Source organism: Pseudoclavibacter sp. RFBJ3 (genome assembly GCF_002931375.1).
GTDB lineage: Bacteria > Actinomycetota > Actinomycetes > Actinomycetales > Microbacteriaceae > Pseudoclavibacter.
On record NZ_PSXZ01000001.1, the window covers coordinates 279330 to 336879 of the forward strand.

Below are 57550 nucleotides of genomic sequence, written 5' to 3' on the forward strand. Positions count from 1 at the left end.
AGGGACCTGCTCGTGCATCCACTCATCGCCAGGGGACTCCAGCCGGGGGTCGACGTGCACGTCGCCTTCAGCCCCGAGCGCATCAACCCCGCCGACGAGGCGTTCGGCCACGAGGAGGTGCCACGCGTCGTCGGCGGGTTCACCGCGAGCTGCACGGAGCTGGCCGCCGCCACGCTCGGCCAGTACGTCGACTCGCCGCACCTCGTCGAGACGCTGGAGATCGCCGAGGCGTCGAAGCTCCTCGAGAACTCCTTCAGGGCCGTGAACATCGCCTTCATCAACGAGTTCGCGAGCGTCTGCCGAGAGCTGGGCGTCCCGGTCACCGAGGTCATCGACGCCGCCGCGACGAAGCCGTACGGCTTCATGCCGTTCCGGCCGGGACCCGGCGTCGGCGGGCACTGCATCCCGTGCGACCCGCACTACCTGCTGTGGCAGCTGCGGGCCGATCGGGTGTCGTCGCCGATCCTCGAGGAGGCGATGAACGCTCTCGCGCACCGGCCGCAGCGCGTCGCGGCTCGAGTCGGGTCGATGCTCGCCGCCGCCGGCGTCGTCGCGAGCCGTGCCCGTGTGGTTGTCCTCGGCGTCGCCTACAAGCCGAATGTCGCCGACGTCCGCGAATCGACGGCGATCGAGATCATCCAGCTCCTGAGCAAGCAGGGGATGCATGTCTCGTTCGTCGACTCGCACGTGCCGTCCATCCGCCTGGCGGACGGGCAGCTGCTCGCGGCGAGCAGCCAGGAGGAGCTCCTCGACGCCGATCTCGTGCTGCTCCACACGCGCCACGAAGACACGGATCTCGCCTGGCTCGGCGGCCACCAGTGCGTCCTCGACGCCACCTACACCCTGCCTGCCCGCACCGGGCAAGCGCTCATCTAGCAGAACGAAGGACACACCAGAACATGAGAACTCTCATCACGGGCGGGGCCGGGTTCATCGGCAGCCACCTCACCGATCTCCTCGTCGCGCGCGGCGACGAGGTCGTCGTCCTCGACGACCTCTCGACCGGCAGCGTCGACAATCTGGCGACCTCGATCGACTCGCTGCAGTTCGTCGAGGGCAGCGTGCTCGACGAGGACCTCGTCGACTCCCTGGTCGCTCGTGCAGACCGGGTGTTCCATCTCGCCGCCGCGGTGGGCGTCCACACGATCCTCGGGGAACCGCTCAGGAGCCTGCGCACGAACCTGCACGGCACGGAGAACGTGCTGGAGGCGTCGCTCACGCACGACGCCGAGGTCCTGATCGCGTCGACGAGCGAGATCTACGGCAAGAACACGGCGGATGCGCTCAGCGAGGACGCCGACCGGATCCTCGGGTCTCCGCTCACCGCGCGGTGGACGTACGCCGCCGCGAAGGGGCTCGACGAGTCGTTCGCCCACGCCTACGCTCGCGAGCACGGACTCCGGGTCGCCATCGCGCGCCCGTTCAACACGGTGGGCCCCAGACAGACGGGCCGGTACGGCATGGTCGTCCCGAACCTGGTTAGGCAGGCGATCGCCGGCGCCCCGCTCACCGTCCACGGTGACGGCACGCAGACCCGGTGCTTCGGCTACGTGGGTGAAGTGGCCCCCGCCCTCGTCGCCCTGCTCGAGGAACCGCATGCCCACGGGCGCGCCGTCAACCTCGGCGGCGCTCGCGAGGTGTCCATCCTCGAGCTCGCCGGCATCATCCGCGACCGTACGGAGAGCGAGAGCGAGGTGACGCTCGTGCCCTACTCGGAGGCGTACGGCGAAGGGTACGAGGACATGCAGCGGCGAGTCCCGAACAACCAGCTCGCGGCTGAGCTCATCGGCTACGAACCGCGTCTTCCGCTGGAGCGGATCGTCGACGCGGTCGTCGACGGGGTGCGTGGCCGCCTGGAGCGGGCGGGGAGTCGCGCATGACGCGCGCGCGGAACGTCGCCCGCCGGCGCTCGATGCCGCTCCGTCTCGCGGAGCATCTCGCGGTGCCCGTCGCGATCGTGGTCTCGCTCGTGCTCGCGACGGGGGCCGGGGCGGCACCCATCAGCCCGTCAGCACCGGCTGCGGATGCGCTTCCCGTGGTCTCGCTCACCTTCGACGACGGCAACATCGACCAGCTGCTCGGCGTGGACATCCTCGACCGCTACGACCTGGACGGCACGTTCTTCGTGCAGAGCGGCGCGCTCGACACCGATGGCTACTTCTCCACCGGCGACCTCACGCGCCTCAGCGCCGCGGGACACGAGATCGGCTCGCACACGACGGGGCACGTGGACCTATCGACCATCAGCAGGGACGAGGCCGTCCGGCAGGTGTGCACAGACCGCGCGAACCTCGCCGACCTGGGCTTCGTCACGACGAGCTTCGCCTACCCGTTCGCGGGCTTCAGCGAGTCGGCGAAGGCCGCCGTGCAGGAGTGCGGCTTCTCCAGCGCGAGACTCCTCGGCGGCGTGGAGTCGCACGAAGGGTGCAACGGCTGCCCGCCGGTCGAGAGCATCCCGCCTCTCGACGCCTTCGCGCTGCTCGCGCCGGCCCAGGTCACGGAGGCGTGGTCTTTCGACAACCTGAAGTCGCTGGTCGTCCAGGCGCAGGCCGCGGGTGGCTGGATGCCGATCACCTTCCACCGGGTGTGCGAGACAGTCGGCTGCTCGAGCATCGGGGTGACGACCCAGACCCTCGAGCAGTTCGCGAGCTACCTCCGGGACGAAGCCGCCGCGGGTCGAGTCGCGGTGAAGACCGTCGACGAGGTCATCGGAGGCGAGGCGAAGCCCGTTCGGCAGGGCGATTGGCCTGTCGGCCAGACCGCGAAGGACGGGAACCGGGTGGTGAACGCCCAGCTCGACGACTGGACGACAGGTGCATCCGCACCGAGCTGCTGGACGCCGAATACCTGGGGCGCGCACACCGCCAAGTTCACGCGCACCGCGGACGGCGGCGGCCTGACCGTCGCGGTCAGCGACTACGAGAGCGGTTCGTCGTCGCTCATGCCGAACCTCGACCTCGGCGAATGCGCGCCAGCGGCCGAACCCGGAGCCGTGTACGACTTGAGCGCGACGTACGCCTCGACCACCGCCACGCAGTTCGCGGTCTATCTCCGTGACGCACGTGGCGCGTGGCGCTACTGGGACTCCAGCCCGTGGTTCGATCCGAGCGCGTCCGCGTCCACCGCCACCTGGACGACGCCGCCCATGCCGGCAGATGCGACGGCCCTGTCGTTCGGCCTCACCGTGTTCTCGAACGGCTCGCTCACCCTCGATGCCGCATCGATGGTCGGGTCCGGGGCCGTCGAGCCGACCCCGGCCGCGACGCCGACGCCGACGCCGACTGCGACGTCGACCCCGGCCGCCACGCCGACGCCGACGCCGACCGCAACCGCCACGCCGGCTGCGACTGCGACGCCGACGCCCACGGCAACTCCGTCGACATCGGCGACATCCACGCCGACCGTGACGCCGAAGCCGCCGAAGCCGCCGGTGAAGCCCAAAACGCCGGTGGACCCGAAGTGCACCAAGCCCTGGCCCGTCCACGACGCGGGCCACCACCACCACACAAGCTGGGGCTCCTACCTCAACCCAGCGGGCACGTCCTCCTACGATCCGTACCCGAAGCACTCCTTCTCTGACGGAGGGGCCACCAAGCACGGCTCGCCGTCCAAGTGCAAGCCACCGCGCTGGTGGTGACGAGGAGGCGCATCGCGAGAGCCTCCGGTATCTCGGCGGCGCTGCTGATCCTCCTCAGCAGCGCCGCTTGCGCCGGGGGCCAGGGCACCCCGTGGGGAACTGGGCAGGGTCGGGAGTATCCGCTGCACACGGACATCACCGCGACGACCTTCTGGGTCGGGGAGGTCTTCGATGCCGACGCACCTGACGGCAGCCAGGTGTACTCGACCTACGACAAGGACTGGTACGCGAGCTACGGCGGCTGCGACGGGGCCGTGGTCGGCGGCGTGTGCCAGACCGAGCCTCGCTCCGCGGCGAACGGCTACTTCCCGACACGGATGACGGCCGAGGAGAACCCGTTCTACCTGGACCTGCCGTTCGATGACGTGAACGACGCGTCGGCGGCCGGGATGCGGCAGCGAGTCGTGCCGTGGGCTGGGGACGCCGCGTACTCCCGCGGGCTCGAGGATCCGTCGTTCAGCCTCATGAAGAACCGGTGGGTGCAGCTCGAGCACGACGGGCGGACCTGCTACGGCCAGATCCAGGACGCGGGGCCCGGCGAGTACGACGACGCCGAGTACGTCTTCGGGGCGCACGACGCGAGGCCCGCGAACGAGCGGTACGGCGGCGCCGGCATGGACGTCTCACCCGCCCTCAACTCCTGCCTCGGGTTTGCCGCGACCAACGGGGTGGAGGGCGGCGTCTCCTGGCGATTCGTGGACGAGGGTGACGTCCCTGACGGCCCATGGTCGCTGCTCGTGACGACCTCGCGATAGCGACGGGCCACCCGGCCGAACCTGCCCGCGAGTGCCACCCTGGCCAGCCCGCCGATTGTCGCGTATCCTGGCAAGTTGGGCATGCGCCGAATTCTGTGTGAGCAGCGTGCCGGACTGGAGAAGGCACACATGCCCAAGCGCAAAGCAAAGGGCGGGTTCAAGCCCGCGAGCAACTACATCCCCAAGGACTCCTCGGGTCGTGGCGAGCGACCGGCGCGTGCCGGTGGCGGCGCTGGCGCCAACGGAAACCCGCGCTGGGCGAGCGAGAGCCGCCGCGACGGTGCCGGCGGAGACGACCGCCGAGGCGGCCGCGACGACCGACGCGGCTCCGGCTCAACGGGCGGCGGCGAGCGCGGCTCGTACCGCGGTGACGCTCGCCGAGGCGGCTCGTCGGGCGGCGACGACCGGCGCCCCGGCGCGCGCGCAGGCGGCGACGACCGCCGTGGCGGCTACGGCGGACGCAGCGACGACCGACAGGGTGGCTACGGACGCGCTTCGCGGCCGGCCGCCGGCGATGACCGTCGCGGCACGGGCCGAGGTGCGGGCGCTGACGAGCGGCGGGGTGGCTACCGTGCAGGCGGCGACGACCGCCGCGGCGGCTACGACGGTGCAGGACGGGCCGAGTCCTTCGATCGCTCGCGCGACAGCTCGCGCAGCTCCGACCAGAGCCGTCCCCGCGGCGAAGACCGCTACAGCACTCGCAAGGGGGCAGCATCCGCTCGCGGAGGCGCACCCACCCGCGGTGGAGCTCCCGCCCGTGGTGGCGCTCGCGGTCGCGACGGCCAGTTCTCGGACCGCAACGAACGCATCGACCGTCACCACCACGACGCGCTGCGCCAGTCGCACGGCCGCCAGCCGGCCGCGGGTTCCCGCGGTGACCGCAGCGCGAAGCACTTCGACCCGACGGCGCCAGGCGCGAACCAGCCGCAGCGCGGGGCCATCCAGGACTACCGCAGTCACAGCCAGTCCGCTGCCGGCCGTGCCCCCTCCCACGACGAGGACCGCGTGCTCGAGCGCCTCGCCCCGACCGCGGTCGGCGCGAAGAACGCCGACGGCCTGAGCTTCGGCGACCTCGGTCTCGACGCGAACATCGTCGACGCGCTGGCCGAACTCGGTGCGCCGAGCCCGTTCCCCATCCAGGCCTCCACGATCCCGGATGCGATCCACGGTCGAGATGTCCTCGGCCGTGGCCGCACGGGCAGCGGCAAGACGATCGCGTTCGGCGCCGCACTCGTGCAGCGCCTCAGCGTGGCCCGCGGACGCGACGCCGACGCGAGCAAGCGCAAGATCGGGCGCGCACCCCGCGCTCTCATCGTCGCGCCCACTCGCGAGCTCGCCCTGCAGATCGACCGGACGATCCAGCCCATCGCCCGCAGCGTCGGCCTCTTCACGACCCAGGTCTACGGCGGCGTGCCGCAGCAACGGCAGGTCACGGCCCTTGGGCGCGGCGTCGACATCGTCATCGGCACGCCCGGCCGCATCGAGGATCTCGAGCGCCAGGGCTTCCTGCGCCTCGACCAGGTCGAGATCACGGTGCTGGACGAAGCCGACCAGATGTGCGACCTCGGGTTCCTGGAGCCGGTGCAGCGTATCCTCCGCATGACGATGCCGGGTGGTCAGCGACTGCTGTTCTCGGCGACGCTCGACGCCGCCGTGCAGCGGCTCGTCACGGAGTTCCTCAAGAAGCCATCGGTGCACGAGGTGGCCGGTGAGGAGGAGCAGCACACCGACATCGACCACAGCGTGCTCGTCGTCGAACGCGACGACAAGCGTGCCGTGATCGAGCAGCTCGCCGGCTCGGGCGGACGGGTCCTCATCTTCACGAAGACCCGCGTGGCCGCAGAAGGCCTCGCGACCGAGCTCTCGATGGCCGGCGTTCCCGCGGCCGCCCTCCACGGAGACCTCACGCAGGGTCGCCGCACGCACAACCTGCGACTCCTCACGAGCGGCAAGGTCAACGTGCTCGTCGCGACCGACGTCGCCGCGCGCGGCATCCACGTCGACGACATCCGCCTGGTCATCCAGTCGGACATGCCCGAGGAGTACAAGTCGTACCTGCACCGTTCGGGCCGCACAGGCCGCGCGGGTCAGCGCGGCACCGTCGTCACGGTCATCCCGAAGCAGCGCCGTCGACGGATGTCGGAGCTGCTCGAGCGCGCCGAGATCGAGGCGCCCATGATCCCGGCACGCCCGGGTGGCGCCGAGCTCGACGCCTTCATGGCCTACGCCGACTGACCTGCCGAACGCAGATGACAGATGCCCCTCGGGATGGACGCTGCTCCAGTCCGAGGGGCATCCGTCGTCGCGGCGCACGCGGAACGTTGATGAAGCCCGCGTAGCGTTGCGCGCATGAGCGAACAGCAGGCGAACGACCCGCAGGCGCGGGCAGACCAGGCGAGTGCAGGCGAAGACGTCGCAGCGAACGGCGAAGGCTCTGCCGGCGAGCGTGCGGCGCAGGCGAGCTCGGCTCGCATGAGCACAGAGCAGCTCGAGAACGAGCGCGCACACGGCGACGGCAACCTCTTCCCCGACGCCGGCTCGCTCTTCGAGCCGGAGCAGGCCGACACCCCGGAGCAGCTCGAGGCGGAGGTCGAGGAGGCGGAGGCGCACGACACGCGCTTCGCAACCGGCCCGGACGAGTCGGGTGTGGCCGAGAGCAACTTCGGGCAGAACACCGCCGAGTAGCGCGGGCGCTGCTGCGCTTCGGCGCGCGGCGTCAGCTCAGCAGGCTCGGCGCGATGAGCGCGAGGGTCGTGGCCGCCCAGGCGATGGGCAGGAGCACCCAATCGCCCGTGTCCGTGTGCAGGACGTGACGCTCGGTGCGTGTGCTCGCGAAGCCGAAGGCACGTGCATCCATCGACAGGGCAACCCGGTCGGCGTGCCGCAGCGCGCCCGCGAGCAGCGGGATGGCGACGTCCAGCTGGGAGCGCAGCCACGCGATGGGTCCGCGTCCGCGGTCGATGCCGCGCACGCGGCGAGCTGCCCGGATCACGTCGAGCTCCGACTGGAACCTCGGCACGAACCGGAACGCCGCCATCGCCGCGTAGCCGAAGCGGTAGGGAACACGGAGGTGCTGCACCAGGGAACGCACGAAGTCGTCCCCGGCCGTGGCGATGCCGCCCACGAGCGACAGCAGCACGATCGCGACGAGGCGCAGCGCCGTGCCGAGACCCGTCGCCCAGGCGGCGACCGTGAACGGGCGCCCGGCGATCTCGAAGATCGTGGATGTCCCATCGAGTTCGAATACCGCGAGCAGGGGAGCGGCACTCGTCGTCTCCGCCGCAACGGTCGGGTCGACCCAGACCCCGAGCGTCACCGAGAGCACGGCCAGTACGACGGGAACGCCCACGATCAGCAGCAGTGTGCCGCGTGCCGACAGGCGAGTGCCGCTGAGGATGACCAGCGCGCAGAGCAGGATCAGGAGGGCCGGGCTGAACGCGTCCCGCACGACGAACATCGCGACGATGGCGGGCAGCGTCGCGGCGATCTTCACGAGCGGCGTGCGCCGGTGCAGCCACGGCAGGTGCTCACGACGCGAGCGAGCGACACTCGGGCGCGAGACGAGGGCGTTCCCGGCGCCACTCACGGGGCGCCGCCGTCGTGGATGTCCGGGTGGCGAGCGAGCGCGGCCTCCAGCTGCGAGATCGACGTGATCTCGCGCAGGTAGGAGTGCCGGTGCACCCCGGCGAGCGCTCGGGGCAGAGGCGGCAGGCCGAGCCCCGCGGCCTCGAGCGCCCCGGAGGCCACGACCCGGTTCACCTCGCCGTGCGCCGCCACCACCCCACCGTCGAGGACAAGCAGGTGCGTGGCAAGCTCCGTGACGAGCTGCAGGTCGTGGGTCGCGAGCACCAGCGTCGCCCCGTCCCGGTGCAGCTCCCGCAGGAGGGCGACGAGCTCTTCCGCACGCGCCCGGTCCTGTCCGAACGTCGGCTCATCCAACACCAGCACGTCGGCACCGTCGAGGAGCGCGGCGGCCACCGTGAGCCTCCGCTTCTGTCCCCCGGAGAGGAGGAAGGGGTGCCGGTCCGCGTGCTCGGCGAGGCCGAAGCGCTCGAGCATTTCGTCGACGCGGGTCTGGGCATCCGCCGCCCCGCGCTCGATCTCGAAGGCGAGCTCGTCGCGCACCGTGTGCGTGAGGAACTGGTGCTCCGGGTTCTGGAAGACGTAGCCGACGCGCGTGCGCAGCGCGCCCGCCCGCATGCGAGCCGTGTCCTGTCCGTCGAGGAGGACCGTGCCGCGCGGTGCCCGGCGGACTCCGGCGAGCGCCTGGAGCAGGCTTGACTTGCCTGCTCCGTTGTGGCCGACGACGGCCGTGATCGAGCCCGGCTGGATGCTCAGGGAGGCGGGGCCGAGCACGCGTGTGCGGCCCCGCGTCACCGTGAGCGCACGGGTCTCGAGCCGGGGAGCTGGCTCCCCGGGAGCCCGCTTCCCGGCCAGGCCCGTGATCGGCAGGGCGTCCGACTGCTGCGGTAGCTCGCTGGCGCCGGCACCCGCTTCAGCCTCCGCAGGAGGCGGCAGCTCGCGCCGATGCGCGCCGCCGCCGCTGGAGTCGGGCAGCGATGCGCGATCCACCCGCTCGAGACGCCGCGCGAGCTCGCTGCCGAGCAGGGGCAGGGGGCCGGGGCCGAGATCCCAGCCCGCCGCCGTGAAGCACGCCGCGGCCTCGTGCGCGACCGGGAACCACACGCCGAGCTCGCGCAGCCGTGCGGCGTTCTGCCCGAAGACCTCGCGTGGTGTGCCGTCGAAGGCGAGCCGCCCCTCGGCGTCGAGGACGATGACGCGCGTCGCGATGGTGAGGGCTTCGTCGAGGTCGTGCTCGATGAGCAGCAGGCCGTGCGTGCCCGCGCGCACGAGCTCGCCGAGGGCGAGGTAGATGGAGTGCTTCGCGGTCTGGTCGAGGTTCGCGGTCGGCTCGTCGAGGACAAGCAGGGGCGAGCCCATGGCGAGGGCGCTCGCGATGGCCAGCCGTTGCCGTCCTCCGCCGGACAGGATGTCGGGGGAGTCCTCGCGGCGGTCCCAGAGGCCGAGCTGGCGGAGCGCCCGCTCGACGCGCTCCTCGATGTCCGGAACGGGCAGTCGCAGGTTCTCCGGGCCGAAGGCGACCTCGTCGAAGACCTGCCCGGTGACGATCTGGGCGTCCGCATCCTGGAACACCATGGCGACCTGCTGGCTGGCGGCCGCGACGCCGAGCTCGGCGACATCGTGCCACCCGGCGCCAGGTTCGGAGTCGGCGAGCAGGACGCGCCCGGTCACCTCGGCTCCCAGCGACTGGGGGATGAGCCCGTTGAGGGCTCTCGCGAGGGTCGACTTCCCGCAGCCGGACGGGCCGAGCAGCAGGACCGCCTCGCCGCGCGAGATCGAGAACGAGACGTCGTGGGGGCGCGCGGCCGGAGCGTCGAAGTGGGTGACGGAGAGGTGCTCGACTCGCAGCAGCGGGGTCGTCACCTGGCTGCTCTGCGGTCTTCGGCGAGGCGCAGGTCGCGGCCGATGCCCGCTCGCTCGAGCTGCTTCGCGAGCCACACCGCGAGCATGGTGCAGAGCGGGGGCGAGATGAAGAAGCTGCCGATGAGCAGCACCGTGCCGAGCACGTCGTACTCGCCGCCACCGAGGATGCGGAACGCGGCCGCGGTCATGATGAGGCCGGCGAAGGCCGCGCCCGCGAGGAACAGCCACGCCTGCCAGCGCCGATAGCGGGTGATGAGGAACGGCAGCTCCTGCAGGACGCCGATGCCGACGCCGATGAGGAACGCCCCGAAGGCGATCGGCTGGAACGGGCTCGCGACGAGCCCGGCGAGGGCAGAGGTGATGAGGCCGACCCAAGGCCGACGGAAGAGCGCCTGGGCCAGGGCTCCGGGAATGAAGTAGAGCCCGATCGTGAGCCCGTAGACCAGCGGGAGCAGGTTCGAGACCGCGCCGCCGATGTAGGCGTTGACGGTGAACACCACGCCGCCGGCGACGCCGATCGCGGCACAGCTCATGAGCAGACGAGTGCTGACGGTTCTCATTGGGCTCCACGCCTTCCCTCAGCGGGATACGGTCCCGCTGGGGTCACGGGCTGACTCAAGTCTACAAAATGTAGAGCGAGTCGCGCGACGGGGCTCCGGGCTTGATAGCCTGGGTATTCGCGGATGCCTGGGTGACGTTCCCCACGGCACCTTCGCGACAAGAATTGGAGCAACACAATGCCAGGAACTCGCACTCGAGCGCGGGGTGAGCTCGAACTCGTCGTGCTGCGACTCCTCTGGGCGGCGGCGGAGCCCCTCACGGCGCGCGAGATCCAGGACCGCTTCCCGGGCCGGGTTCCCGCCTCCACGACCATCCTCACCGCCCTCGACCGGCTCAGGGCCAAGGGCGATGTCGCCCGTGTCGGCCACGAGCAGCGGGGCATCCGCTTCGCCGCCACGCAGAGCGAGGCAGAGCACGCCTCCCGGGCCATGCTGAACGCCCTCAAGACGATCGACGGCCGCGAGGCCGCGCTGCTGAAGTTCGCCGGCAACCTCGACGCCCGCGACGCCGACCTGCTGCGTGCCGCCCTCCAGCACGCGCCCGCCGCGGCCTCCGAGGCCGCCACGGCGAGCTAGCCGGAGCCGGACTGGCCTTCACCATGGCTCCGAGAGGGCGTTCGGGCATGCTGCCCGAGCGCGAGTGATCTCCGATGTGGATCATCCCTGCCCTCGTGTGCCTCGCGTTCGCGGTGTTCACGATGCTCGCCGCGCCCTCGCTGCTGACGCGCGGCACCTGGCAGGTGCGACACCCGCAGCTCGCCCTCGGTCTCTGGCACGGCGCAGTCGTCGGCGGGTCGCTCGCCCTGCTCGCGGCCGTCGCCCTCTCTGTCGTCGCGGTGCTCACCTGGGAGCATGACGAGGGAAGCTGGCTGAGCGGATTCGAGATCGCGCTCGCCTCCGTCTTCGCGAGCGCCGGCCTGATCGCGATGTTCGGCTGGGGCTTCATCGTGACGCGCCGGTCGGGCCGCGCCTTCGCCGACGGACGCCGCGCGAACGACGAGCTCCGAGACGCCGCGCGCGTGCTGTCCTACCGGGACGAGCGAATCGGCGGAGCGCTCGTGCGCTTCGTCGACTCGCCAGTGCCCCACGCCCTCGCTGCCGCGGGGCGCGCGCCGGTCGTCATCGTGTCGAGCGGCCTCGTGGAGCTGCTGACGCGCGAGCAGCTCGAGGCTGTCGTGGCGCACGAGCGCTGCCACCTGATGCGCTTCCACGCGCTCGCGCAGCGCCTCGCGGAAGTCAACGAGGCCTGCCTGCCGCGGTACGCCGGCGCGAAGAACCTGTCGCGTGCGACGTCGCTGCTCATCGAGCTCATCGCCGACGACGCGGCCGCGAACGAGGTCGGGGCGGATGCCCTCGCCGGGGCGCTCCAGGCGCTCGCGGGCGCAGGCGCCGAGGACGACGTGCTCGTGCAGCGCGCGCGGAGGCTCCGCACTCGGACCACAGGAGCGGCGCCGAGCCTCGACGCCTGAGCTCATCTGGGCAGGGGGCGGCACTCGCTTCACGTTGACCGCTGGCGAAGCTGGACGCGCATCCAGGTGTTCGAATCCGTTCTGTGACGGGACGGAGACGGCCGCGGGGGCTCGACGTGGGAGGCTTGGGTCATGCCTGATTCCACCCCGTTCGAAGAACCACGCCCGGGCTACGACGTCGCGCGCGACGCTGAGCCAGAGCGCGCGCTCACGCCGTCCCGGGTCTCGAGGCTGCGCAAGCTCACGATCCTGCTCGCCGTGATGATCGCAGCCGGCGCGTTCGCCAACTGGCAGCAGGAGGCCGAGTTCCGCTCGGCGAGCGTGCTGAGCTTCGCGGTCATGCTCGTCGTCGTCGTGGTCGGCTACGGTGCGATCTGGAAGCTGCTCGGCTCGCCCAAGCGGAAGCGCGCGGAGGGTGCCCGCACGGCGGGCAGCATCCTGTCGGTCCTTGCAGTCACGGGCCTGCTCCTCACCGGGGTGCTCGCCATCACCGGTGCGAGCCCGACGGGCACGGTGCAGCTGATCGTGGGGCTCGGCACGGGCGTCGTCGGCGCGATCTGGCTGCACGCCGCCTGGCGCCGCCTCCCAGCCGAGCCGACGGGGCTCCTCGACTGATGCGCTCGCGCGCCGGATGTCGGAGGCCCCGCCTACGCTTGGCCACATGATCACGTCAGCACGTGGCAGCGAGCTGTGGCAGCGGCTGCAGGGCATCGATGCCGAGCATCCCGCCGACTGGAAGCGTCCGGGGCCGTCGCCGCGCGCGCTCCGCACCGACATCGTCGTGGCGCTGGTCGCCGTCGCGCTCATGGTCTTCTCGAACTGGGCCGTGCTCGAGCTGCGCAAGGGCGCAGACCCGGCAGAGGTCGGCGCGATCCTCCATGACACCGACCCCGCCTCGGCGCTGGTCGGCATGGTCCTCGTCCCCGCCATGTACGGGGTCGCCATCGCCCTTCGGCGCCGCTTCCCGCTGTGGATGCTCGTGCTCTGCACGGTTGCGTTCGTCTCGGCATTCGCCTTCACGTACCTCGACACGATCGTCACCCAGATCGGCTACTTCCTGGTGCTCTTCACCGCGGGAGCGTGGAGCAACCAGCGTGCCCTGGTGACGCTGCTCCGCATCGGGATCACGATCGGCATGATCGTGTGGGCGCTCGTCGACTCCCTCACTCGCGCCACGCTCGTGTTCACGTTCTCGGATGGGAGCGACAGCGAGAACTGGATCACGAGCGTCTTCGGCGCCTACACCCTGCTCATCAACGTGCTCTACTTCATCGGCGCGTTCTGGTTCGGGAACTCCGACTTCAGGAGGGCTGGCCAGCGGGCGGCGCTCGAGGAGCGCACCCGCGAGCTCGAGGAGTACACGGCGGCGCTCGCCGACGAGCGTCGCCTCGTCGAGGAGCAGGCCATCCGCCTCGACCGCGTGCGCATCGCGCGGGAGCTCCACGACGTGGTCGCACATCACGTCTCGCTCATGGGCCTGCAGGCAGCCGCCGCGCGCCGGACGGCGGAGACCTCGCCGGAGAAGTCCCAGCAGGCGCTCCTCGGCGTCGAGCAGAGCGCTCGAGTCGCGATCGACGAGCTGCACTCGCTGCTGACGACGCTGCGCAGCGCAGACGCTGACGCTGACTCGGAGTCCGCCGACGGCGGCCAGCGCGAGAACGACGGTGCCTCCGGAGCGCAAACCGGCGCATCCGCCCCCTCGACGCACACGATCGAGCAGGTGCCAGCGCTCATCGAGGAGCTGCGCGGGGCCGGCATGCGGGTGGAGTTCAGCACCCTCGGCGAGCCTCGGCCGGTGTCGCCCCTGACGGGCATCGCCGTCTACCGGGTGCTGCAGGAATCCCTCACGAACACGCGGAAGCACGCGGGCCCCGATGCCCCCGCCGATGTGCGACTCCGCTACCTCGAGCGCGGCGTCGAGCTCGACGTGACCGACGACGGGCCAGCCTCCCTCGCGCATGCCGCGGCGTCGAAGCAAGCGAACGGCTCCGGCGGCCTGGGCCTCGTGGGCATGCGAGAGCGCGCCAGAGCCGCCGGCGGCGACCTCACGACGAGCAAGCGGGGCGGTGGCGGCTTCCGCGTGCTCCTCCGAGTCCCCTACGAGCGGCAGAGCTGACGGCATGCGCCCGTGTCCCAGCACCGATCGGCAAGCTCCCGGTAACCTCGCCCCGATACGGTCACGAGAACGACACCGCTCCGGCGGGTGCCAAAGGAGGCCAAGTGTCTGAGAAGATCCGCGTCGTGCTGGTCGACGATCACCAGCTCGTTCGCATGGGGTTCAAGCTCATTCTCGAGTCGGAACCCGACATCGTCGTCGTCGGCGAGGCGACCGACGGCCGCGAAGCCGTCTCCGTCGTCGCCGAGCTCCGCCCCGACCTCGTCTGCATGGACGTGCAGATGCCGGTCCTCGACGGCATCGCAGCGACCCGCGAGATCATGCAGCTCGGAGGGGCCGTGCCGCGAGTGCTCATGCTGACGACCTTCCGCGACGAGGCCGCCGTCCGCGACTCGCTTCGCGCGGGGGCCAGCGGCTTCGTGCTCAAGAACTCCCCGCCGGAGACCCTGGTGGAGGCGGTGCGGGTCGTGCACTCCGGTGACGCGCTGCTCGACCCCCAGGTGACTCGCGGCGTGATCGCCGGCATGCTGCAGGACCCTGCGGAGGGAGCGCCGTCCCAGCCTGCGGACGCGCTCCAGGCCGTGCCCGTCTCGCAGTCCGCTGTCGAGCATCCCACTCTCGCGAGCCTCACCGACAGGGAGGGGGAGGTGCTCGCCCTCATCGCGGAGGGCCTCAGCAACGCGGACATCGCGCAGCGGCTCTTCGTGTCCGAGGCGACCGTGAAGACGCACGTCTCGAACCTGCTCGCGAAGATCGGCGTGCGCGACCGCATCCACGCCGTGATCTTCGCGTACAACGTGGGAGTTGTCGCCCCCGTCGAGTAGCGGCCGGGTGCGCGAGGCCGGGTGCGTGGCATCGCGCAGCCGGGCCGGGCGGTTCCGTCGTGGTCGGCACCTCCTCACCCGAGCGGATGAACGCCGAGCGAGGGCAGTTCCGTCGCGCGGCCGATCCCTCCTTCGACCGATCTCCGTAGCGTTTCCATCAGGCCCAGAGGTGGACGGGCGCAGAGACGGTGCGGCGGCGTCGCGCGAGACAGGAGGGGTGATGCTCGAGATCCAGAACATCTCCAAGACCTACGGAGACCGCAAGGTGCTCGACGACGTGAGCTTCACGGTCGAGCCTGGCAAGCTCACGGGCTTCGTCGGCGGCAACGGGGCGGGGAAGACCACGACCATGCGCACGATCCTCGGCGTCGTCAAGCCGGACTCGGGCGTCGTCACGATCAGCGGCAGGCCCGTCGCCGTCACCGACCGTGCCCGCTTCGGGTACATGCCAGAGGAGCGCGGCCTCTACCCGAAGATGAAGGTCAAGGAGCAGGTCACGTACTTCGCGGAGCTGCACGGCCTGAGCGCCAGGGAGGCGGCGAGCAACGCGGACCGTTTCCTGGACGATCTGGGTCTCACGGAGCGGGCGGGCGACAACGTCGAAGACCTCTCGCTGGGCAACCAGCAGCGCGCGCAGATCGCGGCGTCCCTCGCGCATGAGCCCGAGATCCTCATCCTCGACGAGCCGTTCTCAGGACTCGACCCGCTTGCCGTCGAGGTGGTCCTCGAGACGCTGCAGGGTTTCGCGGCTCGCGGAGTGCCCGTGCTCTTCTCGAGCCACCAGCTCGACGTGGTGGAGCGACTCAGCGACAACCTCGTCATCATCTCGGGTGGCGCCATCAGGGCGAGCGGCGACCGGAACGAGCTTCAGGAGCGGCACTCCGAGGGCATGCACCGCATCTCGCTCGCTGGTGACGCCGGCTGGCTGCGCGACGAGCCGGGCATCACGGTGCTCGAGTTCGACCGAGGGGACGCGATCTTCGTCGCCGACTCCGGCGAGACCGCGCAGCGCATTCTTCGCACCGCACTCGACCGGGGCCCCGTCTTCGGCTTCGGCCGCCACATCGTGAAGCTCTCCGACATCTACCGGGAGGTCGTCGCATGACAACAACACAGGACACCAAGGCACCGCAGCGGGGCGCCTCCACGCCGCCGCGACAGTTCGGTCTGAGCTCTGCGAAGGGCATCCAGCTCATCGCGAAGCGCGAGATCCTCGTGCAGGCACGCTCGCGCGCCCAGCAGATCTCGTTCCTCGTCACGCTGCTGCTCGTCGCGGGCGGCATCGTCGCCGTCGCGCTCTTCGGCGACGCCATCGGGGGCGGCGCGACCAAGGTGGCGACGGTCTCGGGAACGCAGTCCGTCGCCGCAGCTGCCGGACTCGAGACGACGGAGGTCGCATCCGCTGAGGAGGCGGCCCGACTCGTGACGGACGGCGACGTCGAGTACGCGGTGCTGACGCCGACGGATGCGCGCAGCCTCGAGCTCTTCACGGGCGACGGGCAGCCGGCAGGCGACCTCGGCGACGGGGCCTTCGTGCTCGTCGGTCTCGACGGCGTTCCGACCGAGGACTCCATGGCGCTCGCCCAGGTACCGGCGTCGTTCTCGCTGCAGGCGCCCGAGGTGAACCCCGCGCTCGGCTACATCATGGCCGTCGCGTTCGGCGTGCTCTACTTCATGGCCGCCATGGGCTACGCCTACACGATCGCGCAGAGCGTCGTCGAGGAGAAGCAGTCGCGCATCGTGGAGATCCTGCTCTCGACGGTCACGCCCCGCGTCATCATGGCGGGCAAGGTCATCGGCAACAGCGTGCTCGCGCTCATCCAGGTCGCCGCGATCCTGGCAGCTGCGGCGATAGCGCTCGCCGCGACGGGGCAGGGCGCGCTGTTCTCGCTCATCGGGCCCGGCTTCATCTGGTTCCTCGTGCTGTTCGTGTTCGGGTTCGTGCTCATCGCGACCCTCTACGCCGGCGCCTCCGCGATGGTCTCGAGGCAGGAGGAGGTGGGCAGCGTCACGACGCCGCTCATGATGCTCATGCTCATCCCGTACATGCTCGTGATCCTGTTCAACAGCAACGCGCTGCTCATGACGATCCTCAGCTACATCCCCTTCTCGGCGACCATCGCGATGCCGCTCCGGGTGGTGCTCGGCCAGGCTGAGTGGTGGGAGCCGATCCTGGCGCTCGTGATCCTCATTGCGACGAGCGCCGTGTCGATCATGATCGGTGCCCGGATCTACGAGAACTCGATCCTGCGCATCGGTGGGCGCGTGAAGCTCAGCGACGCCCTCAAGGGGTAGCCGCGGTCTGAATCGCGCCGGTTTCACCGACATCTCTGGCGGGTCAAGCTAACGCTTGGCCCGCTGAGTTGTATGAAGTGTGCAATTCGGGGGCTCGAGTGGCGCGTGATTCTCGTGCCCTCCCACTGGGAAATGGCGAGTGTCGGTGGCCCGTCTTAGCGTGGATGCACCCCCGAACGTTGCAAAGGAGCATCCGTGTCTGACATCAGCATCAACGATCCGGAACTCGACGAGCCTGTCGCTCTCGAGCAGAGCCGCATCGATGTCGGCTGGCTGTCGCAGCAGCTGCTCGGCACCTGGCCGGAGGAGCGGCTGCGCGCGCGAGCGAACTCGGCCCGGCCCGAGCTCTGGCGCGATCCGGCTCTGGCTATGCCGGAGCATCGTGACCGCGTCATGGGCCAGCTGCGCATCCTGGTCGAGGAGGGGGCAGTCAACCTGGCCTTCCCGAAGCGGCTCGGCGGCGGCGAGAACCACGGCGGCAACATCGCCGCGTTCGAGGAGCTCGTCGTGGCAGACCCGAGCCTGCAGATCAAGGCGGGCGTCCAGTGGGGCCTGTTCGGCTCGGCCGTCATGCACCTGGGCACCGAGTACCACCACGACACGTTCCTTCCCGGCATCATGAGCCTCGAGGTGCCGGGCGTCTACGCCATGACCGAGACGGGCCACGGCTCGGATGTCGCCTCGATCGGAACGACGGCGAGCTACGACGAGGGCACGCAGGAGTGGGTCATCAACACCCCGTTCCGCGGGGCCTGGAAGGATTACCTCGGCAACGCGGCGCTGCACGGCAAGGCCGCGGTCGTCTTCGCGCAGCTCATCACGAAGAACGTCAAGCACGGCGTGCACGCCTTCTATGTGCCCATCCGCGACGACGACGGCGGCTTCCTGCCCGGCGTCGGTGGCGAGGACGACGGCGTCAAGGGCGGCCTCAACGGCATCGACAACGGCCGACTGCACTTCACCGAGGTGCGGGTGCCTCGGCGCAATCTCCTCAACCGCTACGGCGACGTCGCCGAGGACGGCACGTACAGCTCGCCGATCGAGAGCCCTGGGCGTCGCTTCTTCACGATGCTCGGCACGCTCGTGCAGGGCCGCGTCTCGCTCGATGGCGCCTCGGTGGCCGCCTCGAAGGTCGCGCTCAAGATCGCGGTCACCTACGCGAACGAGCGCAGGCAGTTCGCGGGCGGCGATGGCGAAGAGACGGTGCTGCTCGACTACGGCATGCACCAGAAGCGGCTCATCCCGCGTCTCGCGACGACGTATGCGCTCAGCTTCGCGCACGAGAACCTCCTCAAGCAGTTCCACGGCGTCTTCTCCGGCGAGCTCGACACCCCCGAGAACCGGGAAGACCTCGAGACCCTCGCGGCGGCGCTCAAGCCCCTCTCGACCTGGCACGGCATCGATACCCTCCAGGAGGCCCGCGAGGCCTGCGGCGGTGCCGGCTTCCTCGCCGAGAACCGAGTCGCACAGCTGCGCCACGACCTCGACATCTACACGACCTTCGAGGGCGACAACCACGTGCTGCTGCAGCTTGTCGGCAAGCGCCTCCTCAGCGACTACGCCGAGCAGTTCAAGGGTGCGGACCGGGGGCAGGTGACGCGCATCATCGCCGAGCAGACCGCCGAGCGCGTCTACTCGGGCTCCGGGCTCCGGGGCATCGGCCAGATCGTCCTCGACCGCGGCAGCCGCGCGCGGTCCGTCGGCTGGCTGCGCCAGCCTGCCACGCAGCACGAGCTGCTGACGGCGCGCGTCGAGACCCTCGTCTCCGAGATCGCCGCCAAGCTGCGCAACGCCAAGAAGCTGTCCAAGGCCGAGGCGGCCGCGCTCTTCAACCGCAACCAGCCGACGCTCATCGAAGCGGCCCGCGCGCACGGCCAGCTCCTGCAGTGGGAGGCGTTCACCGACGCGATCACCACCATGCCGGAAGGCAAGACCCGCCAGGTCCTCACGTGGCTGCGCGATCTCTTCGGTCTGGGCCTCATCGAGGAGAACCTCGCCTGGTACCTCATGTCGGGTCGGCTCTCCGTGCCCCGCGCTCAGGCCGTCTCCGCCTACAGGGAGCGCCTCATCGCGCGCCTGCGCCCGCATGCCGCTGACCTCGTCGATGCCTTCGGCTACGGGCCGGAGCACATCCGCGCCTCCATCGCCTCCGGCGCTGAGCGCGAGCGGCAAGACGAAGCCCGCGCCTACATGCGCGCGCAGCGGGAGTCGGGCACTGCCCCGGTGGAAGAGAAGGCGATGCGCGCTGAGGAGAAGCTCAAGCAGCAGAAGGCGGGTGCCAACGCCTGACGCTCGCGCGCCGAGCCGCGGCCGGCCGCCAACCTGAAGCGGCGGCCTGGGTCGAGGTGCGATACTCGGCGGAGCGTTTCCCGCGCCCCGTGAGTCGAGGAGAGCATCACCGCATGACCGTTGAACCCCGACGTGCCGTCGCGATCATCGGCAGCGGCCCGTCGGCCTGCTACACGGCGCAGGCGCTGCTCAAGCTGCGCCGCGACGTCGAGATCGTCATGTTCGAGCGACTGCCCGTGCCGTATGGGCTCATCCGCTACGGCGTCGCCCCGGACCACGTCGGCACGAAGGCCGTGACTCGGCAGTTCGATCGCCTGTTCACCCGCTCGGGTGTGCGCTTCCTCGGCAACGTGGAGGTGGGGCGGGACGTCGAGTTCGATGCCGTCCGCAGCGCGTTCGACGCGACGGTCGTCGCCACGGGGCTCCACGCCGATGCGGAGCTGCCGCTTCCCGGCTTCGACGACGAGCGGGTCATCGGCGCTGGTCGGTTCATGCGTATCCTCAACCAGCATCCCGGCGACGAGATCTCGCTCCCGCAGCTGGGGAGTCGGGTCGCGGTCGTCGGGAACGGCAACGTCGCGATCGACGTCGTGCGCCTGCTCGCCAAGCACGAGACCGACTTCGAGGGCTCTGACGTGCACTCGCCCCTGCTCGACGCCGCAGCTGGCGGGCTGCAGGTCATCGAGGTGCTCGGGCGGGCAGGCATCGACGACGCCAAGTTCACGCCGTCGCTGCTCGCCGAACTCGGGCGCATCGACGATGTCCGCGTCGAGGCCTTCGGCGTCGACGACAGCTCTCTGGCGGACACATCGACTCGGTCCGCACAGGCCGTCGCCCTGGCAGGCCTCCTGGACCGACCGCAGCCGGAGAACCCGCGGGTCACGGTCCGCCTTCGACTCGGCGTCGCGCCGGTGGCGCTCGCGCGGGACGGCGAGACCCTCCGTCTATCGCTCGCCGGACCGGGCGCGTCCGAGGTGCTCGCCGCCTCGACGAGCGCCGAGCCCGCATCCATCGACGTCGACTCCGTCATCACGGCCGTCGGCTTCCACCGCGGCGACGCGCACCTCCTGCACGCGCTCCTCGGTCACGAGGACGATGTCTTCGCGGCGGGCTGGGCGAGACGGGGCCCCAAGGGCACCATCGCCGAGAGCCGCGCCGAGGGTCAGACGGTCGCGCGCGAGGTCGACGCGTGGCTCGCATCCGCGGCGCACGAGCCGCACGATGAGCGGGCCGCACTGCTCGAGCGGCTCGAGGAGAGCGCCGTGAGCTTCGCCGAGTGGAGCACGATCGATGAGCACGAGCAGCGCCGGGCTGGCCCGGGGCGCGTGCGAGCGAAGGAGCAGAACACCGAGACGCTGCTGCGCATCGCACGCGGCCGAGCCGAGGTCGACTCCTCCGATGCGCACGCCGAGGCCGGTCGTGCGAGTGTCCAAGACCCCCACCCCGCAAGCAACACCTAGGAGCAGCACATGAGCATTGTCATCCTCTACGGCACCGAGTCGGGCAACGCCGAGCTCGTGGCCGGCGACCTCGCCGACGCCATGCCGGACCGCGACGTCATGGTCGAGGACATGTCGGTCTTCGAGCCGGAAGAGCTCGAGGAAGGCACCTTCTACCTCTTCGTCTGCTCGACGCACGGCGACGGGGAGCTCCCGAGCGGTGCCCTGCCCTTCTGGGAGGAGCTCGACGCCATCCGTCCCGCGCTCGACGGGTACCGCTACGGCATGTTCGGGATGGGTGACACCACCTACTCGGACACCTACAGCCAGGGGAGCGAGCACATCGACCGGCTCATGACGGAGCTCGGCGCGCAGCGCGTCGGCGAGTACGGTCGCCACGACGCCAGCTCGCGCCAGACGGCGAGCGACGCGGCGCTCGCCTGGCTTCCGACGCTGCTCGCGGCGCTCGAAGCGGCCGGCATCGACGCGTAGCGCCCGTCCGACTGGCCTTCCGCCGCCCATCACGCATCAGCGATGGGCGGCGGCGTGTGTCCGGCAGGTGCTGGGGGAGGGCGGCGGATGGCGGTGGAGAGCGAGAGCGACGTGACGGTGTCCGAGACTCCGGGGATCGCGGCGATGCTCTCCCAGACCTCTTTGATGCGCTCGACCGATCGCGCTTCGAGCAGGACGAACAGGTCGTAGTCGCCCGTCAGGATGTCGCACCTGGTGACCTCGGGGACCTGGGCGAGGGCAGCGAGCACGTCGGAGCCGCGCATGCGGTCGGAGCGGTACACGAACAGCACCGCCGAGATCGGGGTGTCCTGGCTGCCGGCGTCATGTCCCCGAACCAGCGTGTAGCCCTCGATGACGCCGTCGCGCTCGAGTCGCTCGATGCGCTGCTTGACGGCGTTCCTGGAGAGCCGCACCTTGTTGCCGAGGGCCACGAGGGGGGTTCGCGCGTTCTTCGTGAGTTCGCGCAGCAGCTGCGCGTCGATGTCGTCGCGTGGTCGCATCGTCATTGTCTGCTCCCTCTTTGGGTGTGACATTAGCACCCTCGCGTGGTTATATGGCATGGGCGCGGGACGAGAATGACGCGATGGCGCGTCACACGAGAGGAACACCATGGTTCTCAGCACGACGGTTCGAAGCAGGATCCGGATCTACTGGCCCGTGCAGCCGGAGACGTTCGCCGAGGTCGTCGCTGGCAACGCCGCGGTCTTCGCAGACAGCCCAGACGTACGGCCCCTGAGAGAGGCCCTCTCGTCGTTCCCGGAGGTCGGGGACTTCGGCGACTACAAGACGGTGACGGAGGTCTCGATCGGCTTCGAGGGCTTCACCGTCGGCCCAGGGGCTCAGCCGACGCTCGGATCCGCCGGAGAGCGCACCATCTCACCGACGCTCGCCGTGACGACCCACGTCGAGAGCGAGCTGGGCTCTCACCGGCTCACGGAGATCCTCGAGCGCATCGTCGAGGTCCATCCGTGGGAGGTTCCGGTCATCGAGGTCACCGAGGGCGTGACGCTCGTCTCGCGCGCCAGAGACGAGCCTCCTGCCGCCCGCAGTGATCTGTGGCCCCAGCTGCGTTCGGCCATGCTCGGCCGCACGTTCACGGACCTCACGCACGCCTTCCATGCCGGCCAGCCGCGCTTCCCTGCATTCCCCGACGAGGAGCGGACGGAGATCTTCTCCCTCGATCGCGGCGATGGCTTCACGGCCCACCGGTACTCGATCATCGGCCAGTGGGGCACGCACGTCGACCCGCCCTCGCACTTCGCGCAGGGCGGACGCAGCCTCGACGAGCTGCCCGTCGCGGAGATGATCCTTCCGCTGGTCGTGCTCGATATCAGCGCGCGTGCCGCAGTCGACCCCGATGCGACCCCGACGCTGCAGGACATCGAGCTCTGGGAGAGCGAGCACGGGAGGATCCCCGCTCGATCCTTCGTCGCGCTGCGCACCGACTGGAGCACGCGGTGGCCTGACGCGTCGGCCATGGCGAACGCGAGCGCCGACGGGGTCAGCCACGTGCCTGGATGGAGTCGCGAGGTGCTGACGTTCCTGGTCACCCAGCGTGATGTCGCGGCGGTCGGCCACGAGCAGACCGACACCGACCCGGGCTCCGCGACCTCGGTGGGCGACTTCAGCCTCGAGCGGTATCTGCTGGAGCAGGACCGCTGGCAGATCGAGCTCATGGCGCACCTCGACCGCGTCCCAGCGGCGGGGGCGGCTGTGGTCGCGACGTGGCCCAAGCCCCTGGGCGGCAGCGGATTCCCGGCGCGCGTCTTCGCCATCCACTGAGCGTCGCTAGGCTGGCCGCGTGGACTCCAACTCGAGCATGGGGCGTGCGCTGGACGTGCTCACGACCCTCGCCGACCTCACGAGCGTGGCGCCGCACCGGGCGACCGTCGCGCAGGTCGCCGCGATGCTCGAGCGTGACCGCTCGCAGGTGTCTCGGACGCTCAAGTTCCTCACGGAGGAAGGGGCGGTCACGAGGCTCGAGGACCGGAGCTACCAGCTCGGCTGGCGGGGCTACGCCACCGCTCAGGAGCTCACCGATCGTCGCCTCCAGACCGACGGACTCACGCTGCTCGAGGAGCTCGCCGAGAGGACGCGCGAGGCCTGCTTCATCGGCGTGCTGAGCGGTGACAGCACGGTGACGATCGTGGAGGCGCTCCCGACGGCTGCGCGCATGATCGGGTCATGGCTGGGGCGCCCCTACCCCGCGTTCTGCTCGGACGCGGGGCAGGGGGTGCTGTGGGATGCCACCGACGACGAGATCGCCGCGGTGCTCGCCGCGACCGAGTTCCGGGCCGCGGGCCCGAACGCCGCGGCCAGCCTCGAGGAGTTCCTGGCGAGGCTCGCGGCTGCGCGCGAGCGCGGCTACTCGATCGTGGATGAGGAGGCCGAACCGGGCCTGTACTCCGTGGGTGCTCCGGTGTACGACTTCCGGGGCGAGGTGGTCGCCGCCGTGCAGATCGTCGGCACGCGCGAACGGCTGCGCCCGAAGACGGCAGAGCTGGGTGCGGCCGTTCGGGATTGCGCCCTGACGCTGTCCACGATTCTCGCCGCTCCAGCGCACTGAGCATCGCGCGCTCCCGCGCGCTCCCGCGTGCTCCCGCGCGCATCCGCTCGCTGCTCAGGAGGCGGCGAGCGCGCTGAGGCGATCGGCCGCCGCCGCCATGGCCGCGACGAGACGCGGCTGGGTCGCCTCCGGGAGCGCCCGCGACACACAGCTCAGGGCGGCGACGATGGCCCCTTCCTCGCCGCGAATCGGAGCGGCCAGGTCAGAGGTCCCGTGCTCGAACTCCTCGAACGCGTCGATGTGTCCGGTCGCGCGATCGCGAGTCAGTCGTTCGGAGAGCTCCGTGACCGAGTAGGGGGCTCTCGGGCCGCCGACGCCGACGAACTGTGCGTTTCCGAGCAGCGCCTGGAGCTGATCCGTCGACGCATCCCAGAGCAGCGCCCTGCCGGCCCCCGTGCACCAGATCGGCGTCACCATCCCCGGGCGGACGGAGGTGCTGGCGCCGGACGCGGGCGACTCGAACCTGAGGAGCAGGGCCCGGTCACCGAGCGACGCCGAGATGCGGGCATCCACCTGGAACGCGGAGACAAGCCCGCGGAGCTCTCGACGTGCCTCCCGGAGCCACGGCATCTGGCGTGCTGCGGCCACTTCGAAGTGACGGGGGCCCGGCCGGAAGGCGAGGTCCCTGTTCTTCTCGAGCATGCCCAGCTGGACGAGCTCCTGAGTGAGTCGCGAGACCCGGCTGCGTTCGAGCCCCGTGTGGTCGGCCAGCCTCGAGACGGTGAACGCGCTGCGTCCCGTCGTCTCGCGCTGCGTCGCCGCGGCGAGCAGCTGCAGGCCCTGGGAGAGCGACGACTGCTGGTGCATGCGAGGCTCCCGTCTCGTGGGGCTGCTGGGCAACTCGGTGATCGTGACGTTTCAGCCTAGCGTCGTGGCACGCTCCAGGGCGTGCGCACCCGTTGCCTTCCGCGGGAGCATTCTTCCCCACGCCGTGTAGAGGTCGGCGGCGAGGTGCCCATGCGCGAGCTCCAGGTCGGCGCCGGTCACTTCCTCACCGCCCTGTCTGCCGTAGAGGACCACCTCGTCACCGGGGAACACGCCGTGCACCTCCGTGACGTCGATGGTGAGGCAGTTCATGGCGAGCAGGTCGATGACGGGAGCCCGCTTGCCGCGGATGAGGACTTCGGCTCGACCGCTCAGGTCACGGGGGTAGCCGTCGCCGTATCCCACCGGAACCGTGGCGAGGACGGAGTCCCTCGCGAGTGCATGTGCGCGGTTGTAGCCCACGCTCTCGCCGCGCGAGTAGCCGTTGACGGCCGCGACGCGCGACTTGAGCGCCATCGCCGTCCGGAACCGCTTCGGGTCGGCGGCCGTGTCGCCGTAGAGTGCCGCGCCGATCCGCACGAGGTCGAGTCTCGACTCCGGGACCGTGAACGCGGCGAAGGAGGTGGCGCAGTGCCGGTCGATCGGCGAACGCGCGCCTCGCTGCGCGAGGGTCGCGCGGATGACCTCGGATTCGGCGACGAACCGTGCCGTGCCAGCCCGGACGTCGTCCGCATCCTCTTGAGGGAAGTGCGTCGCGATGCCGCGCACGTCGAGGCCTGGGAGCGAGGCGAGCGCGCGCAGCTCAGCCAGTCCCGCGTCCCGGGAGACGTCGACGCCGTCACGTGAGATCCCGGATGAGTTGATGGAGAGGTGCACTGGGATGCTCCGTCCAGCGGCGACGGCGACGGCTGACGCGGCGGTCGCGTGGGGGAACCCGCCGATCCATTCCTCGATCATCCACGCCGTGCCCGCCTGCATCTCCTGCGGCTGCGCTGAACGCAGCCGCAGGAGACGCCCCGTGAAGCCAAGGGCGCGGAGTTGGGCGGCTTCACGGTTCCTCGAGATGCCGAGCATCTCGATGTCGTGGGCGATGACGACGGGGCCGACGAGATCGATGCCGTGCCCGTAGGCGTCGGACTTCAGCACGACGCAGAGCGTGCTGTTGCCGGCGAGCTCTCGCTTGATCTCCCGAAGGTTGTGGTGGATGGCGTCGAGGTTGATCTCAACCCAGACCGGCTCCGCCGTCATCGCGGTGGTCATGACGTGTGGCTCCTCGGTGCGTCCAGCTGCTCAGCTGGGGCGGACGCAGCTTCCTCGTCGACGAGGAGCGCCGGCTTCGCGCCCCGGCGCGTGTACCGCCACCAGAAGACGACGTAGCAGGCGATGACGAAGGGCACGCCGAAGTACAGTGCGGCGATCTGGTTCGGGTCGAACGCGATCGCCACGATCGAGATGCTGAGGAGCGCGAACGCGAGGATCGGGACGAACGGGTAGAGCGGGGTCCGGTAGGCCAGGGTGCTGACGTCGCCGCCGGCCCGGACGAACTTCCTCCTGTGGAAGAACTGGGACGCGACGATCGACATCCAGACGGCGACGACGGCGAAGCCTGCGACGGAGACGAGGACGAGATAGACCGTCTCGGGCGCCATGACGCTCGAGATGAGCGAGGCGAGCCCGCCGAGCATGCTGACGCTGAGGGCCGTGAGGGGGATGCCTCGCCGGGTGAGCTTCGTGAATGCGCGTGGGGCGTGCCCCTCCTCGGCGAGGGAGAAGAGCATCCGCGCGCAGGAGAAGAGTCCGCTGTTGCCTGCGGAGAGCAGCGCCGTGATGATGACGAAGTTCATGATGTCGGCGGCGAACGGGATGCCGATGTACTCGAAGACGGTCACGAACGGGCTGTCGGTCACGCCGGTCTCCTCGTACGGGACGATGGCCGCGATGACCGTGATGGCGCCGATGAAGAAGATGACGAGGCGCAGCACGGTCGACTTGAGCGCACGCGGGATGTTCTTCGCCGGGTCCTTCGTCTCGCCGGCCGCGACGCCGATCAGCTCGGAGCCGCTGAAGGCGTAGAAGACGGCGAGGGCGGTCACCAGCACCCCGGAGATCCCGGTCGGGAAGAGGCCATCCGGCGTCTCGAAGTTCGTGAAGAACACTGGGCCGTGCTCGGCGGCTGGGCCACCGAACGGGGCGAAGCCGAAGATGGCCGCGCCGCCGAGGATGATGAGCACGACGATGGCTGCGACCTTGACGATCGAGAACCAGAACTCCGACTCCCCGAACACGCGCGCCGAGATGGCGTTCATGCCGAAGAGCGCGGCGGCGAACACCAGGCACCAGATCCAGACGTCGACGCCCGGGAACCACCGCTGCATGAGGATCCCGGCGGCAGTGAACTCGGAGCCGAGGGCGACGGCCCAGCAGAGCCAGTAGAGCCATGCTGTCGTGAACCCGGTCGCGGGGTTGATGCTCCGGGCCGCGTAGATGTGGAAGGCGCCCGAGACCGGGTAGGCGACGGCCAGCTCGCCCAGGCAGGTCATCACGAGGTAGACGACGACGGCGCCGATGCCGTAGGCGAGGACGGCGCCGAGGGGGCCAGCCTGCGAGATCGTGTAGCCGGAGCTCAGGAACAGGCCAGAGCCGATGACTCCGCCGAGCGCGATCATGACGAGGTGACGCGCGCCCATGGATCGCTGCAGCTTGCGCAGGGGAACTTGGGTCGACGTCGTGTGCGGGAGCGAGTTGGGCAGCTCTTCGTGCGTTGAGGGGGACATGGGCTCACCTTTGAGTTCTGTGTCGCGGTCGAGGAGCAGTGTGCAACATAGCCACGCGTTGATGCCTATATTGCATCCTCTGGAGGTAATTCCCAAGTATCCCGACGAACTGCGCCGACGCAAGCGTCCGAGCCCGCGTCAGGCGCATGGGCAGCGAGGCGAGCAGAACGGCAGTCACGAGCAGCGAAAAGACAGCATCGCGCTGCCGCCACTGCAACCCAGGCTGAGGGCACCTAGAACACACAAGGAGACACCGTGAGAAATTACGATCTGGCCCTCATCGGGTTCGGCGGCGTCAGCCGAGCCCTCGCAGAGACCATCAGCAACGACGCTGCACGCCTGACCGCCCAGCTCGGCTTCACCCTCAGAGTCGTCGCCATCACCGACCTCGCCTTCGGATCGCTGGTGCAGCCGGGCGGAATCGACCTCGAACATGTCCTCGCGCTGCCCCGCGGCTCCGATTTCGGGGGACTGCCAGGCGGATCGGCAGAACCGAACAACCGAGAGGTCATCCAGGGATGCACGGCGGACATCGTCGTCGAGGCCACGTTCACGAACCCGAGCGACGGAGAGCCTGCGGCCTCCCACGTCAGGTGGGCACTGGAATCCGGCAAGCACGTCACGACGACGAACAAGGGGCCGGTGGCCCTCCACGCCGCGTCGCTCAGTGCGCTCGCGGCGACGCGAGGGCTGGCGTTCGAGTTCGAGGGCTCCGTGCTCAGCGGAACCCCGATCCTCCGGTTCGCGCAGCAGATGCTCCCTGCGCTCACCGTGACCTCCGTCGAGGGCATCCTCAACGGCACGAGCAACTACGTCCTCGGACGCCGCGAGGCGGGCGTCTCGCTCGAAGCCGCGATCGCTGAAGCGCAGCAGCTCGGGTACGCGGAAGCCGACCCGACCGCGGACATCGAAGGGTCGGATGTGCGGCTCAAGGTCGCCATCCTCGCGCAGCAGGTCCTCGGTGTCGACGTGCCGACGACCGAGGTCGTCACGGAGGGGATCTCCGGCATCACCGATGCGGACATCGTGGAAGCCGCGGCGCAGGGTCTCAGGTGGAAGCTCGTCGGCTCGGCGACGCGCACCGCAGAGGGCGGGGTGGAGGCGCGCGTGCGGCCCGTCGCGCTCAGCGCGGAGCATCCACTCGCCGGCATCGCCGGCCCGACCAACGCCGTGACGTTCACGACGGACCTGCTCGGCCAGGTCACCGTGGCCGGGCCAGGAGCAGGCCGAGTGGAAACGGCGTACGCGCTGATCTCCGACCTCGTCGCCATCGACAGGGCGGCATCGCAGCGCGTCGCCCCCGAAGATGAGCTCGTCGGGCTGTTCGGGGCGACGCTGTGACCGCCCTGTCGTCGCTCTCGAGGGAGCACCGCACGCTCGCGGCCCGGGGGGAGGAGCTCGTCGTCACGAGCCCCGCCGATGGAGCCGTCGTCGGCGGAGTCAGGCAGCACCTCGCAGAAGACCTCCCCGAGATCCTGGCCCGAGCGCGGGCGGGCAGCCTCGTCGCCAAGTGCCTGTCGCGGCACGAGCGAGCGAGCGTCCTCGAGCGCGCCGCCGACCTCCTCCGTGACCGGTCGGAAGCCGTCGCCGACCTCATCGTCGCGGAGGCCGGGAAGACCATTCGCCAGGCGCGCAAGGAGGTCTCGCGCTGCCAGAACACCCTCAAGCTCTCGGCTGCCCAGGCCCGCAGCAACGCGGGCGAGGTGATCCCGTTCGATGCCTACGAAGGCGAGGAGACCCGAACGGGATGGTTCACACGGGAGCCGCTCGGCATCATCGTCGCCATCACGCCGTACAACGACGCGCTCAACCTCGTCGCGCACAAGCTCGGCCCCGCCATCGCCGGGGGGAACTCCATCATCCTCAAGCCGTCGCAGCTCACGCCGCTGACCGCCAGGCTCCTCGTCGACCTCCTCGTCGAAGCGGGCCTTCCAGCGGAGGTGATCACCACCGTGCACGGCGACCGTCGCCTGTCGCAGGCGCTCGTCTCGGCCAGGGAGGTCCGCATGGTGTCCTTCACGGGAGGGTTCCGGACGGGTGAGGCGATCGCCGCCTCCGCCGGCATCAAGAAGGTCGCCATGGAGCTGGGAGGCAACGCGCCCGTGCTCGTCTTCGCTGACGCCGACCTCGAGGCCGCCATCGGGCGCTGCGTCTCTGGATCGTTCTGGGCAGCGGGGCAGAACTGCATCGGCACGCAGCGCATCATCGTGCACGAATCGATCGTCGAGCGCTTCCGAACTGCGTTCGTCGCCGCCGCCTCCGAGCTCACCGTCGGCGACCCCAGGCAGGAGACGACCGACGTGGGCCCGATGATCAGCACCGCCGCCGCCCGATCGGCGGAGGAAGCGGTCGAGGCCGCCGTTCGCGCGGGGGCCGAGCTGCTTCTCGGCGGTCGCGCCGAAGGGCACATCTTCCCGCCGACCGTCCTCACCGACGTCCCTCGCGAGCAATGCGTGTGGGCGGAGGAGGCCTTCGCGCCGATCGTCGTCATCGAGGCCTTCTCCACCTTCGAGGAGGCCGTCGATCTCGCCAACGAGCCCGAGTACGCGCTGCACGCTGCGGTCTTCACGGGCAGTCTCGCGACGGCGATGCGAGCGACTCGAGAGCTCGACGCCGGAGCCGTCATGGTCAACGACTCCTCCGACTACCGCTTCGACGCGATGCCGTTCGGTGGTGCCAAGTACGGGAGCATGGGGCGCGAAGGCGTCCGGTTCGCCTACGAGGACATGACGCAGACCAAGGTCGTCGGCATCCTGGAGTGACCCGCATCGCACGGGCGCCGTGAACGAGGGCGAGCGGATGCAGTCGGCGTGTGCATCCGCTCGCCGCTCGGCCTCGGTTTGGGAACGCTCGCCGATCAGCGCCCCGACCGGCCGCCCAGCGGAGTAGATTGCGCGCATGACTTTCAACGAGAACGCGAAGCTCGACACGAGCGGCGTGCAGAAGCGCGGCCGGGGGGCCAAGACCGCCGCGATCGGCGGCGGCTCGATCGGCCTGCTCATCGTGGCGTTCCTCGCCTCGCAGTTCCTCGGAGTCGACCTGACGGGGCTCGTCAGCGGCGTCGACACGGGCCAGCAGTCGCAGGAGCAGGTCGAGGGCACCGGCCTCGAAGCCTGCCAGACCGGCGCTGACGCGAACGCGCAGATCGAGTGCCGCATGGTCGGCGTGCAGAACTCGCTCGCCGACTTCTGGGAGACCGAGAGCGCGGCCGTCGGCGTCACGTACGAGCGGCCCGGGTTCATCCTCTACGAAGGCCAGACGAGCTCGGCCTGCGGCACCGCGTCCAACGCGGTCGGCCCGTTCTACTGCCCCGGCGACTCGTCCATGTACGTCGACACGTCGTTCTTCCAGCTGCTCACCTCGCAGCTGGGCGCCAAGGAGGGCCCGCTCGCGGAGATGTACGTCGTCGCGCACGAGTGGGGCCACCACATCCAGCACCAGATGGGTGTCTTCGACACCACGAACCGTACGGACACGGGGCCGACCTCTGACGGCGTGCGCATCGAGCTGCAGGCCGACTGCTTCGCCGGCTCCTGGGTGGGCGCCGCGGCGACCACCGAGACTGCCGACGGCGTGACGCTCCTCGAGCCGCCGACACGCGAGCAGGTCGATGTCGCCTTGTCGGCAGCATCCGCCGTCGGCGACGACCACATCCAGGGCCAGCAGGGCCAGGTGAACCCGGAGTCGTTCACGCACGGCACGAGCGAGCAGCGCGTGAACTGGTTCGTCACGGGCTACGAGCAGGGCACCGGCGCCTGCGACACCTTCGCGGTCAGCGGCAGCCAGCTCTAGCGTCCGCCGCGCGTCGCGCCGGCGCGCAGCATCGTGGCCCGGTGCCGCCCATCGTGAGATGAGCCGCGCCGGGCCACACCTGTCTCCGGCAGCGAGGCGGTCCGGCGACCCGGCGCGCTCCTCGGGCTGGCCAACTTGCGTGACGGGGGCGCGCAACTGCCGCCGGGCGCCGCCCGAGGCCGCGGCTCGTCCCGGAAGTTGGCCAGCGGCGGCCGAATGCGCCACCGGGAGGGTCCGCCTAGGGTTCCCGGCGAGAGGTGTCGCCGCGGGCTCCCCGCGAGAGCTCCCGCCTAGAACTCCTCGTGCGTGTCCGGATCCTGGTCCCAGATGCGTCCGCGCTCGAGTGCTGTGAGCGCATCCACCTCGGCCTGGTCGAGCTGGAAGCCGAAGATGTCGAGGTTCTTCGCCTGGCGCTCGGTGGATCGTGACTTCGGGATCGGCACCGAGCCGAGCTCGACGTGCCAGCGGAGAATCGCCTGCGCTGGCGACACCTCGTGCGCGGCGGCGATCTCGGCGACGACCGGGTGCTCGAGCAGCTCACCGCGACCGAGCGGGCTCCACGCCTCCGTCACGATGCCGTGCTCGGCGTGGAACGCGCGGAGCGCGGCCTGCGGGAAGAACGGGTGCAGCTCGATCTGGTTGACGGCGGGTGTGACACCGGTCGCTTCGACAATCCTCGTGAGGTGCTCCGGTGTGAAGTTCGAGACGCCGATGGAGCGCACGCGGCCGTCCTTCTGCAGCTGCACCAGGGCCCGCCAGGTGTCGACGTACTTCTCGAGGCGGGGCAGCGGCCAGTGGATGAGGAGCAGGTCGAGCTGCTCGAGCCCGAGGCGCGCGATCGACTCGTCGAAGCCCGTGAGGGTCTCGTCGTAGCCGTGGAAGCGGCCGGGGATCTTGCTCGTCACGACGATCTCGGAGCGTGGCACCTCGGAGGCGCGGATGCCACGCCCGACGGCTTCCTCGTTGTCGTAGCTGATGGCGGTGTCGAGCAGCCGGTAGCCGAGCGCAAGCGCCTCGCGAGTGGGGCCTGCCGAGTCCTCGCCCGCGTGGGGGTAGGTGCCGAAGCCGATCGCGGGGATCGTGGTGCCGTCGTTGAGTCCGAGTGCAGGAACGTTGCTGGTCACTGTTCGCCTTCCGTCATTTGTCAGAACAAAGCGAGCCTAGGGTGTGCGCTCGGGAGGTTTCCGACCGTGACGCACGGTGCCGCGTCGATGCTGCCGTCAGGTGGCGGAGGTGGGGGAGGGAGCTGGCGTGGGGGCGTGGAGGTCTGCAAGCGCTTCCGTGATGGCCGCGCGCAGGCCGGCCGGTGGCTCCTCGCGGGTCGCGAGCACCACCTCACGCGTGAGCGTCGCGGGATCGATGGGCACGAATGCCACCGCGTCGTCGTGCCAGCTCGCCACCGAGGCAGGGACCACGGCGACCAGCTGTCCCGCGGCGATCATCCCGAGGATCGCGGGGTAGTCGTCCGAGCGCATCCCCGTGCTGGCTTCGAACCCGGCCCTCCTGCAGTGTTCCCGGGTCGCCTCGTCGAGTGTGTCTCCACCGGAGGCGCCGAACGCCCAGCGGTCGTCGCGCAGCTCGCTGAATTCGCGGACCGGCTGCCGGCGCTCGGCGGTCGCGAGCGGATGCTCGCGGGGCACGGCCAGGAAGAGCGGCTCGGCGAAGAGGAGCGTGGTGGTGATCTCGGGGGACAACGGCGTCGGCAGGTCCGACGCCTGGAACAGGACCGCCGCGTCGAGCCGCCCCTGCTCGAGCTGCCGGCCGAGGCGCTCGCACTCGTCGAGGGTCAGCTCGAGGCTGAGCTGCTCTCGTTCGGCGCGGCTCAGGATGCCGGGCACGACCAGGGCGCCGAGCGTGGGGAAGATGCCGAAGCGGACGAGGCGTCGCTCGTCGTCGAGCCAGGCGTCGAGCTCGGCGAATGCCCGGCGTCCGCCTTCGAGCAGCTGCCTCGCCCGAGGTGCGAACACGGTGCCGGCCGCGGTCGGCACGCTTCCCCGGGGGCCTCGCTCGAGGAGCTTCGTGCCCGCCTGCTGCTCGAGGCGCTTCAGGTGGTGGTCGACGGTCGGGTGGCTCCATCCGAGTGCCGTCGCCGCGGCTGAGACGGAGCCCGCCGCGAGCACCGCGTCGAACGCCGCGAGTCCGCGGAAGTCGGGGAGGTCCGCGGATCGGCGATCATACATAGCTTCAGTCTAGGGCTGAAGCGACCCCGGCAACCTGCCATTCTCTCTTGGATGCCGGGGTGCCACGATAGGGGGATGACGCACGCACCTGAGTTCCCCACGTTCGCCCTCGACGACGCAGCGGGCGCCTTCGGCGGAGCTGCGGCGAATGCGAGCCTGGACGTGCAGGGACAGAGCCAGATGGGGGCGAGCGGCGCGAGCCGCGAGACGGCCGGCGCCCCCTACGCGGCGGCGCTCGCGATGCACGCTGCCCGCGACTCGACGGCCTTCCTGGTCCCGGGGCACGGCGCCGACGCCAGCGGCCTCGGCCTCGGGCAGGCCGAGTACTTCGGCGAGCGCGTCCTCGAACTCGACGTGACGCCCCTGCTCGACGGCATCGACCTCGGTGACGGCTCGCCCCGCGAGCAGGCCGAGCAGCTCGCCGCCGACGCGTGGGGTGCGTCCAGGACCTGGTTCCTGACCGGCGGCTCCTCGATGGGCAACCGCATGGCCGCGCTCGCGGCCAGGGGACTTGGCGAGGGGGTGCTCATGCAGCGCAGCGCCCACTCGAGCTTCGTCGACGGCATCATCCTCGGCGGCTCCTCACCGAGCTTCGTGCTGCCGGAGGTCGACCTCGAGCACGGCATCGCCCACGGCGTCACCCCCGACTCGGTCGCCGAAGCGCTCGCCGAGCGGCAGGCATCCGGCGGCGGTGACGTCGCGGCCATCTACATCGTGTCCCCGAGCTACTTCGGCGCGGTCGCCGATGTCGCCGGCATCGCCGAGGTCGCACACGAGGCCGGCGCCGCGCTCATCGTCGACGCCGCCTGGGGTGCCCACTTCGGCTTCCTTCCCGAGCTTCCGGACTCCCCGGTTCGGCTCGGTGCCGACCTCGTCGTGACGAGCACCCACAAGCTCACGTCCTCGCTCTCGCAGAGCGCGCTTGTCCACCTCGGGCACGGGCCCATCGCGCGAGCCCTCGAGCCGCACGTCGACCGCGCCCACCGCATGACCGCATCCACGAGCGAGAGCTCCCTGCTGCTCGCATCGCTCGACCTCGACCGTCGTGACCTCGTCGAGCGCCGCGACCTGCTCGAGGAGTCGCACGCTGCCGTGCTTGCCGCCAGGGCGATGTTCCGTGCCGACGGCCGCTTCCCGGTGGCCTCCGACGCGTTCGGGGGCTTCCCGTCGACCGTCGCGATCGACCCCTTCCGCATCCCGCTCGACATCCGTGCGACTGGCCTCGACGGGCACACCGTGCGGCTGCGGCTCGCCCGCGAATACGGCGTGATGGTCGAGATGGCGACCGTCAGCTGCATCGTCGCGGTCATCGGCATCGGCAAGACGCCGGATACGCGCGTCCTGCTCGACGCGCTCGCCGAGATCGCGGCAGGCGCCGCCGACTCGCGGTCCGCGGATGCGGCGGGCGACTCGGCCCCCACGATCCCGCCCATGCCGGGACCGGGGGCCATGCGCATCCGCCCCCGCGCCGCGTACCTCGCCGACGCCGAGACGGTGTCGTGGTCTGATGCGGTCGGGCGCATCTCCGCCGACTCGCTCGCCGCCTACCCGCCAGGGATCCCGAACGTACTCCCGGGCGAGGAGATCACGGTCGAGGTCGTCGAGTTCCTCCGCGCTTCGGCGGCAGCGGGGAGCCATGTGCGCGGTGCCGTGGACTCGGCAGTCACCGCGTTCCGCGTCGTCGTCGAGTAGCGGGGCAGCGTCGCGCTGGCGCTCCGGCGCGAGCGGTTCGGCGCTCTCGTGACCAACTTCAGTGCGGAATCGCTGCTCAGTGGTTCCGGGGCGCGTGGTGGGGCCGTTTTTGCACTGATGTTGGTCAGGCGGGGGTTCGTCTTGGCTCGGAGTCAGGTGCGTCCGGCGTCGGCCGGTGTGCCGTCGTCGAGGATGAGCTGCAGGAAGACCACGTCGAGCCAGCGGCCGAACTTCGTGCCGACCTGGTCGAGGCGGCCCGCGTGCACGAAGCCGAGACGCTCGTGCAGGCTGATCGAGGTCACGTTCGCCGCGTCGATGGCGGCCACCATGACGTGCTTGCCCGCATCTCGGGCGCGGCCGATGAGCGCGAGCGTGAGGGCCTTCCCGAGTCCGCGCCCGCGGGCCTCGCCGCGCACGTAGACGGAGTGCTCGACCGTGTGCCGGTAGCCGGAGAAGGTGCGGAAGTCGCCGTAGCTCGCGTAGCCGAGCACCGCATCCGATTCATCGACGGCGACGAGCACGGGCAGGCCGGCGGAGGTTCGCCCCGCGAACCAGGAGCGACGGTCGTCGTCGTCGACCGTCTCGGCGTTCCAGTTGACGGTCGTCGTCAGCACGTCCTCGTTGTAGATCGCGGTGATCGCGGGGATGTCGTCGACGGTGGCATCACGGATGATCGGGGTCACCCGGCCAGTATCCCGCAGGGCCGCACCTCCGCGCCTCCGCGAGTCAGGCCGGGGCGCTGCCCGTCGACCCGCGCACCGCGAGACTCGTGACGACCCGCTGCACCCGCTTGAGCTGCACGGGATGCTGCATCCGCTCGAGCAGGAACGTGCCCGCCTGCACGCCGATCGCGAAGTTGCCGGTGTCGACGGACGTGAGGGAGACGACCTGGAATTTCGCGAGCGGGGAGTTGTCGTAGCCGGCGACGGAGAGATCGGCGGGGACGCGCAGGCCGAGGGTGTCGGCGACCGAGAGGACGCCGATGGCCGAGGCGTCGTTGAAGGCGAAGATCGCGGTGACGCGTTCGGCGGCCGAGCGGCTGAGGAGCCGAGCTGCTGCGGCATGCGCGCTCTCCTCGCTCATGCCTCCTGCGTCGACGACGGCGCTCGAGGCGACGCCTGCTTCCGTCATGGCGCGCAGGAACCCCTGCTCGCGCAGTCGGCTGATGCGACCCGGGCCCTGCAGGTACGCGATGCGGGTGTGGCCGAGGTCGAGGAGGTGGCGGGTCACCTGGTGGGCGCCCGCCTCGTCGTCGTTGGTGACGACGTCGACGGAGGGCAGCTCGGGGTCGAGGGTGCCGGCGAGCACGGTGGGGATGTCGTCGGCGATGCGTGCGATGGCATCGGCCTCAGAGGTGGTGCCGATGACGACGATGCCGTCGACGCCCTGCTGCGTGAGGGTCTGCAGCGAGCTGCGCCCGACGCGCTGGTCGGTGCGGCTGTCGGCGAGGAGGGTCGCATAGCCGGAGGCGTGGAGCGTGGCGGAGACCCCTTCGAGGAGTTCGACGAACCAGGGGTTGCGGAGGTCGTTGACGATGAGTCCGACGGTCTTCGTCTTGGTGCGGGCGAGGCCTCGCGCGTGCGCGTTCGGCCGGTAGCCGAGCTCGGCGATCGCAGCGAGCACTGCCTGGCGTCTCGCGTCGCTCACGTGCGGTGCGTCGCGCAGGACCAGCGAGACGAGGGATTTGGAGACGCCGGCCTGCTCGGCGACGTCACGGATCGTGACTGGCGCCGCGGGGGACTTCGGGGTCTCGCTCACGAGGTCGCCTCCGTGCTCTGCATCTGGTCGCCACCAGCGTATGGCCTTTCTCGGCATCGTGTGGAACTATTTGCATCGATCCATATTTGTCCAAGAGTGGCAAGGCAGAGCAGACGAGCACCGAGGGTGACATGAGCAGACAGAACGCGCGCCGGCTGAGCGCAGGAATGGTCGGTGGCGGCATCGGTGCCGACATCGGCAAGACGCATCGATTCGGGATGCGGCTGGACGACCGATACGCCCTCGACGCCGGGGTCTTCGGCCGCGACCGCGGACAGTCGGCCGAGGTGGCCGCATCGCTCGGGGTCGCTCCGGAACGCAGCTACGCGAGCTACCAGGAGATGGCGGAGGTCGAGGCGACGAGGGCGGACGGTGTCGACGTCGTCATCGTCGCGACGCCGAACGACACCCACTTCGAGGTGGCCAAGGCGTTCCTCGAGCGCGGCATCCACGTCGTGTGCGAGAAGCCGCTCACGCAGGACTCCGCGACCGCGCGCGAGCTCGTCGAGCTGGCGGCCGCGAGCGGAGCGATCCTCGCCGTGCCCCATTGCTACTCGGCTTACCCGATGGTGCGCGAGGCCGCCCGAATGATCAGCGACGGACGCCTGGGGCGCCTCACCTTCGTCGACGTCGAGCACGCCTCCGGATGGGCCGCGACGCCCCTGGAGCTGACCGGTCACAAGCAGGCGAGCTGGCGCACGGACCCCGACATCGCCGGCTTCCCGAGCGTGGTCGGGGACCTCGGCACGCACGCCTACCATCTCGCCCGGTACATCACGGGCCTCGAGGTCGAGCAGGTCTCCGCCCAGTTGCACACGCTCGTGCCGGGACGCAGGGTCTTCGACAACGCGACGGTCGCGCTCAGGCTCGCCGACGACACCCCCGGCCGTCTCTGGGCGAGCATGGCCGCGACGGGTCACAACCACGGGCTGCGCATCCGGGTGTTCGGCGACGAGGGCAGCCTCGAGTGGCAGCACGAGGACCCGCACCACCTCACCTTCCAGGATCTGGAGGGGACGACGACGATCTTCACGCACGGCCTCGCGTCGCTCTCCGAGGACTCCGCCAGGCTCACGAGGGTCGGGCTCGGGCACCCTGAGGGGTTCCTCGAGGCGTTCGGCAACTTCTACCGCGACCTCGCCGACGAGCTCGAGGCGCGCCGGGATGCGCGAGGCTCGACGGTCCGCGAGCTGTCGTTCCCGACGGGCATCGATGGTCTCATCGGGGTGCAGTTCGTGGAGGCCGTCGCGGCCTCGCACGCGGCGGATGGGGCGTGGACCGTGCCCGCGAGCGTCGCCGACCGCGACGCCGAGGTGGCTGCGGCCGACGCCGAGCTCCGGGAAGCCGGAGGGAAGTGACATGCAGCGTTTCGCCCTCATCGGCGCCGGGTTCATCGGCGCCGTCCACGCCCAGAGTCTCGCGGCCAACCCGGACGTCGACTTCCGATTCGTCTACGACGTCGACCGGGCCAGGGCCGAGAAGCTGGCTGCCTCGCACGGTGCCGCCGCGGCGTCCTCGCTCGAGCAGCTCTTCGATGCGTCAGAGGTCGACGCGGTGCTCATCGCGTCGTCCACGAACAAGCATGCCGATCATCTGCGGCTCGCGGCCGATGCCGGTATCGCGGCGCTCTGCGAGAAGCCCATCGATCTCGATCTGGAGCGCGCCCGCGAGACGGTCGAGTACGTCGAGGAATCCGGCATCACCGCCATGGTCGACTTCAACCGACGCTTCGACCGTGATTACGCCGAGCTGAAGCGCACCGTGGATGCTGGGGAGATCGGTACCGTCGAGCTGCTGCAGCTCTCGAGTCGCGGCCCCTCCATGCCTCCGCTCGAGTACATCGCGGTCTCGGGCGGGCAGATGCGCGACCAGACGGTGCACTTCTTCGACCTCGCGACGTGGATCACGGGACTCGACGCCGTCGCGGTGTACGCGGCGGGCAGCGCGCTCGCGGAGCCGAGGGTCGCCGAGTACGGCGACGTCGATACGTCGATCGCGACCGTGCGGCTCGCGAATGGTGCGCTCGTGCAGATCGACAGCATCCGTCGCTCGGGGTACGGCTACGACGAGCGCATCGAGGTATTCGGCTCGGAGGGGCTCGTCGAGGCGAAGCGGCACCCCGCAGGTCAGGTCGCGAGGTACGGCAAGGGTGTCATCGTCGGGTCGGGGATGCACGCCGGCTGGTTCGAGCGCGTGCAGCCCACGTACGCGGCCGCGCTCGCGGAGTTCGTTGCGGCGCTCGAGGACGGTCACGCGCCGTCACCGTCGCTGCGGGATGCGCTGCGGGCCCAGGCGATCGCGGAGGCCGCGACGCGGTCGCTCGCGAGTGGGCGTGAGGAGCCGGTGGAGTAGGGGGTCACCTCCGCTCTCCGGGTGGGCGGTCGCTCCGCGATCGCCCACCTTCTCGCGTCGTGACGAAGCTGAGATGGACGCGTCACAAAAAAGTACTTGCTTAATACACCTGTTGAGCTATTGTCATGACAAGTCAGTGACGTGCTCGTCGCTCTCGGACAAGGATGACCGAGCGAGCACACGTGGGTTCCTCAAGACGCCGTCCCCAGCGGCTGTCCTGTCGAGCGTCCAACTGGCGTCATCACGGCATTCAAAGGAGTTTTCGTGAAGAAGAAACGTCTCATGTTCGGCCTGGCAGCGCTCGCAATGGTGCCGGTCTTCGCGCTCACCGCCTGCTCCTCCGCAGGCGGACGCGACACCGGAACGGCCGAAGACCCGGCGGTCGCGGGCGTCGCAGACACGCCCTCCATCAAGATCGCGATGATCACGCACGCCGCCCCGGGAGACACCTTCTGGGACATCGTTCGGAAGGGCGCCGAGACCGCGGCGGCGAAGGACAACGTCGAACTGCTCTATTCCTCCGACCCGCAGGCGCCGAACCAGGCCCAGCTCATCCAACAGGCGATCGACCAGGGCGTCGACGGCATCGCCGTCACGATCGCCAAGGGGGACGCACTCGAAGACTCCATCAAGGCCGCCGTCGACGCCGGTATCCCCGTGGTCGCCTTCAACGGCGGAAGCAAGGAGGCCTTCGAGTTCGGTGCCTTCACCTACATCGGCCAGGACGAAGTGGTTGCAGGCCAGGCCGCTGGCGACAAGATCACCGAGCTCGGCTACACGAAGCCCCTCTGCATCATCCAGGAGCAGGGCCACGTCGGCCTCGAAGCCCGCTGCGCCGGCATCAAGGAGAAGGTGCCAGCCACCGAGATCCTGTACGTGACCGGCACGGACATGACGCAAGTCAAGTCGACCATCTCCGCCAAGCTCCAGTCGACGCCGGACACCGACGTCGTCATCGGACTCGGCGCTCCGTTCACGCTCACGGCGATCGATTCGGTCGCCGAGACCGGCTCCAGCGCCAAGGTCGCGTCCTTCGACCTCAACGCAGACCTCGCGCAGGCGATCGTCGACGGCGACGTCGCGTTCACCGTCGATCAGCAGCCTTACCTCCAGGGATACATGGCAGTCGACTCGCTCTGGCTGCAGAACAACGGCGAGTTCGCCCTCGGTGGCGGCAAGCCCGTGCTCACCGGCCCGACGATTATCGACGAGAGTAACGCGGCCGTTGTCCTCGAAGAGGCCAAGAAGGGTATCCGCTAACCAGCGAGCCACGGTCGGGATGGCTGCGAGCCGCGGCCATCCCGACCTCTCACAAGGAAGTGCAGTCATGGTCCACACCGCAACACCTACTTCAGCATCGCCCCGAACACCCGCCACCGGCCCCGTATCCTCGAGCGCCGACGAGCGTGTCGGCAGACGCTCGCCGCTGTCGGTCATCCTTGGTCGGCCTGAGATGGGCGCCGTCGTCGGCGCCATCGTCGTGTTCGTCTTCTTCGCGATCGCGGCGCCCGTCTTCACCCAGGTCACCTCCCTCGCGACCGTCCTCTACGGCGCCTCCACGATCGGCATCATGGCGGTCGGCGTCTCCCTCCTCATGATCGGCGGCGAGTTCGACCTCTCCGCCGGTGTCGCCGTCATCTCCTCGGCGCTCACCGCGTCCCTCTTCAGCTGGTACTTCGCCACCAACGTGTGGGTGGGCGTGCTCATGGGCCTCGTCTTCGCTCTCGTCGTCGGCTTCATCAACGGCTGGCTGCTCATCAAGACGAAGCTGCCGTCGTTCATCGTGACGCTCGCGTCGTTCCTCATGCTGACGGGGCTCAACCTCGGCATCACTCGACTCGTCGGCGGCGGTGTCTCCAGCCCCGCCATCGCGGACATGGACGGCTTCGCATCGGCCAAGGCGATCTTTGCCAGCGAGATCCCCGTCTTCGGCGTCAACGTGAACGTCACCGTCTTCATCTGGATCGCGCTGGTGCTCGTCGCCACGTTCATCCTGATGCGCACCAAGATCGGCAACTGGATCTTCGCCGTCGGCGGCGACGAGAACGCGGCCCGCGCGGTCGGCGTGCCCGTCACGGCGACCAAGATCGGCCTCTTCATGGGCGTCGGGTTCTGCGCCTGGATCCTGGGCATGCACAACCTGTTCGCCTTCAACGTGGTCCAGTCGGGCGAGGGTATCGGCAACGAGTTCCTGTACATCATCGCGGCCGTCATCGGCGGCTGCCTCCTCACCGGCGGCTACGGCTCGGCGATCGGCGGCGCGATCGGCGCCCTCATCTTCGGCATGGCCAACAAGGGCATCGTCTACGCCCAGTGGAACCCGGACTGGTTCAAGTTCTTCCTCGGCCTCATGCTGCTGATGGCAACGATCGTGAACCTCGTCGTCAAGAAGAGGGCGGAGCAGAAGTGATGACAACGAACCAGACAGCAGCCGCGGACGTGCAGCAGCACGACCGCGTCGAGCAGGGCACGCACCTCATCTCGCTCCGGGATGCGGGCAAGCGGTACGGCAACATCCTCGCCCTGCAGAACGTCGACATGGACGTCGACCCGGGACGCGTGACGTGCGTGCTCGGCGACAACGGTGCCGGGAAGTCGACGCTCATCAAGATCATCGCGGGGCGCCACGAGCACACCGACGGCGAGTTCCTCATCGAGGGCGAGTCGGTGCACCTCAAGTCGCCGCGCGAGGCCCTCGAGCGGGGCATCGCGGCCGTCTACCAGGACCTCGCGGTCGTGCCGCTCATGCCCATCTGGCGCAACTTCTTCCTCGGCTCCGAGCTCACGAAGGGCTTCGGCCCCTTCAAGAGCCTCGACGTCGACCAGATGAAGGCCATCACCAAGAAGGAGCTGCTCGACATGGGCATCGACCTTCGCGACGTCGACCAGCCCATCGGCCAGCTCTCCGGCGGCGAGCGACAGTGCGTCGCGATCGCCCGCGCCGTGTACTTCGGGGCGAAGGCGCTCATCCTCGACGAGCCGACCGCCGCCCTCGGTGTCAAGCAGTCGGGCGTCGTGCTGCGCTACATCCTCGCGGCCCGCGACCGCGGGCTCGGCGTGATCTTCATCACCCACAACCCGCACCACGCGTTCCCCGTCGGCGACAGCTTCCTGCTCCTCAAGCGCGGCAAGTCGATCGGCTACTACGACAAGGCCGACATCACGCTCGACGAGCTCACCGCGCAGATGGCCGGCGGCGCCGAACTCGAAGAGCTCGCCCACGAACTCGAACAGCTCGGCGGCTACACGCAGGACATCGCCGTCATCCGCGAAGTGGAGGACGACATCCCGGACGTGCCCGTGAAGTAGGCGCGAGCATCCACCGCGAGACGCCGCGAGCAGCGCGCGGGACGGCCGGCACCCTCAGTGGGATGCCGGCCGTTCCTTGCGCTCGGGGAGACCCGTCAGCGCCGCGGGCTGCCGAACGGGCCGTTGTCGCGGTCGATGACCTCCTTGCCGAGGGGCGAGAGGGATATCGGGATCATCTTGAAGTCGGCGATGCCCATCGGGATGCCGATGATCGTGACGCACAGTGCGATGCCAGAGACGATGTGGCCGATCGCGAGCCACCAGCCCGCGAGGACGAACCAGATGACGTTGCCGATGAACGAGAACGCGCCGGCGTCGGGTCGCGAGACGACGTCGCGTCCGAAGGGCCAGAGCGCGTAGAGGCCGATGCGGAACGAGGCGATCGCCCACGGGATGGTGATGATCGGGATGCACAGCAGCACGCCCGCGAGGACGTAGCCGCAGAAGAGCCAGAACCCCGAGAGGAGGAGCCAGATGATGTTGAGGAGAGTGCGCATGCGAACAGCCTGCTGGAACTCGCGATGTATCGCGTCATACCGGAGGGTGAAATCGATAATGTTCTTATGTCATGACAAATGAGGCTTCGAGGGTTATGCTCGCTTGCAGGCACGTAGGCGTGCCCCAGCACTCCACTCATTCCGCACACCGAGGTGAACCATGAGCTCCGCCCCCACTCCGCCATACGTCGGCCTGCCCGTCGACGACATCCTCCAGCTCCTGCGCGCCGAAGAGCGGGAGCTCGACTTCCCGAGCTTCACGCTCGAGGATGCCTGGCAGGTCGGCACGTGGCTGCGCCACGAGTCGCTCGTTCGCGGGCACAGCGTCGCCGTCTCGATCGTCCTGGGCGGGCAGCGGGCGTTCCACGCGGCGACCCCCGGCTCCGCGGCGCTCAACGACGCGTGGCTCGCCCGCAAGTTCCGGGTCGTCGAGCACTTCGGCCACTCGACCCTCGCGGTCCGGTACACCTATCAGGCGAACGGCGAGGACTTCGCCGCCGACTCGCTGCTCGACCCGCGCGAGTACGCCGCTGCCGGCGGCGCCTTCCCCATCCGCATCGGGGGAACGCTCGCCGGTGCCGTCGGCGTGAGCGGCCTCGAGATGCACGAGGACCACGCGCTGGTCGTCGAAGCGCTGCGCGTGCACCGAGTGCTCTCCTAGCCGCGAGGCAACAGGACGCTGACTGACCTGCAGTCCGTGCCCCCGCCCCCGCTCAACGTCTGCGGAGGCTGGCTTCCGGCGACGCCGATGGGTTCTCGGGGCGCTCGTGCTGGGTTTCGGTGACCGGTGATGGGTTTTATCCCATCACGGTCACTGAAACCCATCACGGTTCGAGGTCGGTGGCGCTACTGCTCCGCGATGGCGTCGAGCACGTCGTCGGCGTAGCGCTCCAGCTTCGCCGCGCCGACGCCCGAGATCGCCGCGAGCTGCGCGTGCTGGCGCGGCTTCACCTCGGCGATGGCCGCGAGCGTCGCATCCGTGAACACGATGTACGCCGGCACGCCCTGCTCCTTCGCCGTCTCCGCCCGCCAGGCACGCAGCCGCTCGAACACCTCGCGCTGCGATTCGGTGAGGGCCGCGGCTGCCGCGCTGCCGCCGCCGGAGCGGCCCGAGTACTCGCCGCGCGAGCGTCGCCCGCTCGAGCCGGGCGCCTTCGGGGGCTCCTTGCGGAACATGAGCTGACGCTCGCCGCGCAGCACCGGGGCGGCCTCGCTGGTGAGCGCGAGCACGCCGTACTCGCCGCGCACCGCGAGCACGCCCGCCGCGAGCAGCTGGCGCACGACCCCGCGCCATTCCGTGTCGCCCAGGTCTTTGCCGATGCCGAACGTGGAGAGCTCGTCGTGCTTCCACTGCGTGACCTTGTCGGTGGTCTTCCCCGTGAGGATGTCGATGAGCTGGCCGGCGCCGAACGCCTGGCCGTTGCGCTCCCTGTCGAGCCGCAGCACCGTCGAGAGCAGCTTCTGCGCGGGAATCGTGCCGTCCCACGAGTCGGGAGGTGAGATGCACGTGTCGCAGTTGCCGCACGGCTCGCTCAGCTGCCCGAAGTAGGCGAGGAGCTGCACGCGGCGACACGTGACCGTCTCGCAGAGCGCGAGCATGGCGTCGAGGTGCTGGCTCTGCGCGCGCTTGCGCTGCGCGTCGCCATCGCCCTCGGCGATCATGCGCCGCTGCTGCACCACGTCCTGGAGTCCGTAGGCGAGCCACGCGGTCGAGGGGAGCCCGTCGCGTCCGGCGCGACCCGTCTCCTGGTAGTAGCCCTCGATGCTCTTCGGCAGGTCGAGGTGGGCGACGAAGCGCACATCGGGCTTGTCGATGCCCATGCCGAACGCGATCGTCGCAACCATGACGACCCCGTCCTCGCGCAGGAACTTCGACTGGTGCCGCGCCCGCGTCTCGGCGGGCATGCCGGCGTGGTAGCCGAGGGCATTCACGCCCTGCCCACGCAGCCACTCCGAGATGTTCTCGACCGACTTGCGGCTCAGGCAGTAGACGACGCCCGCATCGCCCGCGTGCTCCTCCTGGATGAGGCGCAGCAGCTGCGCCTTCGGGGTCTGCTTGGGGGAGACGCGGTACTGGATGTTGGGGCGGTCGAAGCTCGCGACGAACACCTTCGCGTCGTCGAGCGCTAGCCGCTCGACGATCTCCTGCCGTGTCTCGCTCGTCGCGGTCGCCGTCAGCGCGATGCGCGGAACCCCGGGCCACCGCTCGGCGATCATCGACAGGTTCAGGTAGTCGGGTCGGAAGTCGTGACCCCACTGCGCGACGCAGTGCGCCTCGTCGATGGCGAACAGCGAGATGTTCGTTCGGCTGAGGAGGTCGGCTGCGACGGGCAGACGTTCCGGCGCCAGGTAGATGAGGTCGAGCTCGCCCGCCAGCAGCTGACGCTCGACGTCGCGGCGCTCGTCGATGGACTGCGTGGAGTTGAGGAAGGCCGCCCGCACGCCGAGCTGCTCGAGTGCCCCGACCTGGTCGTGCATGAGCGCGATGAGCGGCGAGATGACGACGCCGGTACCCTCGCGGACCAGCGCGGGCACCTGGTAGCAGAGGCTCTTCCCGCCGCCGGTCGGCATGAGCACGACGGCATCGTCGCCTGCACACAGCCGCTCGATGATCTGCGCCTGGTCGCCGCGGAAGTCGTCGTAGCCGAAGACCTCCCTGAGCACCGTCTGCGCGCGCTGGAGCAGGGTCCCTGATGGAGCGGGGGCATCTGTCTCGTGCGTTGCGACCATGCAAGCAACCCTAGGCGCGACCTCGGACATCCGCTCGGTCATCCACAGGCGCGATCGGTCCATGCGCTCAGCAGCGAGCGATGACTCGGTGCTACCCCGCGGCGCGGATGCGGGACGCGGGCGGGTAATACCGGAAGCCCGGGATGAAGAGCGGAGGCGGTTGGACGGCTGGCTGGCGCCGCGGCAGCGTGTGGCCGAAGGGATCTGCCTGCGCCGCCCGGTGCTGCTGCTCGGCCTGCCGCTGCGCCTCGGTGTTCGGCTGCGAGGCCAGCCGGTTCGGGGCGTCGCGGGTGCGCGCAGGACGCCGTGGACTGTTCACGCTCCACTCCCATCGCCGGTGGATCTGGGGTGCCGTGGCGCCCCAGTCGAGGTGGCCCCACGCTAGCGAGAATCGTCGCGCGGCACACCCGAGAGGACGGGGAGAACTCCCCGTCGCCGTTCGGTACTCGGCGGTGAGCGCTCCTCGCTGCTCGCGTCAGCCGCGCTCGACCGTGTGTCCGGCGCCCGCCCACTCCGACATGCCGCCGAGCACGTTGACGACCGGCTTGTCCTGCTGCTCGAGGTAGGCAGTGGCTCGCTCGCTGCGCACACCAGCCGCGCAGATCAGGTAGACCGGGCCGTCATCCGGCACCTCGTCTGCGCGCTCCACGAGTTCGCTGAGCGGCACGTTGCTGGCCCAGGGGATGCGCACGGCCGAGAATTCGTCCGGCTCGCGGACGTCGATGACCGTGGCCTGCTCGCCGAGCGCCGCGAGCTGGGTGATGTCGATGGTCTGCACGAATGCTCCTCCTGAACTGGCTGATGCCCGACGGTAGCGCGGGCCGCTGCCCACGGTACTTGAGTCGTCTCGGTGGGACCTTCCGCCCCGTTCCAGCCCGATCGTGGCGGGTGCGCGATCCTCGGTATCGGGGACTTGGCAATTCGCCGAGGACGGGTGTATCTTCGCGAAAGGTAAGCCTTACCTGGCCTACCGCGCATGGACGCCTGGGCTACGGCTGGCCCTCACGCCCGCCAGCCCGTACCCTCCTCACGCCCAGGAACCCAACATGCTCGGCTCTCTGCTCATCGGACTCCGCGAAGGCCTCGAAGCGGCGCTTGTCGTCGGCATCCTCATCGCCTACGCAAGGCGCATCCAGCGCCCCGACATCGTGCGCCGCATCTGGCTCGGCGTCGCATTCGCGGTCGTCGCGTCGCTCATCCTCGGCGCCGTCCTCACCTTCGGCGCCTACGGGCTCTCCTTCCAGGCGCAGGAGATCATCGGCGGCAGCCTCTCGCTCGTCGCCGTGGCCATGGTCACCTGGATGGTCTTCTGGATGCTCCGAGTCTCCAAGACCCTCAAGCGCGAGCTGGAAGGGCAGGTCGACCGGCACCTCGGGGGCAGTGGGTGGGGCATCGTCGCCGTCGCCTTCGTCTCCGTCGCACGCGAGGGGCTCGAGACGGCGCTCTTCGTCTGGTCGACGACCCGCTCGGGCGACGGCTGGGTGCTCGGCTTTCTCGGCGCCATCGTCGGCCTGCTCCTCGCGGTCGGCCTCGCCTGGGGGCTCTTCCGCGGCGTCGTGCGCATCAACCTCTCGACGTTCTTCACGTGGACCGGCGCCATCCTCATCGTCTTCGCCGCCGGCATCGTCGCCTACGCCATCCACGACCTGCAGGAAGCCGCCGTCCTGCCCGGCCCCTTCATCGCGGCGCCGGAGGGCGCATCCGCCGCCGTGCAGGCCTGGTTCGGGGAGAACGCGTGGGCGTTCCGAATCCCAGAGGTCATCCCGCCGGACGGGCTCCTCGGGGCGCTCCTCAAGGGCACCATCGGCTTCACGCCCGAGATGACGAAGCTCGAGATCCTCGCCTACTTCGCCTACCTGATCCCGACAGCCGCGCTCTTCGTCATCCGCACGCGCTCCGGCCGCCGCCAATCGACCCCCACATCACCTCAGCCCGCGGCGACCGCCGCACGCTGAGCACCGACCTCAGCACCCGCTTTCAGCACCCGCTCTCAGAAGGACAACCATGCACCTCAAGCCACTCACGGTCGGACTGCTCTCCGCCGTCACGCTCGTCTCCCTCACCGGCTGCGTGCCGAACGCGCCGGCCGACTCCGCCGCCTCGCTCGCCGTCTCGAGCACGGACACCGACTGCACGGTCTCCGGCGAATCCGCCGCCAGCGGCCCCATCACCTTCGAGGTCACCAACGACGGCGAACGCGTCACCGAGTTCTACCTGCTCGCCGACGACGGACTCCGCATCGTCGGCGAGGTCGAGAACATCGCGCCAGGCACGAGCCGCCAGCTCTCGGTCGTCGCGCAGCCAGGCAGCTACTTCACCGTGTGCAAGCCGGGCATGCTCGGGGCCGGCATCGGCCAGACCGCCTTCTCTGTCTCGGGCGAGGCAGTCGCGGTCGCCGCCGACGACCAGGCGGCCTACGACGAAGCCGTCACGAGCTACACCGCCTACCTGCGCAACCAGGTCGCCGAGCTCGTCCCCCTCGTGGATCAGTTCACCACCGCCTACAAGTCGGGCGACGACGAGGCCGCGCGCGAGCTCTTCGCAGCCGCGCGCGTGCCATACGAGCGCATCGAGCCGACCGCCGAGGCCTTCGGCGACCTCGACCCGAAGATCGACTACCGCGAGGTCGATGCCGTCGCCGAAGGCCTCGACTGGACCGGCTTCCACCGGATCGAGAAGGACCTCTGGCAGCCGCAGCCCGGCGCCAAGAACTCCGACGACACCGACGCGTTCCTGGACTGGGCGCCGTCGACCACGGCGGAGCGCGCGCAGTACGCGGACCAGCTCGTCGCCGATATCCAGCAGCTCGCGGACCTCGTGAACAGCGACGAGTTCTCGATCTCCATCGAGGACATCACGAACGGCGCCATCGGCCTGCTCGACGAGGTCGCGACCGGCAAGATCTCGGGTGAGGAGGACTGGTGGTCCGGCACCGACCTCAGCGACTTCAAGGCGAACGTCGAGGGCGCGGAGGTCGCGTTCGGCATCGTCGAGGACGTCGCCCGGTCGAAGGGCGAGGACGGCATCGCGATCGCCGACTCGATCAGCACCGAGTTCACCGCGCTCAACGACCTGCTCGCGAGCTACGGCAGCTACGAGGACGGCTTCACCAACTACCGCGACCTCACCCCCGAGCAGGTGAAGGAGCTGTCGACCCAGGTCGACGCGCTCGCCGAGCCGCTCTCGCAGCTCACGACCACCGTGCTCGGGCTGCCGGCATAGCGTTCCCAGCGCACCCGGCCAGCTTGCGTGAGCATCCGCCTGTGGTCCCCCCCGAACGCGGTGACCACCAGCGGACGGTCACGCAAGCTGGCCACTCTCATCAGAACAACCCAGGAGGGCTGCCCGTGAGCGCAGGCGAGACCCCGAACGAACACGACGTCGAAGAACCCGCCCGCGGCCTGTCCCGCCGCGGTCTCCTCGGCCTCCTCGGCGCAGGCGCGGCCGGAATCGCCGCAGGTGGCGCCGGCGGCTTCGGGATCGCCGCGGCAACCGGTGCCGGTGCCACCTCCCACGCCGGCAGCGGAACCCAGTACCCCTTCAACGGCGAGCACCAGGCCGGCATCGTCACCCCGGCCCAGGACCGCATCCACTTCGCGACCTTCGACGTCCGCGAGGGAACGACGAGGGAGGACCTCGCGGAGCTGCTGCAGGACTGGAGCTACGCGTCGTCGCGACTCGTGCAGGGCCTCGACGTCTCCGCCTCCGGAGCCGTCGGGGGGTCGCCGCTCGCCCCACCCGACGACACCGGCGAGGCCCTCGGACTGCCGCCCTCGGCGCTCACGATCACCTTCGGCTTCGGCCCGACGCTCTTCGTCGACGGCGACGGGGTCGACCGCTTCGGCTTGGCCAGCAAGCAGCCGGCGAAGCTCACGCAGCTCCCACGCTTCTCCGGAGACGCGCTCGACAGCGCGCTCTCGGGCGGCGACCTCTGCATCCAGGCCTGCGCCGACGACCCCCAGGTCGCGGTCCACGCGATCCGGAACCTCACGCGCATCGGCTTCGGCCGCGTCATCCTGCGCTGGTCGCAGCTGGGCTTCGGGCGCACCTCGTCGACCTCGACGAGCCAGGCCACACCTCGCAACCTCTTCGGCTTCAAGGACGGCACCGCGAACGTCAAGGCGGAAGAGACGAGCGCCACGACGGAGCACGTCTGGGTCGCGCCAGGCGACGGCGCCGACTGGCTGGCCGGCGGCTCCTACCTCGTGGCGAGGCGAATCCGCATGATGATCGAGTCCTGGGACCGGGTCCGGCTCGAGGAGCAGGAGCAGATCATCGGCCGCGACAAGCGCGCCGGGGCGCCGCTCAGCGGCGGCGAGGAGTTCGCCGAACCCGACTTCGCGGCCGAGAGCAGCACGACGTTCGGGCAGCCGGCGATCGACGCGAACTCCCACGTCGCGCTTGCGCACCCCACCAAGAACGCGGGAGCTCGGCTCCTGCGCCGCGGCTACAACTTCGTCGACGGCAACGATGAGCTCGGACGCCTCAACGCCGGCCTCTTCTTCCTGTCCTACCAGCGAGACCCGGAGCAGTTCATCCGCGTGCAGCAGTCGCTCAGCACCGACCTCCTCAACGAGTACATCAAGCACACCGGAAGCGGCATCTGGGCGATTCCCCCTGGCGCTCGCGAGGGCGGGTACGTCGGGGAGACGCTCTTCGGCTGACTCGATGGGTGGGCGAGCGGATGCGGCCCAGAACGTTGCGCGCCCGTTGCCGACCCCATACCCGGCGCTCAGGCGCCTCATAGCTCCTCCATAGATCAAGGAGGAGACTAGAGGCATGCCTCCCACCGATCAGTCGAGCTCGCGACTCGGCCCGATGCTCAAGGCGGCCGACGGGTCCGCCATCCGAGTGCTCGTCGTCGACGACGAGCCCTCGCTCACCGACCTCCTCAGGATGGCGTTGCGCTACGAGGGCTGGGAAGTGCGCACCGCCGCGGACGGGGCATCCGCGGTGAAGGTCGCCCGCGAGTTCAAGCCGCACGCTGCCGTGCTCGACATCATGCTCCCCGACACGGACGGGCTCTCGCTGCTGCACCGCATCCGGGCCGACGACGAGACGCTGCCCGTGCTGTTCCTGACCGCGAAGGACGCGCTCGCCGACCGACTCGCGGGGCTCACAGCCGGCGGCGACGACTACGTCACGAAGCCCTTCAGCTTGGAGGAGGTCATCGCGCGCGTGCGCGGCCTCGTCCGACGCTCCATGCTCACGCAGGGCGGCGCCAACGACCCCGTGCTGCGCGTCGGCGACCTCAGCCTCGACGAGGAGAGCTACGAGGTGCGCCGCGGCGACGACCTCATCGAGCTCACGGCCACCGAGTTCGAGCTGCTGCGCTTCCTCATGCGCAACCCCCGCCGCGTGCTGTCGAAGGCGCAGATCCTCGACCACGTGTGGAGCTACGACTTCGGCGGGCGCGAGACTGTCGTCGAGCTGTACATCTCGTACCTGCGCAAGAAGGTTGACGCCGGCCGTGAGCCCATGATCAGCACGGTTCGCGGCGTCGGCTACATGCTCAAGGCCACGGAATGAGCGCGCCGGGAGGCGCATCCCCTGCAGCTCTGCCCCCGAATGCTCCACCGTCGGGCGTGGATGCAAGGCGCGAGCGTGCGCCGCTGACCCTCCGGCGTCGACTCGTCCTCGGACTCGTCGCGACGCTCGTCATCGTGACGGCCGTCATCGGCGCCGTGAGCGTGACGCTGCTGCACAACGTGCTCGTCGACCGGCTCGACCAGCAGCTCTCCTCCGCGAGCGACCGCGGGCGCGAAGGCGCGTCCGGTCCCGGCGACACGGGTGGCCCCCTCTCCATCACCCCGAACGCGACGTTCGTGCTGAAGCTCCCCGGCCAGGCAGAGGGCACCGTCGGCGCGGTCATCGACGACGACACCGTCATCTCGGCGGGCGCCCTCAACAGTCTCGGCGAGGTCGTGCTGATCTCCCCGGCCACCGCCGAGGAACTTGCGAGCGTCCCACAGGATGGGCAGGCGCACACCGTCACCGTCCTCGGCATCGGCGAGGTCAGGGCGCAGGCGAGCGAAGGGCCAGCCGGATACGGCGTGGTCATCGCGCTCCCACTCGGCGACGTCAACGCGACGACGACGACGCTGAGCCTCATGATCGCCCTCATCGGACTCCTCGGCATGGGGCTCGCCGCGATCTTCACGTCGCGTTGGATCCGCGCATCCATGGCACCGCTCGAGCGGGTGGAGCATCTCGCGACCAGCATCTCGAAGCTGCCCCTCACCTCGGGCGACGCCGCCCTCGACGTGCGGGTCGAACCGCGCGACGCGGACCCGCGCACCGAGGTCGGGCGCATGGGCCAGGCCTTCAACACGATGCTCGGGCACATCTCCCGCGCCTTCACCGCGAGGGAGGCGAGCGAAGCGAAGATGCGGCAGTTCGTGGCGGATGCGAGCCACGAGCTGCGCACCCCCCTCGCGTCCATCCGCGGCTACTCCGAGCTCACGCGCCGCAGCCGCGCAGACCTGCCGGAGGACACTGCTCGCGCTCTCGAGCGGATCGACTCGGAGTCCGTCCGCATGACCGCGCTCGTCGAGGAGCTCCTGCTGCTCGCCCGCCTCGATGAGGGTGTCGACGTCGAGCACGGGACGGTCGACCTGTCGCTCATCGCCCTCGAGGCGGTCGGCGACGCGCACGCTGCGTGGCCGAAGCATCGGTGGAACCTCGACATCCCAGGCGTCGCCATCGAGGTGACGGGAGTCGACGCGCAGCTGCGCCGAGTCGTCTCGAACCTCCTCGCCAACGCGAACGCGCACACCCCGGCGGGAACGAACGTCACCCTGACGCTCGGCGTCGAGGGCAGCAACGCCGTGCTCAGCGTCGTCGACGACGGGCCAGGCATCGACCCCGGCGTGCTCGAGCACCTCTTCGAGCGGTTCGTGCGCGGCGACGTGTCTCGCACGCGCGGCGAGACCGAGGCGAGCTCCATCCCGGTCACCCGCGGCACGGGCCTCGGCCTCTCGATCGTGAAGAGCGTGGTGGATGCGCACGGCGGCACGATCTCCGTCGACAGCCGCCCTGGCGAGACGCGCTTCACGGTGCGCCTGCCGCTCGCCGAGCCTCAGCCCTCGCGGGGCTGAGCCCCGCGCGAGGTCGAGCCCGCCCGCCCGCGAGGCCGCGCCGAGCCCGTCCCGACGCCGAGCCCGTCCGCCATCCGCCCATCCGTCGTCAGGTGGGGCGTTTTCACCCCGTCGCGGCGTGCAACACGCGGCCAGAGTGACCTTTTCGTGGGTAGCTCCGCGCTGGGGTGGATGCGCGCGGAGGTGCACCGGGGACGGGTGAGCGCCGCCCGCCCGCCATCCGCTCATCCGCCCAGATGGGGCGTTTTCACCCCGTCGCGGCGAGCAACACGCGGCCAAAGTGACCTTTTCGTGGGTAGCTCCGCGCTGCAGTGCGGGCGCAGATGCGCGCGCAGAGCGCGGAGGTGCGCCGGGAGCGGATGCGCGCGGGGATGGAGCGGCTGCGGTGCGCGCGTAGTCGGGGCACGCGCGGGGCGGGAGTAGGGCCGGTGAGCGCCGCCCGCCCGTCATCCGCCCATCCGCCGTCAGATGGGGCGTTTTCACCCCATCGCGGCGTGCAACACGCGGCCAGAGTGACCTTTTCGTGGGTAGCTCCGCGCTGGGGTGCGGGCGCGGAGGTGCGCCGGGAGCGGATGCGCGGGGAGGACGCGGAGGTGCGCCGGGGACGGATGGGCGCGGGGAGGACGCGAGGGGGTCAGATGCGCGCGGGGATGATGCGGCTGCGGCGAGCGCCTGCTCAGGGCGACTCTGCCAGCTGGAATCCACCCCCGGCGCTCGGGGTTCGCGCGTCGGCTCGCGAGCGACGCGCATCCACGATGAGGTGAACCGCGGCCCAGCACGCGACGGCGACGGACGCGAGGGGCGCGATGAACGGCAGGCCTGGCACACCGAGCCCCACGGTCAGGGCGAGCACAAGTGACCCGCCGACCGCGAGGATGGCGCTGACGGGCCTCGATGCGGGGATCATCGCGGTGAGCGGGATGGTGGGTGCCGCGCCGATGCAGAGGGCTGCGAGCACCCAGAGCGGCTCTTGCGCCGGATGGCCTGCCCCCGCGAGCTGCGAGCCTGCCTCGAGCAGCAGCGCGGCCACGAGGAACGCACCGCCGACCAGCCAGCGCCTTCCGAACCGGCGGAAGAGCATCCACGCTCCGACGGCTGCGAGCGGAAGCACGACGAGGCAGCCGAGGGCCAACCCGACGTTCATGGCGTGCGTCGAGTCGCGGAACGCCAGACTCCAGCTGCTGCCGCGGATGGCGAGCGCCGCGCAGAACGCTCCGGCCAGCGCCGTCAGGGCCGCGAGGACCAACAGGATCAGGAAGCGGGCTCGGCGCTGTCGGGCTCGGCCATGCACGGGGCGGTCTGGGCGAGCAGCGAGCTGCGACCTGCGGGCGCCGGCGGTCTCCCTGCTCACGTCGATCGCGCTCAGGACGAGCATGGTTCCCGCTGCGAGCGGCATGATCGACGGCATCATGCTCGTGATGAACAGGGCGACGAGGCAGCTTGAGGAGATGACTCCGGCAAGCATCCACGCCTCGAAAGCGGAACGATTCCGTCGCAGCAGGCCCCGGAAGACGACGCTCAGCGAAGCGATCCCGAGCGCGCCGGCGACCACAAGCCAGAAGGAGGTGGAGTCTCCGAACCAGGTGCTCGTCGCTCCCGGCAGAAGGTTGTCATCCGCTTCCTCCCATCCGATCGACCAGCTCAGGCGCGCGCACGCGGCGGCCGCGGCGTGCAGCACCCAGAGCGCAAGTGCCGAGAGTGCGGCCAGGGCGGTGAGCTTGCCACCGTGGCGGCGGCCGAACATCATGACGGTCAGGAAGAGCAGCAGCAGGCCTGAGAACTCCTGGAACCCGGTGATGCCGAGGCGCAGCCAGGTCGGCTCCATGAGCGCGCTCACGAAGATGGTGGCCATCGGGATGAGGCTCACGATCAGCGCTGCGACCGCGACGCCGAGCGTCGCCCCCGGTGTGGCCCGGGCGGCGAGGCCATGCACGCGGATCGACCAGGCGTCCGCGAGCGTCGGCTTCGTCTTGCCACGCTCGACGGCGTCCTCGAGGAGCACCGCGAGCAGGTAGTCGCCGTTCTCCTCCCGCCAGGCGCGCGGATACCAGCGAAGCAGGCGCTCGAACCTCGTGCTGAGGGGCGCGCTCACCAGGCGCGGCCGAGACGCAGGGCCGGGGAGGGGCGAACGGCAGGCGAGGGGCCACGCTTCAGCGCCGTCGCGGCGACCTGCGCGCGAGCCGCAAGAGCCTCGGTCTCCGCCACCAGGTCGTGGTGTCCCTGCGGGGTGAGCTCGTAAGAGCGGCGGGCGCGGCCATCCACGATCTCGTCGCCTGCCTTCTGGATGCGCTGCTCGCGTTCGAGGCGCTCGAGCGCCGCGTAGAGGGTGGTCGCGCGCAGCGTCGCGGTGCCGCCGCTGAGGCGTTCCACGTCGCGCATGATCGCGTAGCCGTGCTGCCGCCCGGCGGCGAGGGCGGTGAGGATCCAGAACGTGGACTCGGTCATGGTTGCCATGCACAGGAATATACCCGCCATTGGACTATCTGGCCACACGCCTCCGCTCTCCGCCGCCCTTTCTCCGCCGCCCTTTCTCCGCCGACCGCTCTCCGCCATCCACCGCCAGATGGGCCAGTTTCACCCCGTGGCGGCGCGCAACACGCGGTGAAAGTGACCTTTTAGAGGGGTGGGTAGGCGGGTCCGCGCGGGAGCGCGGGTGCGCGGCGCGGGCGTGGGTCCGAGCGGGCGCGGGGTCGCGCGGGCGGGTGGGGTCGCGGCGCGGGCGTGGATCCGCGGCGTGGGCGTGGATCCGCGGCGCGGGCGCTACGCGACGACGGGAGGCCGGTCGGCGCGCTCCGGCGCATCCTGGAACGCGGCCTTCGGCACGAAGCAGAGGGCGATCGCGGCGGCGACGGCCGTGAGCCCGCACACCGTCCACACCGTGAAGTACCCGGCAAGCGAACCGGCCGTCCCCTCGGCGGCTGGCGCATTCGCGAGCGTGCCGAGCAGGGCGATGCCGAACACGCACGACGCCATCGCGCCGCCCAGCGTCTTCACCGAGTTGGTGAGGCCCGTCGCGACGCCCGTCTGCGTCGCGGGTGCGGCCGCCGCGGCGGCCGATGGCAGCGCGGCGACGAGCGCCCCCGAGCCGATGCCGGCGATGACCATGTTGGTGACCGCCTGCAGGTAGCCGTCGTGGAACGGCAGGAACAGGAGGTAGCCCGTCGCGACGAGACCGCTCGCGCCGATGAGTGCGACGCGGGGTGCGAGCAGCTTCGTGACCTGCGAGTAGAGCAGCGCCCCCACGACCATCGAGAGCACGTAGGAGCCGATGAGGATCGACGTCTGGCCGGCGGATGCGCCGAGCCCGTATCCGTACACGCTCGGGTCGGTGCGTGCGAACGTCGAGAGGGGTGCCTGCGCGCCGAGCACGCTCACGCCGAAGAGCCCCGCTGTGAGGAACACGGGCCAGAGCGCCGACGACCGGAACAGGCGCACGTCGATGAGGGGGTCTGGGCGTCCGAGCTCGACGCGCGCGAAGAGCGCGAGCCCGGCGAGGCCGAGCAGGACGACGAGCCACGAGGAGAGGTCGCCGGGGCCGGTGACGCGGAGCAGGCTGAGGCCGCCCGTGAACGAGAGGAGGGCGAGGCTGAGGAGCAGGAGGCCCGGGTAGTCGAGCTTGCCGCCGACCGGGCTGGGCGATTCCTTGACGCCGAAGAGGATCACGAAGAAGCAGAGGGCGACGGCGATCGCTGGGATCAGCAGGAGAACCTGCACCGGCAGTGACTCGGCGAGCGCTCCGGCGCTGAGCGCGCCCGCGATGGCGCCGAGCTGCAGGGCGGCGACGAGCACGCCGGCGGAGGTTCGGGTGAGTCTGGCGGAGTTGGGGCGCTCGCGGGTCCGCGACCAGATGAGTGCGATCTCGAGGGGCAGCCAGATGACGTAGAAGCCCTGCAGCGCCCAGGCGACGAGGAACATCCAGAACTCCTGCGCGAAGACCAGGCCGAACGAGGCGAGGGCTGTCACCGCGGTCGAGGCGAGCAGCACCTTGCGCTGGCCGATCATGTCGCCGAGCTTCGCGAGCACCGGCACGACGAGCGCCGACAGCATGAGCTGCGCGCCCTCGAGCCAGTTGACGTCGGCGTCGTGGATGCCGAGGTGGCGCGCGATGTCGGTGAGCAGCGGGGTGTAGTAGCCCTGCAGGATCCCGCTCGTGAACTCCACGAAGGCCAGGAACCCGACGATGCCGGCGATGGAGGCGAAGCCGGTGGAGCGGAGACGGTGCACGGTGGTGCCTTTCCTCGAGGGGCTCTCGGTGTCGGATGTCAGAGGGAGCGCAGCAGCGTCGTGTGGAACTTCACGCCGGCGTGGAGGCTCGCGATCGAGACGCGCTCGTCGACCCCGTGGATGGCGGCCCGCTGCGTGGCGTCCATGGCGAGCGGCGCGAAACGGTAGGTGGCGGGCGCGAAGCGCTGGAAGTGCTTCGCGTCGGTCGCGGCGAGCGTGATGTACGGGGCCGCGATGGCCTCCGGGTACGCGGCTCGCGCCGCGCCCTGCAGGAGGCGGAACTGCGGGTTGTCGGTCGGCGCGATCGTGGTGGGCTCGTTCGGGTCGGTGATGCGGATGCGCACCTCCCGGTCCCGGATGGCGCGTCGCACGTGCCGTACGGTGCTGGCGACGCTCTCGCCGGGCGCGATGCGGCAGTTGAGGGTGGCGCTGGCGCTCGCGGGGAGCACGTTGTCGGCGGTGCCGCCGCTGA

52 protein-coding genes (2 of these 52 only partly in view) are annotated in these 57550 nt (G+C 70.1%); 33 read left to right on the forward strand and 19 right to left on the reverse strand.

Annotation, left to right across the window (positions count from 1 at the left end; all coding sequences use genetic code 11):
- The 6 genes from C5E07_RS01340 to C5E07_RS01365 all read left to right on the forward strand — a co-directional run.
- A protein-coding gene (locus C5E07_RS01340) for a nucleotide sugar dehydrogenase (protein ID WP_219820046.1) crosses the window boundary here: on the forward strand, positions 1 to 876 show its 3' portion. 435 nt of this gene lie to the left of the window's left edge; only the last 876 of its 1311 coding nucleotides appear in the window; its start codon lies off the left edge, out of view; its stop codon occupies positions 874 to 876.
- Positions 877 to 899: 23 nt separating this feature from the next.
- Positions 900 to 1880 (forward strand): NAD-dependent epimerase/dehydratase family protein, encoded by a 981-nt coding sequence (locus C5E07_RS01345; RefSeq protein ID WP_104298132.1) that lies wholly within the window; start codon positions 900 to 902, stop codon positions 1878 to 1880.
- Entirely contained in the window at positions 1877 to 3637 is a 1761-nt protein-coding gene (locus C5E07_RS01350) for a polysaccharide deacetylase family protein (protein WP_104298133.1), read from the forward strand. The genes C5E07_RS01345 and C5E07_RS01350 overlap by 4 nt, the downstream gene beginning before the upstream one ends.
- Positions 3613 to 4392 carry a hypothetical protein gene (locus C5E07_RS01355; protein ID WP_258063737.1) on the forward strand — a complete coding sequence of 260 codons (780 nt, stop codon included), beginning with the start codon at positions 3613 to 3615 and terminating at the stop codon, positions 4390 to 4392. Before C5E07_RS01350 ends, C5E07_RS01355 begins: the two co-directional genes overlap by 25 nt.
- 129 nt (positions 4393 to 4521) lie before the next feature.
- Entirely contained in the window at positions 4522 to 6627 is a 2106-nt protein-coding gene (locus tag C5E07_RS01360) for a DEAD/DEAH box helicase (RefSeq protein WP_104298134.1), read from the forward strand.
- A 114-nt stretch (positions 6628 to 6741) separates the two neighbouring features.
- Positions 6742 to 7077, forward strand: a complete 336-nt coding sequence (locus tag C5E07_RS01365) for a hypothetical protein (RefSeq protein WP_104240189.1) — start codon at positions 6742 to 6744, stop codon at positions 7075 to 7077.
- Positions 7078 to 7108: 31 nt separating this feature from the next.
- Here C5E07_RS01365 and C5E07_RS01370 read toward each other — a convergent pair whose 3' ends face one another.
- The 3 genes from C5E07_RS01370 to C5E07_RS01380 are packed head-to-tail and all read right to left on the reverse strand — an operon-like array spanning position 7109 to position 10397.
- Positions 7109 to 7978: an energy-coupling factor transporter transmembrane component T gene (locus C5E07_RS01370; protein ID WP_104298135.1), complete on the reverse strand. Its 870-nt coding sequence runs from the start codon at positions 7976 to 7978 to the stop codon at positions 7109 to 7111.
- Entirely contained in the window at positions 7975 to 9837 is a 1863-nt protein-coding gene (locus C5E07_RS01375; RefSeq protein ID WP_104298136.1) for an ABC transporter ATP-binding protein, read from the reverse strand. The genes C5E07_RS01370 and C5E07_RS01375 overlap by 4 nt, the downstream gene beginning before the upstream one ends.
- Positions 9834 to 10397: an ECF transporter S component gene (locus C5E07_RS01380; protein WP_104240192.1), complete on the reverse strand. Its 564-nt coding sequence runs from the start codon at positions 10395 to 10397 to the stop codon at positions 9834 to 9836. The genes C5E07_RS01375 and C5E07_RS01380 overlap by 4 nt, the downstream gene beginning before the upstream one ends.
- Positions 10398 to 10574: 177 nt before the next feature.
- Here C5E07_RS01380 and C5E07_RS01385 point away from each other — a divergent pair, with 177 nt between their 5' ends.
- The 10 genes from C5E07_RS01385 (at position 10575) to C5E07_RS01430 (ending at position 21321) form a co-directional block, all read left to right on the forward strand.
- Positions 10575 to 10973 carry a BlaI/MecI/CopY family transcriptional regulator gene (locus tag C5E07_RS01385; protein ID WP_104240193.1) on the forward strand — a complete coding sequence of 133 codons (399 nt, stop codon included), beginning with the start codon at positions 10575 to 10577 and terminating at the stop codon, positions 10971 to 10973.
- Positions 10974 to 11047: 74 nt separating this feature from the next.
- The gene (locus tag C5E07_RS01390; RefSeq protein ID WP_104298137.1) at positions 11048 to 11866 is read left to right on the forward strand and encodes a M56 family metallopeptidase; all 819 of its coding nucleotides are present in this window, start codon (positions 11048 to 11050) and stop codon (positions 11864 to 11866) included.
- A gap of 132 nt (positions 11867 to 11998) precedes the next feature.
- Positions 11999 to 12481 carry a hypothetical protein gene (locus C5E07_RS01395; protein WP_104298138.1) on the forward strand — a complete coding sequence of 161 codons (483 nt, stop codon included), beginning with the start codon at positions 11999 to 12001 and terminating at the stop codon, positions 12479 to 12481.
- Between the two features lie 46 nt (positions 12482 to 12527).
- Positions 12528 to 13982, forward strand: a complete 1455-nt coding sequence (locus C5E07_RS01400; RefSeq protein ID WP_146080463.1) for a sensor histidine kinase — start codon at positions 12528 to 12530, stop codon at positions 13980 to 13982.
- Positions 13983 to 14086: 104 nt separating this feature from the next.
- Complete coding sequence (locus C5E07_RS01405; RefSeq protein ID WP_104298140.1) at positions 14087 to 14806, forward strand: response regulator transcription factor; 720 nt, start codon at positions 14087 to 14089, stop codon at positions 14804 to 14806.
- Positions 14807 to 15026: 220 nt separating this feature from the next.
- Positions 15027 to 15911 (forward strand): ABC transporter ATP-binding protein, encoded by an 885-nt coding sequence (locus tag C5E07_RS01410; RefSeq protein WP_104298141.1) that lies wholly within the window; start codon positions 15027 to 15029, stop codon positions 15909 to 15911.
- Positions 15908 to 17101 (forward strand): ABC transporter permease, encoded by a 1194-nt coding sequence (locus C5E07_RS01415; RefSeq protein ID WP_104298142.1) that lies wholly within the window; start codon positions 15908 to 15910, stop codon positions 17099 to 17101. The genes C5E07_RS01410 and C5E07_RS01415 overlap by 4 nt, the downstream gene beginning before the upstream one ends.
- Positions 17102 to 17296: 195 nt before the next feature.
- Positions 17297 to 19390, forward strand: coding sequence for an acyl-CoA dehydrogenase (locus C5E07_RS01420; RefSeq protein ID WP_104298143.1), 2094 nt, complete (start codon positions 17297 to 17299; stop codon positions 19388 to 19390).
- 113 nt (positions 19391 to 19503) lie between these two features.
- On the forward strand, positions 19504 to 20850 hold the full coding sequence (locus C5E07_RS01425) for an FAD-dependent oxidoreductase (protein ID WP_104298144.1): 1347 nt from the start codon (positions 19504 to 19506) through the stop codon (positions 20848 to 20850).
- A gap of 9 nt (positions 20851 to 20859) precedes the next feature.
- Positions 20860 to 21321 (forward strand): flavodoxin domain-containing protein, encoded by a 462-nt coding sequence (locus C5E07_RS01430; protein WP_104240202.1) that lies wholly within the window; start codon positions 20860 to 20862, stop codon positions 21319 to 21321.
- 29 nt (positions 21322 to 21350) lie between these two features.
- On the opposite strand, the gene C5E07_RS01435 is transcribed toward C5E07_RS01430, so the two are convergent.
- Positions 21351 to 21848, reverse strand: a complete 498-nt coding sequence (locus tag C5E07_RS01435; RefSeq protein WP_104298145.1) for an Lrp/AsnC family transcriptional regulator — start codon at positions 21846 to 21848, stop codon at positions 21351 to 21353.
- Positions 21849 to 22419: 571 nt separating this feature from the next.
- On the opposite strand from C5E07_RS01435, the gene C5E07_RS01440 reads away from it, so the two are divergent.
- The gene (locus C5E07_RS01440) at positions 22420 to 23124 is read left to right on the forward strand and encodes a cyclase family protein (protein ID WP_104240246.1); all 705 of its coding nucleotides are present in this window, start codon (positions 22420 to 22422) and stop codon (positions 23122 to 23124) included.
- A 19-nt stretch (positions 23125 to 23143) separates the two neighbouring features.
- Complete coding sequence (locus C5E07_RS01445) at positions 23144 to 23908, forward strand: IclR family transcriptional regulator (RefSeq protein WP_258063738.1); 765 nt, start codon at positions 23144 to 23146, stop codon at positions 23906 to 23908.
- A 54-nt stretch (positions 23909 to 23962) separates the two neighbouring features.
- Here C5E07_RS01445 and C5E07_RS01450 read toward each other — a convergent pair whose 3' ends face one another.
- The 3 genes from C5E07_RS01450 to C5E07_RS01460 are packed head-to-tail and all read right to left on the reverse strand — an operon-like array spanning position 23963 to position 27447.
- Positions 23963 to 24715, reverse strand: a complete 753-nt coding sequence (locus tag C5E07_RS01450; protein WP_104298146.1) for an IclR family transcriptional regulator — start codon at positions 24713 to 24715, stop codon at positions 23963 to 23965.
- Positions 24716 to 24766: 51 nt separating this feature from the next.
- The gene (gene alr / locus C5E07_RS01455) at positions 24767 to 25933 is read right to left on the reverse strand and encodes an alanine racemase (RefSeq protein ID WP_104298147.1); all 1167 of its coding nucleotides are present in this window, start codon (positions 25931 to 25933) and stop codon (positions 24767 to 24769) included.
- The gene (locus tag C5E07_RS01460) at positions 25930 to 27447 is read right to left on the reverse strand and encodes an amino acid permease (protein ID WP_374953182.1); all 1518 of its coding nucleotides are present in this window, start codon (positions 27445 to 27447) and stop codon (positions 25930 to 25932) included. Before C5E07_RS01460 ends, alr begins: the two co-directional genes overlap by 4 nt.
- A 255-nt stretch (positions 27448 to 27702) precedes the next feature.
- Between C5E07_RS01460 and C5E07_RS01465 the strand changes: the two genes are divergently transcribed.
- The 3 genes from C5E07_RS01465 to C5E07_RS01475 all read left to right on the forward strand — a co-directional run bounded on the left by C5E07_RS01465 (position 27703) and on the right by C5E07_RS01475 (position 31239).
- Positions 27703 to 28788 carry a homoserine dehydrogenase gene (locus tag C5E07_RS01465; protein ID WP_104298148.1) on the forward strand — a complete coding sequence of 362 codons (1086 nt, stop codon included), beginning with the start codon at positions 27703 to 27705 and terminating at the stop codon, positions 28786 to 28788.
- Positions 28785 to 30209: an aldehyde dehydrogenase family protein gene (locus tag C5E07_RS01470; protein ID WP_308471347.1), complete on the forward strand. Its 1425-nt coding sequence runs from the start codon at positions 28785 to 28787 to the stop codon at positions 30207 to 30209. Before C5E07_RS01465 ends, C5E07_RS01470 begins: the two co-directional genes overlap by 4 nt.
- A 136-nt stretch (positions 30210 to 30345) precedes the next feature.
- A complete protein-coding gene (locus C5E07_RS01475) occupies positions 30346 to 31239 on the forward strand; it encodes a neutral zinc metallopeptidase (RefSeq protein WP_104298149.1) in 894 nt (297 codons plus the stop codon).
- Positions 31240 to 31529: 290 nt separating this feature from the next.
- Here C5E07_RS01475 and C5E07_RS01480 read toward each other — a convergent pair whose 3' ends face one another.
- The gene (locus C5E07_RS01480; RefSeq protein ID WP_104298150.1) at positions 31530 to 32363 is read right to left on the reverse strand and encodes an aldo/keto reductase; all 834 of its coding nucleotides are present in this window, start codon (positions 32361 to 32363) and stop codon (positions 31530 to 31532) included.
- 96 nt (positions 32364 to 32459) lie between these two features.
- The gene (locus C5E07_RS01485; protein WP_104298151.1) at positions 32460 to 33419 is read right to left on the reverse strand and encodes a LysR family transcriptional regulator; all 960 of its coding nucleotides are present in this window, start codon (positions 33417 to 33419) and stop codon (positions 32460 to 32462) included.
- 75 nt (positions 33420 to 33494) lie between these two features.
- Between C5E07_RS01485 and C5E07_RS01490 the strand changes: the two genes are divergently transcribed.
- On the forward strand, positions 33495 to 35111 hold the full coding sequence (locus C5E07_RS01490; protein WP_258063739.1) for an aminotransferase class I/II-fold pyridoxal phosphate-dependent enzyme: 1617 nt from the start codon (positions 33495 to 33497) through the stop codon (positions 35109 to 35111).
- 152 nt (positions 35112 to 35263) lie between these two features.
- Here the strand turns inward: C5E07_RS01490 and C5E07_RS01495 are convergent, their stop codons facing one another.
- Both C5E07_RS01495 and C5E07_RS01500 read right to left on the reverse strand, forming a co-directional pair.
- Positions 35264 to 35794, reverse strand: a complete 531-nt coding sequence (locus C5E07_RS01495) for a GNAT family N-acetyltransferase (RefSeq protein ID WP_104240210.1) — start codon at positions 35792 to 35794, stop codon at positions 35264 to 35266.
- 43 nt (positions 35795 to 35837) lie between these two features.
- Positions 35838 to 36869 (reverse strand): LacI family DNA-binding transcriptional regulator, encoded by a 1032-nt coding sequence (locus C5E07_RS01500; protein WP_258063740.1) that lies wholly within the window; start codon positions 36867 to 36869, stop codon positions 35838 to 35840.
- A gap of 131 nt (positions 36870 to 37000) precedes the next feature.
- Here C5E07_RS01500 and C5E07_RS01505 point away from each other — a divergent pair, with 131 nt between their 5' ends.
- From C5E07_RS01505 to C5E07_RS01525, 5 genes are all read left to right on the forward strand, one after another.
- A complete protein-coding gene (locus tag C5E07_RS01505) occupies positions 37001 to 38227 on the forward strand; it encodes a Gfo/Idh/MocA family protein (protein ID WP_104298269.1) in 1227 nt (408 codons plus the stop codon).
- Position 38228: 1 nt separating this feature from the next.
- The gene (locus tag C5E07_RS01510) at positions 38229 to 39221 is read left to right on the forward strand and encodes a Gfo/Idh/MocA family oxidoreductase (protein WP_104298153.1); all 993 of its coding nucleotides are present in this window, start codon (positions 38229 to 38231) and stop codon (positions 39219 to 39221) included.
- Between the two features lie 282 nt (positions 39222 to 39503).
- Entirely contained in the window at positions 39504 to 40481 is a 978-nt protein-coding gene (locus tag C5E07_RS01515) for a substrate-binding domain-containing protein (RefSeq protein WP_104298270.1), read from the forward strand.
- Positions 40482 to 40548: 67 nt separating this feature from the next.
- On the forward strand, positions 40549 to 41631 hold the full coding sequence (locus C5E07_RS01520; protein WP_104298154.1) for an ABC transporter permease: 1083 nt from the start codon (positions 40549 to 40551) through the stop codon (positions 41629 to 41631).
- On the forward strand, positions 41631 to 42530 hold the full coding sequence (locus tag C5E07_RS01525) for an ATP-binding cassette domain-containing protein (RefSeq protein WP_104298155.1): 900 nt from the start codon (positions 41631 to 41633) through the stop codon (positions 42528 to 42530). Before C5E07_RS01520 ends, C5E07_RS01525 begins: the two co-directional genes overlap by 1 nt.
- A 95-nt stretch (positions 42531 to 42625) precedes the next feature.
- On the opposite strand, the gene C5E07_RS01530 is transcribed toward C5E07_RS01525, so the two are convergent.
- The gene (locus C5E07_RS01530) at positions 42626 to 43027 is read right to left on the reverse strand and encodes a YccF domain-containing protein (protein WP_104298156.1); all 402 of its coding nucleotides are present in this window, start codon (positions 43025 to 43027) and stop codon (positions 42626 to 42628) included.
- Positions 43028 to 43187: 160 nt separating this feature from the next.
- Between C5E07_RS01530 and C5E07_RS01535 the strand changes: the two genes are divergently transcribed.
- A complete protein-coding gene (locus C5E07_RS01535; RefSeq protein WP_104298157.1) occupies positions 43188 to 43688 on the forward strand; it encodes a heme-degrading domain-containing protein in 501 nt (166 codons plus the stop codon).
- Between the two features lie 185 nt (positions 43689 to 43873).
- Here C5E07_RS01535 and recQ read toward each other — a convergent pair whose 3' ends face one another.
- The 3 genes from recQ to C5E07_RS01545 all read right to left on the reverse strand — a co-directional run bounded on the left by recQ (position 43874) and on the right by C5E07_RS01545 (position 46535).
- Positions 43874 to 45787: a DNA helicase RecQ gene (recQ, locus tag C5E07_RS01540; protein WP_104298271.1), complete on the reverse strand. Its 1914-nt coding sequence runs from the start codon at positions 45785 to 45787 to the stop codon at positions 43874 to 43876.
- Between the two features lie 61 nt (positions 45788 to 45848).
- Positions 45849 to 46076, reverse strand: coding sequence for a hypothetical protein (locus tag C5E07_RS19100; RefSeq protein WP_104342558.1), 228 nt, complete (start codon positions 46074 to 46076; stop codon positions 45849 to 45851).
- Between the two features lie 156 nt (positions 46077 to 46232).
- Positions 46233 to 46535, reverse strand: coding sequence for a rhodanese-like domain-containing protein (locus C5E07_RS01545; protein ID WP_104240217.1), 303 nt, complete (start codon positions 46533 to 46535; stop codon positions 46233 to 46235).
- 268 nt (positions 46536 to 46803) lie between these two features.
- Here C5E07_RS01545 and efeU point away from each other — a divergent pair, with 268 nt between their 5' ends.
- The 5 genes from efeU (at position 46804) to C5E07_RS01570 (ending at position 52854) form a co-directional block, all read left to right on the forward strand.
- Entirely contained in the window at positions 46804 to 47712 is a 909-nt protein-coding gene (efeU, locus tag C5E07_RS01550) for an iron uptake transporter permease EfeU (RefSeq protein ID WP_104298158.1), read from the forward strand.
- Positions 47713 to 47761: 49 nt separating this feature from the next.
- Entirely contained in the window at positions 47762 to 48979 is a 1218-nt protein-coding gene (efeO, locus tag C5E07_RS01555) for an iron uptake system protein EfeO (protein ID WP_104298159.1), read from the forward strand.
- 125 nt (positions 48980 to 49104) lie between these two features.
- Positions 49105 to 50421: an iron uptake transporter deferrochelatase/peroxidase subunit gene (gene efeB, locus C5E07_RS01560; RefSeq protein WP_104298160.1), complete on the forward strand. Its 1317-nt coding sequence runs from the start codon at positions 49105 to 49107 to the stop codon at positions 50419 to 50421.
- A gap of 115 nt (positions 50422 to 50536) precedes the next feature.
- Entirely contained in the window at positions 50537 to 51286 is a 750-nt protein-coding gene (locus C5E07_RS01565) for a response regulator transcription factor (RefSeq protein ID WP_104240221.1), read from the forward strand.
- 56 nt (positions 51287 to 51342) lie between these two features.
- Positions 51343 to 52854, forward strand: coding sequence for a cell wall metabolism sensor histidine kinase WalK (locus C5E07_RS01570; protein WP_181057703.1), 1512 nt, complete (start codon positions 51343 to 51345; stop codon positions 52852 to 52854).
- Positions 52855 to 53530: 676 nt separating this feature from the next.
- On the opposite strand, the gene C5E07_RS01575 is transcribed toward C5E07_RS01570, so the two are convergent.
- From C5E07_RS01575 to C5E07_RS01590, 4 genes are all read right to left on the reverse strand, one after another.
- Entirely contained in the window at positions 53531 to 54946 is a 1416-nt protein-coding gene (locus C5E07_RS01575) for a hypothetical protein (protein ID WP_104298162.1), read from the reverse strand.
- Positions 54943 to 55308, reverse strand: a complete 366-nt coding sequence (locus C5E07_RS01580) for a PadR family transcriptional regulator (RefSeq protein WP_104298163.1) — start codon at positions 55306 to 55308, stop codon at positions 54943 to 54945. The genes C5E07_RS01575 and C5E07_RS01580 overlap by 4 nt, the downstream gene beginning before the upstream one ends.
- Positions 55309 to 55614: 306 nt before the next feature.
- Entirely contained in the window at positions 55615 to 57078 is a 1464-nt protein-coding gene (locus C5E07_RS01585; protein WP_104298164.1) for an MFS transporter, read from the reverse strand.
- A gap of 38 nt (positions 57079 to 57116) precedes the next feature.
- Positions 57117 to 57550 carry the final stretch of a M20/M25/M40 family metallo-hydrolase gene (locus tag C5E07_RS01590; RefSeq protein ID WP_104298165.1) on the reverse strand. The gene runs 976 nt beyond the window's last position, so only the last 434 of its 1410 coding nucleotides appear in the window; its start codon lies beyond the right edge, outside the window; its stop codon occupies positions 57117 to 57119.

Coding starts and splice junctions, on each gene's coding strand:
- C5E07_RS01345 (WP_104298132.1), top strand. CDS start 900: ATGAGAACTCTCATCACGGGCGGGGCCGGGTTCATCGGCAGCCACCTC.
- C5E07_RS01350 (WP_104298133.1), top strand. CDS start 1,877: ATGACGCGCGCGCGGAACGTCGCCCGCCGGCGCTCGATGCCGCTCCGT.
- C5E07_RS01360 (WP_104298134.1), top strand. CDS start 4,522: ATGCCCAAGCGCAAAGCAAAGGGCGGGTTCAAGCCCGCGAGCAACTAC.
- C5E07_RS01365 (WP_104240189.1), top strand. CDS start 6,742: ATGAGCGAACAGCAGGCGAACGACCCGCAGGCGCGGGCAGACCAGGCG.
- C5E07_RS01380 (WP_104240192.1), bottom strand. CDS start 10,397: ATGAGAACCGTCAGCACTCGTCTGCTCATGAGCTGTGCCGCGATCGGC.
- C5E07_RS01385 (WP_104240193.1), top strand. CDS start 10,575: ATGCCAGGAACTCGCACTCGAGCGCGGGGTGAGCTCGAACTCGTCGTG.
- C5E07_RS01390 (WP_104298137.1), top strand. CDS start 11,048: ATGTGGATCATCCCTGCCCTCGTGTGCCTCGCGTTCGCGGTGTTCACG.
- C5E07_RS01395 (WP_104298138.1), top strand. CDS start 11,999: ATGCCTGATTCCACCCCGTTCGAAGAACCACGCCCGGGCTACGACGTC.
- C5E07_RS01400 (WP_146080463.1), top strand. CDS start 12,528: ATGATCACGTCAGCACGTGGCAGCGAGCTGTGGCAGCGGCTGCAGGGC.
- C5E07_RS01410 (WP_104298141.1), top strand. CDS start 15,027: ATGCTCGAGATCCAGAACATCTCCAAGACCTACGGAGACCGCAAGGTG.
- C5E07_RS01415 (WP_104298142.1), top strand. CDS start 15,908: ATGACAACAACACAGGACACCAAGGCACCGCAGCGGGGCGCCTCCACG.
- C5E07_RS01425 (WP_104298144.1), top strand. CDS start 19,504: ATGACCGTTGAACCCCGACGTGCCGTCGCGATCATCGGCAGCGGCCCG.
- C5E07_RS01430 (WP_104240202.1), top strand. CDS start 20,860: ATGAGCATTGTCATCCTCTACGGCACCGAGTCGGGCAACGCCGAGCTC.
- C5E07_RS01435 (WP_104298145.1), bottom strand. CDS start 21,848: ATGACGATGCGACCACGCGACGACATCGACGCGCAGCTGCTGCGCGAA.
- C5E07_RS01440 (WP_104240246.1), top strand. CDS start 22,420: ATGCTCGGCCGCACGTTCACGGACCTCACGCACGCCTTCCATGCCGGC.
- C5E07_RS01450 (WP_104298146.1), bottom strand. CDS start 24,715: ATGCACCAGCAGTCGTCGCTCTCCCAGGGCCTGCAGCTGCTCGCCGCG.
- alr (WP_104298147.1), bottom strand. CDS start 25,933: ATGACCACCGCGATGACGGCGGAGCCGGTCTGGGTTGAGATCAACCTC.
- C5E07_RS01460 (WP_374953182.1), bottom strand. CDS start 27,447: ATGTCCCCCTCAACGCACGAAGAGCTGCCCAACTCGCTCCCGCACACG.
- C5E07_RS01475 (WP_104298149.1), top strand. CDS start 30,346: ATGACTTTCAACGAGAACGCGAAGCTCGACACGAGCGGCGTGCAGAAG.
- C5E07_RS01485 (WP_104298151.1), bottom strand. CDS start 33,419: ATGTATGATCGCCGATCCGCGGACCTCCCCGACTTCCGCGGACTCGCG.
- C5E07_RS01490 (WP_258063739.1), top strand. CDS start 33,495: ATGACGCACGCACCTGAGTTCCCCACGTTCGCCCTCGACGACGCAGCG.
- C5E07_RS01505 (WP_104298269.1), top strand. CDS start 37,001: ATGAGCAGACAGAACGCGCGCCGGCTGAGCGCAGGAATGGTCGGTGGC.
- C5E07_RS01510 (WP_104298153.1), top strand. CDS start 38,229: ATGCAGCGTTTCGCCCTCATCGGCGCCGGGTTCATCGGCGCCGTCCAC.
- C5E07_RS01515 (WP_104298270.1), top strand. CDS start 39,504: ATGTTCGGCCTGGCAGCGCTCGCAATGGTGCCGGTCTTCGCGCTCACC.
- C5E07_RS01520 (WP_104298154.1), top strand. CDS start 40,549: ATGGTCCACACCGCAACACCTACTTCAGCATCGCCCCGAACACCCGCC.
- C5E07_RS01525 (WP_104298155.1), top strand. CDS start 41,631: ATGACAACGAACCAGACAGCAGCCGCGGACGTGCAGCAGCACGACCGC.
- C5E07_RS01530 (WP_104298156.1), bottom strand. CDS start 43,027: ATGCGCACTCTCCTCAACATCATCTGGCTCCTCCTCTCGGGGTTCTGG.
- C5E07_RS01535 (WP_104298157.1), top strand. CDS start 43,188: ATGAGCTCCGCCCCCACTCCGCCATACGTCGGCCTGCCCGTCGACGAC.
- recQ (WP_104298271.1), bottom strand. CDS start 45,787: ATGTCCGAGGTCGCGCCTAGGGTTGCTTGCATGGTCGCAACGCACGAG.
- efeU (WP_104298158.1), top strand. CDS start 46,804: ATGCTCGGCTCTCTGCTCATCGGACTCCGCGAAGGCCTCGAAGCGGCG.
- efeO (WP_104298159.1), top strand. CDS start 47,762: ATGCACCTCAAGCCACTCACGGTCGGACTGCTCTCCGCCGTCACGCTC.
- C5E07_RS01565 (WP_104240221.1), top strand. CDS start 50,537: ATGCCTCCCACCGATCAGTCGAGCTCGCGACTCGGCCCGATGCTCAAG.
- C5E07_RS01580 (WP_104298163.1), bottom strand. CDS start 55,308: ATGGCAACCATGACCGAGTCCACGTTCTGGATCCTCACCGCCCTCGCC.